General features: G+C 71.4%; 51 protein-coding genes and 1 pseudogene (1 of these 52 cut by a window edge). 27 read left to right on the forward strand and 25 right to left on the reverse strand.

Going from position 1 to position 55,411, the window contains the following annotated elements; genetic code table 11:
- A pseudogene (locus ACWF7A_RS42500) lies at positions 1-306 on the forward strand (cytochrome b); the annotation flags it as partial.
- Between the two features lie 690 nt (positions 307-996).
- The gene (locus tag ACWF7A_RS42505) at positions 997-1,707 is read left to right on the forward strand and encodes a type 1 glutamine amidotransferase domain-containing protein (protein WP_452256138.1); all 711 of its coding nucleotides are present in this window, start codon (positions 997-999) and stop codon (positions 1,705-1,707) included.
- A gap of 3 nt (positions 1,708-1,710) precedes the next feature.
- Here the strand turns inward: ACWF7A_RS42505 and ACWF7A_RS42510 are convergent, their stop codons facing one another.
- Positions 1,711-2,508 (reverse strand): endo alpha-1,4 polygalactosaminidase, encoded by a 798-nt coding sequence (locus ACWF7A_RS42510; RefSeq protein WP_452256139.1) that lies wholly within the window; start codon positions 2,506-2,508, stop codon positions 1,711-1,713.
- A 138-nt stretch (positions 2,509-2,646) separates the two neighbouring features.
- On the opposite strand from ACWF7A_RS42510, the gene ACWF7A_RS42515 reads away from it, so the two are divergent.
- Complete coding sequence (locus ACWF7A_RS42515) at positions 2,647-3,867, forward strand: putative glycoside hydrolase (RefSeq protein WP_452256140.1); 1,221 nt, start codon at positions 2,647-2,649, stop codon at positions 3,865-3,867.
- Between the two features lie 4 nt (positions 3,868-3,871).
- Here ACWF7A_RS42515 and ACWF7A_RS42520 read toward each other — a convergent pair whose 3' ends face one another.
- On the reverse strand, positions 3,872-4,459 hold the full coding sequence (locus tag ACWF7A_RS42520) for a TetR/AcrR family transcriptional regulator (RefSeq protein ID WP_452256141.1): 588 nt from the start codon (positions 4,457-4,459) through the stop codon (positions 3,872-3,874).
- A 122-nt stretch (positions 4,460-4,581) separates the two neighbouring features.
- Between ACWF7A_RS42520 and ACWF7A_RS42525 the strand changes: the two genes are divergently transcribed.
- From ACWF7A_RS42525 to ACWF7A_RS42535, 3 genes are all read left to right on the forward strand, one after another.
- Positions 4,582-5,172 (forward strand): TetR/AcrR family transcriptional regulator, encoded by a 591-nt coding sequence (locus ACWF7A_RS42525; RefSeq protein WP_452256194.1) that lies wholly within the window; start codon positions 4,582-4,584, stop codon positions 5,170-5,172.
- 20 nt (positions 5,173-5,192) lie between these two features.
- Entirely contained in the window at positions 5,193-7,139 is a 1,947-nt protein-coding gene (locus ACWF7A_RS42530) for an ABC transporter ATP-binding protein (protein WP_452256195.1), read from the forward strand.
- Positions 7,140-7,215: 76 nt separating this feature from the next.
- Entirely contained in the window at positions 7,216-7,875 is a 660-nt protein-coding gene (locus tag ACWF7A_RS42535) for a Type 1 glutamine amidotransferase-like domain-containing protein (protein ID WP_452256142.1), read from the forward strand.
- On the opposite strand, the gene ACWF7A_RS42540 is transcribed toward ACWF7A_RS42535, so the two are convergent.
- Entirely contained in the window at positions 7,846-8,691 is an 846-nt protein-coding gene (locus tag ACWF7A_RS42540) for an aldo/keto reductase (RefSeq protein WP_452256143.1), read from the reverse strand. The two genes, ACWF7A_RS42535 and ACWF7A_RS42540, sit on opposite strands and share 30 nt — an antisense overlap.
- Before the next feature lie 102 nt (positions 8,692-8,793).
- Between ACWF7A_RS42540 and ACWF7A_RS42545 the strand changes: the two genes are divergently transcribed.
- Positions 8,794-9,708 carry a LysR substrate-binding domain-containing protein gene (locus ACWF7A_RS42545; protein ID WP_452256144.1) on the forward strand — a complete coding sequence of 305 codons (915 nt, stop codon included), beginning with the start codon at positions 8,794-8,796 and terminating at the stop codon, positions 9,706-9,708.
- Between the two features lie 39 nt (positions 9,709-9,747).
- Here ACWF7A_RS42545 and ACWF7A_RS42550 read toward each other — a convergent pair whose 3' ends face one another.
- The 5 genes from ACWF7A_RS42550 to ACWF7A_RS42570 form a co-directional block, all read right to left on the reverse strand.
- Positions 9,748-10,038, reverse strand: coding sequence for a DUF3040 domain-containing protein (locus tag ACWF7A_RS42550; protein WP_452256145.1), 291 nt, complete (start codon positions 10,036-10,038; stop codon positions 9,748-9,750).
- Positions 10,028-10,498, reverse strand: coding sequence for a GreA/GreB family elongation factor (locus ACWF7A_RS42555; RefSeq protein WP_452256146.1), 471 nt, complete (start codon positions 10,496-10,498; stop codon positions 10,028-10,030). Before ACWF7A_RS42555 ends, ACWF7A_RS42550 begins: the two co-directional genes overlap by 11 nt.
- A gap of 117 nt (positions 10,499-10,615) precedes the next feature.
- On the reverse strand, positions 10,616-10,768 hold the full coding sequence (locus tag ACWF7A_RS42560) for a hypothetical protein (protein ID WP_452256147.1): 153 nt from the start codon (positions 10,766-10,768) through the stop codon (positions 10,616-10,618).
- A gap of 8 nt (positions 10,769-10,776) precedes the next feature.
- On the reverse strand, positions 10,777-12,036 hold the full coding sequence (locus ACWF7A_RS42565) for an NAD(P)/FAD-dependent oxidoreductase (protein ID WP_452256148.1): 1,260 nt from the start codon (positions 12,034-12,036) through the stop codon (positions 10,777-10,779).
- Between the two features lie 85 nt (positions 12,037-12,121).
- Entirely contained in the window at positions 12,122-13,663 is a 1,542-nt protein-coding gene (locus tag ACWF7A_RS42570; RefSeq protein ID WP_452256149.1) for a PucR family transcriptional regulator, read from the reverse strand.
- Positions 13,664-13,746: 83 nt separating this feature from the next.
- On the opposite strand from ACWF7A_RS42570, the gene ACWF7A_RS42575 reads away from it, so the two are divergent.
- The gene (locus ACWF7A_RS42575; protein WP_452256150.1) at positions 13,747-14,277 is read left to right on the forward strand and encodes a hypothetical protein; all 531 of its coding nucleotides are present in this window, start codon (positions 13,747-13,749) and stop codon (positions 14,275-14,277) included.
- A gap of 11 nt (positions 14,278-14,288) precedes the next feature.
- On the opposite strand, the gene ACWF7A_RS42580 is transcribed toward ACWF7A_RS42575, so the two are convergent.
- Complete coding sequence (locus tag ACWF7A_RS42580) at positions 14,289-14,552, reverse strand: UBP-type zinc finger domain-containing protein (protein WP_452256151.1); 264 nt, start codon at positions 14,550-14,552, stop codon at positions 14,289-14,291.
- Positions 14,553-14,608: 56 nt separating this feature from the next.
- Between ACWF7A_RS42580 and ACWF7A_RS42585 the strand changes: the two genes are divergently transcribed.
- From ACWF7A_RS42585 to ACWF7A_RS42595, 3 genes are all read left to right on the forward strand, one after another.
- Positions 14,609-16,276: an FAD-dependent oxidoreductase gene (locus ACWF7A_RS42585; RefSeq protein ID WP_452256152.1), complete on the forward strand. Its 1,668-nt coding sequence runs from the start codon at positions 14,609-14,611 to the stop codon at positions 16,274-16,276.
- Positions 16,276-17,688 (forward strand): ATP-binding protein, encoded by a 1,413-nt coding sequence (locus ACWF7A_RS42590; protein WP_452256153.1) that lies wholly within the window; start codon positions 16,276-16,278, stop codon positions 17,686-17,688. Before ACWF7A_RS42585 ends, ACWF7A_RS42590 begins: the two co-directional genes overlap by 1 nt.
- A 90-nt stretch (positions 17,689-17,778) precedes the next feature.
- On the forward strand, positions 17,779-18,093 hold the full coding sequence (locus tag ACWF7A_RS42595) for a hypothetical protein (protein WP_452256154.1): 315 nt from the start codon (positions 17,779-17,781) through the stop codon (positions 18,091-18,093).
- Here ACWF7A_RS42595 and ACWF7A_RS42600 read toward each other — a convergent pair.
- Complete coding sequence (locus ACWF7A_RS42600; RefSeq protein WP_452256155.1) at positions 18,080-19,546, reverse strand: amidase; 1,467 nt, start codon at positions 19,544-19,546, stop codon at positions 18,080-18,082. The two genes, ACWF7A_RS42595 and ACWF7A_RS42600, sit on opposite strands and share 14 nt — an antisense overlap.
- A gap of 311 nt (positions 19,547-19,857) precedes the next feature.
- Between ACWF7A_RS42600 and ACWF7A_RS42605 the strand changes: the two genes are divergently transcribed.
- The 3 genes from ACWF7A_RS42605 to ACWF7A_RS42615 are packed head-to-tail and all read left to right on the forward strand — an operon-like array spanning position 19,858 to position 25,439.
- Complete coding sequence (locus ACWF7A_RS42605) at positions 19,858-21,288, forward strand: PepSY-associated TM helix domain-containing protein (RefSeq protein ID WP_452256156.1); 1,431 nt, start codon at positions 19,858-19,860, stop codon at positions 21,286-21,288.
- Between the two features lie 47 nt (positions 21,289-21,335).
- The gene (locus tag ACWF7A_RS42610) at positions 21,336-23,225 is read left to right on the forward strand and encodes a cytochrome c oxidase assembly protein (RefSeq protein ID WP_452256157.1); all 1,890 of its coding nucleotides are present in this window, start codon (positions 21,336-21,338) and stop codon (positions 23,223-23,225) included.
- Between the two features lie 6 nt (positions 23,226-23,231).
- On the forward strand, positions 23,232-25,439 hold the full coding sequence (locus ACWF7A_RS42615) for a heavy metal translocating P-type ATPase (protein ID WP_452256158.1): 2,208 nt from the start codon (positions 23,232-23,234) through the stop codon (positions 25,437-25,439).
- Between the two features lie 12 nt (positions 25,440-25,451).
- Here ACWF7A_RS42615 and ACWF7A_RS42620 read toward each other — a convergent pair whose 3' ends face one another.
- The 3 genes from ACWF7A_RS42620 to ACWF7A_RS42630 form a co-directional block, all read right to left on the reverse strand.
- Positions 25,452-26,123 (reverse strand): DUF4166 domain-containing protein, encoded by a 672-nt coding sequence (locus ACWF7A_RS42620; protein ID WP_452256159.1) that lies wholly within the window; start codon positions 26,121-26,123, stop codon positions 25,452-25,454.
- Positions 26,120-26,830 (reverse strand): hypothetical protein, encoded by a 711-nt coding sequence (locus ACWF7A_RS42625; RefSeq protein WP_452256160.1) that lies wholly within the window; start codon positions 26,828-26,830, stop codon positions 26,120-26,122. The genes ACWF7A_RS42620 and ACWF7A_RS42625 overlap by 4 nt, the downstream gene beginning before the upstream one ends.
- Positions 26,831-26,891: 61 nt before the next feature.
- Entirely contained in the window at positions 26,892-27,527 is a 636-nt protein-coding gene (locus ACWF7A_RS42630; RefSeq protein ID WP_452256161.1) for a TetR/AcrR family transcriptional regulator, read from the reverse strand.
- Positions 27,528-27,593: 66 nt separating this feature from the next.
- Between ACWF7A_RS42630 and ACWF7A_RS42635 the strand changes: the two genes are divergently transcribed.
- Positions 27,594-28,256, forward strand: coding sequence for an RraA family protein (locus tag ACWF7A_RS42635; protein ID WP_452256162.1), 663 nt, complete (start codon positions 27,594-27,596; stop codon positions 28,254-28,256).
- A gap of 6 nt (positions 28,257-28,262) precedes the next feature.
- Here ACWF7A_RS42635 and ACWF7A_RS42640 read toward each other — a convergent pair whose 3' ends face one another.
- The 3 genes from ACWF7A_RS42640 to ACWF7A_RS42650 all read right to left on the reverse strand — a co-directional run bounded on the left by ACWF7A_RS42640 (position 28,263) and on the right by ACWF7A_RS42650 (position 33,198).
- The gene (locus tag ACWF7A_RS42640) at positions 28,263-29,426 is read right to left on the reverse strand and encodes an LLM class flavin-dependent oxidoreductase (protein ID WP_452256163.1); all 1,164 of its coding nucleotides are present in this window, start codon (positions 29,424-29,426) and stop codon (positions 28,263-28,265) included.
- A gap of 135 nt (positions 29,427-29,561) precedes the next feature.
- The gene (locus ACWF7A_RS42645) at positions 29,562-32,738 is read right to left on the reverse strand and encodes a S8 family serine peptidase (RefSeq protein ID WP_452256164.1); all 3,177 of its coding nucleotides are present in this window, start codon (positions 32,736-32,738) and stop codon (positions 29,562-29,564) included.
- 88 nt (positions 32,739-32,826) lie between these two features.
- Positions 32,827-33,198 (reverse strand): MerR family transcriptional regulator, encoded by a 372-nt coding sequence (locus ACWF7A_RS42650; RefSeq protein WP_452256165.1) that lies wholly within the window; start codon positions 33,196-33,198, stop codon positions 32,827-32,829.
- A 51-nt stretch (positions 33,199-33,249) separates the two neighbouring features.
- Here ACWF7A_RS42650 and ACWF7A_RS42655 point away from each other — a divergent pair, with 51 nt between their 5' ends.
- Complete coding sequence (locus ACWF7A_RS42655; protein WP_452256166.1) at positions 33,250-34,380, forward strand: serine hydrolase domain-containing protein; 1,131 nt, start codon at positions 33,250-33,252, stop codon at positions 34,378-34,380.
- Here the strand turns inward: ACWF7A_RS42655 and ACWF7A_RS42660 are convergent.
- Positions 34,347-35,099, reverse strand: coding sequence for a GntR family transcriptional regulator (locus ACWF7A_RS42660; RefSeq protein ID WP_452256167.1), 753 nt, complete (start codon positions 35,097-35,099; stop codon positions 34,347-34,349). The two genes, ACWF7A_RS42655 and ACWF7A_RS42660, sit on opposite strands and share 34 nt — an antisense overlap.
- Positions 35,100-35,207: 108 nt before the next feature.
- Between ACWF7A_RS42660 and ACWF7A_RS42665 the strand changes: the two genes are divergently transcribed.
- The 3 genes from ACWF7A_RS42665 to ACWF7A_RS42675 are packed head-to-tail and all read left to right on the forward strand — an operon-like array spanning position 35,208 to position 38,177.
- A complete protein-coding gene (locus ACWF7A_RS42665) occupies positions 35,208-36,464 on the forward strand; it encodes an MFS transporter (protein ID WP_452256168.1) in 1,257 nt (418 codons plus the stop codon).
- Between the two features lie 20 nt (positions 36,465-36,484).
- Positions 36,485-37,867, forward strand: coding sequence for an acyclic terpene utilization AtuA family protein (locus ACWF7A_RS42670; RefSeq protein WP_452256169.1), 1,383 nt, complete (start codon positions 36,485-36,487; stop codon positions 37,865-37,867).
- The gene (locus ACWF7A_RS42675; RefSeq protein ID WP_452256170.1) at positions 37,860-38,177 is read left to right on the forward strand and encodes a DUF4387 domain-containing protein; all 318 of its coding nucleotides are present in this window, start codon (positions 37,860-37,862) and stop codon (positions 38,175-38,177) included. Before ACWF7A_RS42670 ends, ACWF7A_RS42675 begins: the two co-directional genes overlap by 8 nt.
- Here ACWF7A_RS42675 and ACWF7A_RS42680 read toward each other — a convergent pair.
- Both ACWF7A_RS42680 and ACWF7A_RS42685 read right to left on the reverse strand, forming a co-directional pair.
- Positions 38,164-40,398 (reverse strand): molybdopterin-dependent oxidoreductase, encoded by a 2,235-nt coding sequence (locus ACWF7A_RS42680; protein WP_452256171.1) that lies wholly within the window; start codon positions 40,396-40,398, stop codon positions 38,164-38,166. The two genes, ACWF7A_RS42675 and ACWF7A_RS42680, sit on opposite strands and share 14 nt — an antisense overlap.
- Before the next feature lie 11 nt (positions 40,399-40,409).
- The gene (locus ACWF7A_RS42685; RefSeq protein WP_452256172.1) at positions 40,410-40,985 is read right to left on the reverse strand and encodes a TetR/AcrR family transcriptional regulator; all 576 of its coding nucleotides are present in this window, start codon (positions 40,983-40,985) and stop codon (positions 40,410-40,412) included.
- 133 nt (positions 40,986-41,118) lie between these two features.
- On the opposite strand from ACWF7A_RS42685, the gene ACWF7A_RS42690 reads away from it, so the two are divergent.
- From ACWF7A_RS42690 to ACWF7A_RS42700, 3 genes are all read left to right on the forward strand, one after another.
- The gene (locus ACWF7A_RS42690) at positions 41,119-41,595 is read left to right on the forward strand and encodes a YbaB/EbfC family nucleoid-associated protein (protein ID WP_452256173.1); all 477 of its coding nucleotides are present in this window, start codon (positions 41,119-41,121) and stop codon (positions 41,593-41,595) included.
- A gap of 118 nt (positions 41,596-41,713) precedes the next feature.
- Positions 41,714-42,046 (forward strand): hypothetical protein, encoded by a 333-nt coding sequence (locus tag ACWF7A_RS42695; protein WP_452256174.1) that lies wholly within the window; start codon positions 41,714-41,716, stop codon positions 42,044-42,046.
- On the forward strand, positions 42,043-43,695 hold the full coding sequence (locus ACWF7A_RS42700; protein ID WP_452256175.1) for a WXG100 family type VII secretion target: 1,653 nt from the start codon (positions 42,043-42,045) through the stop codon (positions 43,693-43,695). The genes ACWF7A_RS42695 and ACWF7A_RS42700 overlap by 4 nt, the downstream gene beginning before the upstream one ends.
- A gap of 9 nt (positions 43,696-43,704) precedes the next feature.
- Here the strand turns inward: ACWF7A_RS42700 and ACWF7A_RS42705 are convergent, their stop codons facing one another.
- Complete coding sequence (locus tag ACWF7A_RS42705) at positions 43,705-43,890, reverse strand: hypothetical protein (protein ID WP_452256176.1); 186 nt, start codon at positions 43,888-43,890, stop codon at positions 43,705-43,707.
- Between the two features lie 350 nt (positions 43,891-44,240).
- Positions 44,241-45,317 (reverse strand): BtrH N-terminal domain-containing protein, encoded by a 1,077-nt coding sequence (locus ACWF7A_RS42710; RefSeq protein ID WP_452256177.1) that lies wholly within the window; start codon positions 45,315-45,317, stop codon positions 44,241-44,243.
- Positions 45,318-45,594: 277 nt separating this feature from the next.
- On the opposite strand from ACWF7A_RS42710, the gene ACWF7A_RS42715 reads away from it, so the two are divergent.
- The 3 genes from ACWF7A_RS42715 to ACWF7A_RS42725 are packed head-to-tail and all read left to right on the forward strand — an operon-like array spanning position 45,595 to position 47,275.
- Positions 45,595-45,951: a hypothetical protein gene (locus tag ACWF7A_RS42715; protein ID WP_452256178.1), complete on the forward strand. Its 357-nt coding sequence runs from the start codon at positions 45,595-45,597 to the stop codon at positions 45,949-45,951.
- Entirely contained in the window at positions 45,948-46,835 is an 888-nt protein-coding gene (locus tag ACWF7A_RS42720) for a WXG100 family type VII secretion target (protein WP_452256179.1), read from the forward strand. Before ACWF7A_RS42715 ends, ACWF7A_RS42720 begins: the two co-directional genes overlap by 4 nt.
- Positions 46,832-47,275, forward strand: a complete 444-nt coding sequence (locus ACWF7A_RS42725; protein ID WP_452256180.1) for a hypothetical protein — start codon at positions 46,832-46,834, stop codon at positions 47,273-47,275. Before ACWF7A_RS42720 ends, ACWF7A_RS42725 begins: the two co-directional genes overlap by 4 nt.
- Before the next feature lie 104 nt (positions 47,276-47,379).
- Here ACWF7A_RS42725 and ACWF7A_RS42730 read toward each other — a convergent pair whose 3' ends face one another.
- Positions 47,380-48,198: a LysR family transcriptional regulator gene (locus tag ACWF7A_RS42730; protein ID WP_452256181.1), complete on the reverse strand. Its 819-nt coding sequence runs from the start codon at positions 48,196-48,198 to the stop codon at positions 47,380-47,382.
- A 114-nt stretch (positions 48,199-48,312) separates the two neighbouring features.
- On the opposite strand from ACWF7A_RS42730, the gene ACWF7A_RS42735 reads away from it, so the two are divergent.
- Positions 48,313-48,807, forward strand: a complete 495-nt coding sequence (locus ACWF7A_RS42735) for a nuclear transport factor 2 family protein (RefSeq protein WP_452256182.1) — start codon at positions 48,313-48,315, stop codon at positions 48,805-48,807.
- Here ACWF7A_RS42735 and ACWF7A_RS42740 read toward each other — a convergent pair.
- Positions 48,795-51,047: an extracellular catalytic domain type 1 short-chain-length polyhydroxyalkanoate depolymerase gene (locus tag ACWF7A_RS42740; RefSeq protein WP_452256183.1), complete on the reverse strand. Its 2,253-nt coding sequence runs from the start codon at positions 51,045-51,047 to the stop codon at positions 48,795-48,797. The two genes, ACWF7A_RS42735 and ACWF7A_RS42740, sit on opposite strands and share 13 nt — an antisense overlap.
- 156 nt (positions 51,048-51,203) lie before the next feature.
- Entirely contained in the window at positions 51,204-52,241 is a 1,038-nt protein-coding gene (locus ACWF7A_RS42745) for a LacI family DNA-binding transcriptional regulator (RefSeq protein ID WP_452256184.1), read from the reverse strand.
- A gap of 151 nt (positions 52,242-52,392) precedes the next feature.
- Between ACWF7A_RS42745 and ACWF7A_RS42750 the strand changes: the two genes are divergently transcribed.
- A complete protein-coding gene (locus tag ACWF7A_RS42750; protein ID WP_452256185.1) occupies positions 52,393-53,418 on the forward strand; it encodes a LacI family DNA-binding transcriptional regulator in 1,026 nt (341 codons plus the stop codon).
- Here ACWF7A_RS42750 and ACWF7A_RS42755 read toward each other — a convergent pair.
- Positions 53,415-55,411, reverse strand: the 3' portion of a protein-coding gene (locus tag ACWF7A_RS42755) for a glycoside hydrolase family 2 protein (protein ID WP_452256186.1). 376 nt of this gene lie beyond the right edge of the window; 1,997 of the gene's 2,373 nt are visible here — the last part of the coding sequence; its start codon lies off the right edge, out of view; its stop codon occupies positions 53,415-53,417. The genes ACWF7A_RS42750 and ACWF7A_RS42755 overlap by 4 nt on opposite strands.

Below are 55,411 nucleotides of genomic sequence, written 5' to 3' on the forward strand. Positions count from 1 at the left end.
GTCGAGACGGGCATCATCAAGCGGCTGCCGCACGGTGAGTTCATCGAGATCCACCAGCCGCTCGGCCCGGTGGACGACCACGGTCACCCGCTGCCGCTGGCCTACCAGGGCGCGTCGGTGCCGAAGAAGATGAACAAGCTCGGTTCGGCCGGTCACCCGGTCACCGGCAGCACGTGGTCGCCGGACCCGGTCGAGGAGACCGTGGCCCTGCAGAACGCGCGCAAGCACATCCACGCCTCCGAGGGCATCAGCTCTCAGGACGAGGCGAGCGAGCTCGCGGGCAGGCCTTCCGACCCGAAGGCCTGAACTCGACAGGAGAGTGCGGGCTCGACCGGCGACGTCGTGATCAGCTGGCGGAGACGTGGAAGTCCAGTGGTGGCGCGGCGAGCAGGAGGTCGCGCAGACTCCCGAAGTCGCCAGGACGCCGACGGAGAACAGCATCGGCGACTCGAAGGTCGGCAGCGCGAAGAACGGCCCCGGCAGGCCAGCGACAACCGGACCGCCGTCGACACCGAGCCGATCCGGCGAGATTCCACGTCGGCTCGTCCCTTGACGTGATCGCCTCCCGGTTCTCCCCGTGCTCATCACGTTCCGGCGATGGACTGTCCAGTGGTCGTGGCGTGGAGTACGAAGAGCCGGGGAGGTGGGCATCGTGGCGACGGAGCTGCGTGTGCTCGGCGACGTCGAGCTTCGGGTTGACGGCCGGTTGGTGGACGTTGGTCATGCGCGACAACGGTGAGTTCTGGCGGTCCTGACGGTGGACGCCAATCGAGTCGTGACGATGGAACAGCTGCTGGACCGGGTGTGGGCTGACGAGCTGCCGCACAAGGCACGGCCAGACATGGGCGGTGCGGACACCCCAGGCCGCTGTTCGCCCTGTTCCAGGTGAGGACCGGCGAGGCCTGGTCGGAGGTCGCACGCCGAGCACGACCTGGAGGAGATGGACGTCGAGGTGCTGCGCGGCAAGGCCTCGGTCCGAGCTGGCAGGATCGGCTCATGCGCGTGCTGCTCCCCTTGCCCGACCAGGACTTCGACGTCACGGAGGTCGCGGTGCTGTGGAAGGTGCTCACCGACGCCGGGCACGAGGTCGTGTTCGCGACCGAACGCGGCGAGGGCGCGCCCGCGGCCGATCCGTTGCTGCTGACCGGTGTCCTGTTCGGCAAGCTGGGCGCCGAGGCCGAGCCGAAGGCCTTCTACCGCGAGATGCTCGACTCCCCCGCCTACCGCGCGCCGGTGGCGTGGGGGGCGGTGGTGCCGGAGGAGTTCGACGGGCTGGTGCTGCCCGGCGGGCACGCCCCCGGCATGCGGCAGTACCTGGGTTCGGCCGAGCTGCGGCAGGTCGTCGCACGGTTCTGGGCGCTGCGACGGCCGGTCGGCGCGATCTGCCACGGCGTGCTGGTGCTCGCGCGGGCCGGGGTGCTGGACGGGCGACGCACCACGTGCCTGCCCAAGTACATGGAGCGGGCGGCGTTCTTCTCGACGGCGTGGCTGCGCGGGCGGTACTACCGGACCTATCCGGCGTACGTGCAGGACGAGGTCGTAGCGTCGGGCGCGGTGTTCGAGCGCGGGCCGGTCGAGCTGAGCAGGCGCGGCACCGCCACCGACGACGGGCCCGCGTTCGTCGTGCGGGACGGCAGCTACGTGTCGGCGCGGTGGCCGGGTGACGCCTACCTGTTCGCTCGGACGTTCGCGGAGCTGCTCGGCTGACGGTCAGCAGTGCTGGAACACGTGGTCCGGGTGATCCGGCCCGACCAGCCTGCGGTCGCGCAACGTCGTCGTCTTCGGGGTCGCGGCGTCCGCGCACACCTCGGCGAACGTGCCGTGCAGGTTGTCGGTGTACTCGACGTCCATCACCTGTGCGCCGTAGACGTCGGTGTACGCCGCGCACTCGGAGAAGGCGTGGCACTCCTCCGTGACGGCGAAGTCGAACCCGACCTCGTCGTGGGCCCGCCTGCTGACCTCCGCGGAGTTCTTCTGACCGATGGGCAGGCCTCGCGCGTGGGCACGTGCGCTGAGCAACGCTGCGTATGCGAGGTTGTGCTCGACGGTGAGCCTGTCGCCTGAGCGCGAGTACGAGTCGAGGTTGTCGATCTCGACGGACCCGAAGCCCCGGTCGGCGCACCGGGTGATCGACTCACCGGTGATCCGCGCCAGTTCGTCCCGGTTGGACGGTGTCGAGGTGTCCACCAGGAACTCGTCCGGCCATTCGGGATCGATCACCGGCTCGCCACCGGAGTCCTCGAGGATCAGGTGCTTGCGCTGCGTGAGCCAGAGCTCTCGGTCCTGCGGCTGGGTCTGGAAGCCGTTGACGTAGCAGACCGTGTGCACGCCCGGCGCGGGTGAGGCCGTGCTGTCCCTGGCCACCAGCGTGACGCCCGCGGGCGGCGGATAGGCCGCGCCCAGCTGGTAGTCGAACACGGCGGGCGAGGGTGGAAGCGTCACCGCGGCCCGGTCCACTGTCTGTCCGCTCGCACATCCGGCGACCAGCACCACGAGCAGCGCAATCACCCGGCCAGGAAGAGCGGTGGTACTCACCGTGTCATTTCATCACACCTCCACACCGCAACAGGTGGTTTACGAATTGGGTTCTCTCTGCCGCGCTCGAACCGGGTACCTCATCTGAGGATCTTCGAGCGAGGAGGGGCAATGCTTGAGAAACCAGGCAAAGTGCGGAGAATCCTGCTAGCGGTCCTGCTCACCGGTCTCGCGGCACCGATGGCCGAGGCGAAGGAGTTCGCTCCGGTAGGGCGCGTCCAGTCGTTCTGGCTGCACCTCAACAGCACGCCGGTGTCCGACGCGACGATCGCCACCGAGGCCAAACGCCGCGCCCACGTCGTGCTCAACGCGTGGGAGGGCGACCTGTTCAAGAAGCTCAAGGCAGCGAACCCGCAGGTCAAGGTCTACGTCTACAAGGACCTCTCCTCGACCCGTTCCTACGCGTGCAAGCAGGGCAAGGATGACGAGCACCTGCCCACCGGACTGGGTTACTGCGCCGTCCGCGACAACCACCCGGAGTGGTTCCTGAAGGGCAGCGACGGCAAGGAACTCGTCTACTCCGGTTACGAAGGCCACGCGCAGATGGACATCGGAAATCCCGAATACCGCAAAGCGTGGGTGAACAGCGTCGTCACGAGCTCCAAATCCACCGGATTCGACGGCGTATTCCTCGACAACGCCCTCTACACGTGCGATGCCCACCATTCCGGTGAGTGCCCGCAGAAGTATCCGGACAACACGACGTTCCAAGAGGCCTACAAAGGCATGCTCGCCGAGGTGCGGAACGGGTTCAGGGCGGCGGGCCTCCTCTCGGTCGGCAACCTGACGAACGCACGGCTGCACGCGGGCGGCTGGGACGCGTACGGCGCGTACCTCGACGGCGGCTTCGACGAGTGGTGGCTGACGTTCTCCAGCGCCCGGCTGCTCGAGGACTACCCGGAGGGCTGGAGCAGGCAGGTCGCCGAGGTCTCCGGCAACGAGGCGAGCGGCAGGATGATCTGGGTCCAGCCGCACTTCGACGTCGGCGACGAGAAGGCCTTCCGATACGCGCTGGCCAGCCTGTTCCTGACCACCGACGGCCGCGCCGCCATCGCCGAGATCGCCCAGATGGACGGGTACGCGGACCCGACGCCGTGGCACGCCGAGTACGACTGGTACCTCGGCCACCCCGCCGGCGCGTACCGGTCCGTCGCGGACAAGGTGTACCGCCGGGACTTCACCTGCGGCGTGGCGCTGGTCAACGCCAACCCGACCAGGACCCCCGCGGTCGAGGTGCCGCTCCAGCGCACCTACCAGGACCACGACGGCAAGCCGGTCAACTCGGTCAGCCTGCCGGGCACCACCGGGATGGTGCTGCGGGCGAAGTGCTGACCTCTCAGGCGAGGGTGACCGCGGCGAGCAGCAGCCGCAGCTCGGCCTCGGCCGCGCCGGGGGTCTCGGTGTCCACGAACACCGACCGGGCCAGCGCGGTGCCGATCAGCACGAGCGTCAGCACGTCGACCTGCGCACTGCCGACGGCCGGGTTCCCGCGGCGGGTGGCGCGGTCGAGGAGGGTGCCGAGCTCGCCGCGGACCGCGAGGTAGACGTCGTCGCGCAGGATCTGCCGCAGTTCCGGGTCGTGCGCGGCCTGGCCCATGAGCGAGAGCAGCGCGGGACCGGTGGCGGTCTCGAGGATCTTCCGCTTGCGCGCCAGGAGCTCCCGGAGGTCACCCTCGATGCTGCCGGTGTCGATCCCGGACAGCTCGGCCCGCGTGATGTGCCGGGCGACGGCGCCGGCGAGTGCCTGCTTCGAGGGCCAGCGGCGGTAGAGGGACGCGGTGGAGGCTCCCGCGCGCTTCGCGACGGCGGTGGTGGTGAACGACGCCCACCCCGACTCGTTCAGGACCTCGATCGCCGCGTTGATCAGGGCCGCGTCCACCCGTGGGTCTTTGGGGCGCCCCTGTGCCGCGTCGGCCTTCGTCATCGGGCCCAGCATACGGACAGCGGGTCCGGCGTCCGCACGGAACTCATTTGACGGAGTGAGCACTCACTCCGCACTATGGGGGCATGACACCAGCATCGGAAACCCGGCGCAGAGCGCCCGGCATGAGCGCCGAGGACCGGCGCGCCATGATCGTGCACGCCGTGCTCCCGCTCCTGATCGAGCACGGCGCGAACGTCACGAGCAGCCAGATCGCCCGCGCCGCCGGCATCGGCGAGGGCACCATCTTCCGCGCGTTCAAGGACAAGGACGAGCTGTTCGACGCCTGCACGGCCGAGGCGCTGCGGCCCGACCACGTGCTCGACGCGATCGCCGAGATCCCCGTCGACCAGCCTCTGGAGGACCGGCTCGTCGAGGCCGCCGAGGCGCTCGGCGCCCACCTCGAACGGATGGGCGCGCTGATGGGCGCCCTGCACGCCTCCGGCCGGATCAAGCACCGCGGCCACGAGCAGCGCGGCGAGGGCAAGGGCGGCACCTGGAAGGGCGGGCGCCGTGAGTCGATGGCCGCCATCCGGGAGGCGATGGTCGACCTGTTCGCACCGGAGAAGGACCGGCTGCGACTGCCCCCGGAGCAGCTCGCCGCCCTCTTCCTGACGCTGCTGTTCGGCGGCCGCCGGCTCGCGTCGGACGTCGACGCGCCCAGCACGCGTCAGATGGTCGACCTCTTCCTGCACGGCGCCGTGGAGGCTGAGTGATCCCGGGTGGTGGGGGCGGCCTGGAGTTCGCACTCGGCCGGCGCGGCAGGCGGCGGCGCGCGACGACGGTGCCGGACAGCGGGCTCACCGGGCCCGTCGACATTCCCGAGGCGACGCAGGACGACGAGCCGAAGGACCTGCGCTCGCGGCTCAAGCGCGCGAAGACGTCCGTGGTGGGCACCGTGCGCGGGCTGCCCAAGGTCGCGCGGCTGACGTGGCAGGCCAGCCCCGTTCTGACGATCGTGCTCGCGCTGATCACGCTCCTGTCGGGGCTCCTCCCGACGGTGACCGCGTACATCGCGAAGCTGCTGCTGGACTCCGTCGTCGCGGCCATCCAGCACACCGGCACCACGGGTGACATCGCCAGGGTCGCGGTGTTCCAGTTCGCTGTGCTCGCCGCGACCGCGATCAGCAGCGCGCTGACGTCGATCGCGCAGTCGCTGCTGCAGGAGCGCATGACGCTGACCATCCGCCACCGCGTGATGGCGCACGCCAGCGACCTGCACCTCGCCTACTTCGAGGGCTCGACCTCCTACGACATGCTGCGGCAGGCCGCCCAGGAAGCGCCGACCCGCCCGTTGTCGATGATGAACTCCGCGCTGGGACTGCTGCGGACGCTGATCACGTTCGGCAGCATGACCGCGTTGCTCGTCTCGATCAGCCCGCTGCTCGCGCTGGTCGCTCTGGTGGCGCCGATTCCCGCGTTCATCTCGCAGTCGAAGTACGGCTCGCGCGCGTTCTGGCTGACCTTCGTGATGTCGCCGATCAAGCGCCGGATGGACTACCTGTCCTCTTTGGTCACGACGGACACCTACGCCAAGGAGACGAAGCTGTTCGGGCTCGGCCCGTACTTCGTCGACCGGTTCCGCCGGCTCGGTGCCGTCTCGTACGAGCGGCAGCGGAAGCTGACGGTCAACCGCAACGTCAGCTCGACGTCCTGGGGGCTGCTGAGCACGTTCGCGGGCTCGGCGATCACGTTGTACATCGCCCTGGAAGCGGTCGGCGGCCGTCTGACGCTGGGAGACCTGGCGCTGTACACGGCCGCGGCGGCGTCCGTGCAGTCGTCGGTGTCCGGTCTGTTCACCGCGCTCGCGGGGATGTACGAGAACAACCTCTACCTCGACACGCTGTACCGGTTCCTGGACACGAAGCCGGAGATCACGGCACCGGCGTCGCCACGACCGATGCCGTCCACCGTGGAGGGTCACATCCGGTTCGACGGCGTGACCTTCAGCTATCCGGGCGCCCAGGAGCCCGCGCTGGACGACGTCAGCTTCGAGATCCGGCCCGGCGAGACGGTGGCGGTGGTGGGCCGCAACGGCGCGGGCAAGTCGACGTTGTTCAAGCTGCTCTGCCGCCTCTACGACCCGACCGGCGGCCGCATCCTGCTCGACGGCGTCGACATCCGCGAGTACGACCCCGTCGAGCTGCGCACGCGGATCAGCGCGATGTTCCAGGACTACGTGACGTACCAGGGCACCGCCGCCGAGAACATCGGCCTCGGCGACCTGACGCGGCTCGAGGACCGGGCGCACGTCGAGGACTCGGCACGCCGCGCCGGAGCGGACGAGCGCATCGAACGGCTCCCCCAGGGCTACGACAGCCCGCTCGGCCGCTGGTTCGACCAGGGCGTCAGCCTGTCCGGCGGCGAGTGGCAGAAGATCGCACTGGCCAGGGCGTTCCAGCGGGAGGCACCGATCCTGGTGCTCGACGAACCGACGTCCGCGCTCGACGCGAGGGCCGAGCACGACCTGTTCTCGCGGCTGCGCGAGCTGTCGGAGGGCCGCACGACGCTGTACATCTCGCACCGGTTCTCCACGGTGCGGCAGGCGGAGCGGATCCTGTTGCTGGAGCACGGGAAGGTCGCCGAGTACGGCACGCACGAGGAGCTGATGAGCGCGAAGGCCGGGTACGCCGAGCTGTTCACGTTGCAGGCGCAGGCGTACCTGGACGAGGTGCCCGGATGAGCGACCGCGATGGGTTCCGGCCCGGTCCGCGGTCTGCCCTCCCGCACCCCTTCCACGCGCGAACCAGGAGGCACCCGTGAAGCTGTTGCTCACGTCAGGTGGCGTCACGAACCCGAGCATCCACTCGGCCCTCGAAGGGCTTCTCGGCAAGCCGGTCTCCGAGTCCCACGCCCTCTGCGTGCCGACGGCCCTGTGGGGTCACTCGATGACCGGTCCGGCGTCGGTGCGGGGACTCGTCGCGGGAGAGTCCCGGTGGCGGCACTTCACCGGCCTGGGCTGGGCGTCGCTCGGCGTCCTCGAGCTCACCGCACTGCCCACCATCGGCGCGGAGCGGTGGACGACCTGGGTCCAGGACGCCGACGTGATCCTGGCCGACGGCGGCGACGCCACGTACCTGAGCCACTGGATGCGGGAGTCCGGGCTCGCCGACCTGCTCCCCTCCCTGCCCGACAAGGTCTGGGTGGGGGTGAGCGCCGGGAGCATGGTGATGACGCCCAGGATCGGGACGGACTTCGTCGAGTGGACGTCCGCGCCGGACGACCGCACCCTGGGGGTCGTCGACTTCTCGATCTTCCCGCACCTCGACCTGTTCCCCACGAACACCCAGGCCGACGCGGAGCGGTGGGCCGCCGAGATCGACGGCCCCGCCTACGCCATCGACGAGCAGACGGCCGTCAAGGTCGTCGACGGGGTCGTCGAGGTGATCTCAGAGGGACGCTGGACGAAGTTCGGGTGACGGCCGGCCGAGCCCGTCGAGGAGCGCGAAGTCCTCGCCGGACAGCTCGACGTCCACCGCGCCCACGTTCTCCTCGAGGTGGTGCGGCGAGGACGTGCCCGGGATGGGGAGCATCACCTCCGACCGGCGCAGCAGCCACGCCAGCGCGACCTGCGCCGGAGTGATGCCGAGCCGCCGGGCCACCTCGGCGACCGGCCCGGCGCCGCCCCGCACGCTGGGCGCGATCGGCAGCCAGGGCAGGAACGCGATGCCGTGCCGCTCGCAGTGCTCCAGCACGTCCTCCGAGCGCCGGTCGTCGAGGTTGTAGCGGTTCTGCACGCTCACGATCGGCGTGATCCGGCCCGCCTCGACGATCTGCTCGACGGAGACCTCGGACAGCCCGACGTGCCGGACCTTGCCCTCGTCCTGCAGCCGTCGCAGCGCGCCGATCTGGTCCGCCAGCGGGACCGCGGGGTCGACCCGGTGCAGCTGGAACAGGTCGAGCCGCTCGACCCGCAGCCGCCGCAGGCTCAGCTCGGCCTGCTGACGCAGGTACTCCGGGCGGCCGAGCGGGATCCAGTCGTCGCCGGGGTGGCACTGGCCCGCCTTGGTGGCCACGACGACGCCGTCGGGGTACGGGTGGAGGGCCTCGGCCAGCAGCTCCTCGTTGCGGCCGAGGTCGTAGGAGTCGGCGGTGTCGAGGAAGGTCACGCCGAGCTCGACCGCGCGACGGGCCAGGGCGTGCGCCGCAGCCGGGTCGTGCGCGGGCATCCGCATGGCGCCGAAACCCAGGCGGTGCACGGGCAGGTCGCCGCCGAGGACGAGGTGGGATCGCACGAAGTCTCCTTGCGAGGGTTGTTGGTTCGGCGCCCACCTTGCCGACCTCGCGTTGCTAAGACAATCGAAACATTCTTGGCCTGATTGCGTAGCATCGCTGATGTGTTGAACCTGGAACGCCTGCGGACGCTGCACGCGGTGTCCACGACGGGCTCGGTCCGCGGCGCCGCGGAGGCACTGCACGTGACGACGTCGGCGGTGTCGCAGCAGCTGTCCAGGCTGGAACGCGAGGTAGGTCAGCGCCTGCTGGAACGGCAGGGGCGCGGCATCCGGCTCACCGATGTGGGCGACCTGCTCGCCGAGCACGCGGGCAGGCTGCTGCGGCAGGTCGAGCTGGTCGAGACCGACCTCGCCGACCATCGCGGCGCCGTCGCCGGAACGCTCTCGGTGGCCGCGTTCGCCACGGCCGCCCGCGGCCTCCTGCCGCCGATGCTGCACGCGCTGCGGCACCAGCACCCGAACCTGTCGGCGCGGCTCGTGGAACTGGAACCCACCGAGTCGATCGCCCAGCTACGTCACGCCGACGTCGACCTCGCGGTGGTCCAGGACTGGCCGGAGGAGCCGCTCGCGATACCCGAGGGCATCTCGTGCGCCCCGCTGCTGGAGGACGTTCTCGACGTGGCTCTCCCCGCTCGGCACTCGTTCGCCGACCGGGCCGCGGTCACGCTGGAGGAGCTGCGGGATGAGGACTGGGTGGGCTGGCCCAGCGACGAGATCTGCCACGGCTGGCTGCGGAACACGCTGCGCCGCAGCGGGATCGAGCGTCAGGTCGTGCACACCGCGTCGGAGCACTCCACCCAGCTCGCACTGGTGGCGGCGGGGCTCGGCGCCGCGATCATCCCCCGGCTGGGCCGCGGTCCGGCACAGGAGGGTGTCCGGTTCGTGCCGTTGCTACCGGCACCCCGGCGGCGGGTGTTCGCGTTGTGGCGGGACAGCAGTGCGAACCGTCCTGCCTGCCGGGCGGCGTTGCGCGCGCTGCAGGACGCGGCCCGGGAGTGCGACCTCAGCCAGGTGTAGCCACCGTCGCCGGGCGAGGCGGCGCCACTCCGGCCCACGTCAGTCGGGCACCCGGCTCCGGTGGGTCCCCGGTGTTCTCCGGCGTTGCCACGCGCCCCAGGTCCACCCGGCCACCAGGGCGCACGCGAGGGCGCCGGTCATGTGCCCCAGCACCAACGCGAGAAGGGTCGCGAGGGCGGCGACGACCACGAGGGCCAGGTGGACACGAGGCCTGCCTTCGGGCGGGCGCGGCCAGCGGGCGCCCTTCAGGGCCTCGGCGAACCTCGGGTCCTCGCCGGACAGGGTGCGCTCGATCTCGCACAGCGTCTCGCGTTCGCGGTCACTGAGCACGGCGCACCTCCTGCGCCATGTCGCGCGTCCTTCCGAACGGCACAGCCTTCACCAGGGTCACGACGACCGTGGTGCCGCGGGGAGTCCGGTACGCGCGCTGATCACCGGGGCGCGCGCCCAGGACCGCCGCCCCCAGCGGAGAGTCCGGCGAGTAGACCTCGATCGTGCCGGGTTCCGCGCCGCGGGCGCCGAGCAGGAACGTCTCGTGCTCGCCGGTGTCGTCGAACCGGACGGTGAGCACCATCCCGGGTTCGGCGACGCCGTCGTCCGGCGGGTCCTCGCCGACGATCGCGTTGGTGAGGAGCTCGTTGATCTGACGGATGCGTGTCTCGCGGTCGCGCCGTGCGGCGAAGTCCGGGTCGTCGGTGCCACGTGGTGGTGTGAGCAGGGTCGTGAGTTCGTTGCGCAGTCTGTGGTTCGCCTGCGGCGAGAGCCACACGCGCGGGGTCGTGCTCGTCATCGTGCCTCCAGGAACTAGGTGCCGTCAGGGCGGCTGGGGGAGGTGCCGCCCTGACGGCGGGGGCGTCCGTGCCGGCCGGGTTCGGTCGGCCCACGACTCGCACGGACAGGAAGGGAGTCAGCGGTCGCGGCGCGACAGAGCCTCGAAGTCGTGCGCGTAGCCGGTGGCCACGCGCAGCAGGATGTCGCGCTGGACCCGGAGGAAGTCGTTCTCCTGGCGCAGCCGCGCGAGTTCGGCACGTTCGCCGTCGGTCAGAGGTCCGGTGTCCATCTCGGCCGTCACCTCAGCGGGTCGAACTCGCGCAGGGCGGCGGGCTGTTTGCCGGTGGTGATCTGTTCCGCCAGCAGGCGGCCGGTGACGGGGCCCTGGGCCAGGCCCCACATGCCGTGCCCGCCCGCGACGTACACACCCGGGAGGCGGGTGGCGCCGATGAGCGCGCGGCCGTCCGGGGTGACCGGGCGCGGACCCACCCAGACGTCGGTCCGGTCCTCCCACCGCACCCCGTCCAGCAACGGCCGGACGGAGGCGATGATCGCGTCGACGCGCTTCTCGTCCAGCGGGGCGTCGGGGTCGCGGAACTCCATGGTGCCCGCGACGCGGAGCCCGCCCTGGTAAGGCGTGCAGGCGACCCGCACCCCAGGCAGGTAGAGCGGGCCGTGGACCGGCTCTGGGACAGGCACGGTGAACGAGTACCCGCGTCCGGCGCGCACCGGGGTGCGGACTCCGGCCCGGGCAGCGAGTCGCGGCAGCCACGCGCCGGTGGCCAGCACGGCCACGTCCGCGGAGATGTCGTTGCCGTCCTTGGCTTTCACGACGACTCCGGCGTTGTCCGCGCGGACGTCGGCCACCTCGAAGGTGTGGATCGTGGCACCACGGGCGACCACGGCACGGCCCAGCGCCCGCACGAACTCACCCGGTGCGGCGAACCGCTGTCCGTCCACGCGCACACCGGCCACCAGCGCGGGCGACGCCAGCGGGACCTGCTCGCGCAAGTCCGTTGTGGACAGTCTCACGTGGTCGACCGGTTGCCCCGCCGCCGCGAGCCTTTCCAGCTCTCGCACCAGGCTCTGCGCCTCTGCGGGAGAGGTGAAGGCCGCGGTGATCGGGGCGTCGACGGTGCGTGCTTCGACGCCGTTCGCGGTGAGCACGTCGTAGGCCTCGATGCTCTCCTCGTTGAGCGGGAGGTTCGCCCTGGCCACCCTCGTCCACGACGACCAACGGCAGTGGGTGGCGAACCGCGCGAGGAACGACCAGAGCCCAGGGTCCGCGGTCAGCGGGATGTGCAGCGGCGCGGCCGGGTCGAACAAGGACCGCAGGCCGTAGCGCAGGACCGCCGGTTCGTTCAGCGGGATCGCGAGCCCCGGCGCGATCCACCCGGCGTTGCCCCAGGACGCGCCGGCGGCGACCCCGGTCCGGTCGACCACGGTCACCTCGACCCCGCGCTCCTGCAGGAACCACGCCGTGGACAGTCCGACCACACCCGCCCCGACCACCACCGCGGAGCGCGGACCTCCGTCAAGGCGCTCGACGCCGTCCATCCCGACCTCCTGTCATCGCTCGTACCGATGTCCAGGATGCGGCGGACGCCCAGCCAACCGGTTGTCCGATTCGTACAATCGGCGGTCAGCGGTTGTAGGTTTCCGACACCGTCGCGGCGAGGTCGATCGTCATCGCGACCCTCTTCGCGGCGTCGTCGAGGCCGAGGGTCGTCACCTCGCTCATCTTCCGCAGCCGGTTGCGCACTGTGTTGCCGTGGACGCCCAGCCGCTCCCCCGCCACGGCCAGGTCGCCCTGCGCCTCCAGCCAGGCGCGCAACGTCGCGACGTAGTCGGTGCCGTGGTCCCCGTCGTGCCGGCGCAGGTCGGCGACCGGGCCGCGGCTCGACGCCCGGCCGACCCGTGCCGCGGTGCGCAGGCGCTGCAACAGGATCTCGTCCCACGACTCGTCGTAGGCGGGCGCGTCACCGGCGCGCACCTCGTGCAACGCCAGGCACTCGTCCGCCTCCTGGCGGGCGGCGGGCAGGTCCGCGGGCTCGGCGACGGCGCTGATCCCCGCGGACAGCACCACGTTCCCGGGCAGCGCCGCCCTCAACGCCATCAGCCAGTCGCGTGCCGCGGCGATCCGCTCCCCCGGCAGGACCGTGTAGATGCTGTTGCCCGCCAACGCACTTCGCCCGGGCCGCGACCAGCCGAACCCCGTGGTCGCCTGTTCGAACGCCAGCAGCACGGCCGCATGCCGCTCCTCGCCGACGTGGGCGCGCACGGCCACCACCCTGCCGGGCTCCGGCGGCAACCCGAGCTGGCTGATCACCGTCGCGGCGTCCGCGGTGCCCTCCAGCAGCCGGATCACCCACTCCGACTCCACCTGGCGCTCGAGATCGGCACTGGCCCGCAGCCGCAGCAGGTGCAACGCCACGATCCGGGCGCCGTCGGTCAGCGCCGTGAGCCGGGTGCCCTCCAACGGCGCCGGGCACGCCACCCAGATCGCGCCCAGCAACTCCCGGCCCACCCGGACCGCGACCACCATCCGCCCGGTCAGGCCACGCTCCGGTGCGCCCGGCACGAACAGCGGTTCGTCGGACGCCACCACGTGCGCCCGCACCCCCGCCGCGTCGAACAGCTCCCGCACCCAGACCGGCACCTGCCGGCCCATGATCGTCTCCAGCCGTGCCGCGTCGACCTCCTGCTGCGGGCCCGAGTAGGCCAGCACGCGCGACAGCGGGTCCTCGATGGTCACCGCGCCCCCGGTGGCCGCGGCGAGGCTGTCGGCCAGTGCGAACAGGTCCGTGGGGCCACGTCCCGACTCGGTCTCGCGGCCCTCCAGCACGAGGCCGTAGACGACACCGGCCAGCTGGCTCCACGACAGGGCCGGATCCGCCAGCATCACCGCGACGCCCTGCGCCTCCCCCACCGCGACGGCGTCGGCGAGGAGCGCCTCGCCCCCTCGGACGAGCACGACGACGGCCCGTGCCGCGACCGCCGCCCCGACCGCCTCGGCCACCGACCCGGTGCCGACGGCGAGGTACACGTCGCCCACCTCGGCACGGTCGTCCGCGGCGTCCCGCAGCACGACACCACGCAGCTCCGCCGACCGCGGCACCGGGCAGCAGCACAGGCGGACCCCGTACCCACCCAGCACGTTGACCAGACGGTCCAGCCTCACCATCAGCAAGCTCCCTGCCCCGCGGTTCCCGCCACCGTAACCGTGCGAGACTGCGGCGCCGCGACACACCGAGGAGAGGCTCGCCGATGGTTCCCGATGATCTCGCCGTCTGGCGCCGCCGCCAGGACGCGGGCGAGCCCAACCCGTGGTCGGAAGGCCTGCGCCTGCTCGCCGACGACGAACGGCCGGAGGCGCTCGACACGAGCTACCTGACCGCCGAGGACCTCGCGAACCCCGACGTCGTCGCCAACGTCCGGGCGATCGAGGAGACCGCCGCGCTGATCACGTGGGTCGCCGAGGACGGGGACGAGGGCAGGGCGTTCGGCTACTGGCGCGGCCCCGCCGGACTCCCGCTCACCGAGGCGCCCGTCGTCAGCCTCGACAACGAGGGCCAGTACCAGCTCCTGCGGGGCACCAGCCTCAGCGAGGCGCTGAGCGACGAGTACGGCCAGTGGGACGACGACGGCTATCCGCGCATGGTCGAGCTGTGCCGGGCCCAGGGCGTGCCGATCAGCTCCGACGACCCCGACGAGCTCCCGGAGCCGGCGGTGTCACCGACCCCGGACGAGCACCACGAGGCCCGGTACCGCGCACTGCTCGCGGACGGACCGGCCTGACGACCCGGACGTCACACGAGGGTGTTGTCCACGAAGCACCAGCGCCAGGTCTCCCCCGGCTCGAACGAGCGGATGATCGGGTGCCCCTCGTCGGCGAAGTGCTTCGAGGCGTGCTTGGCGGGCGAGGAGTCGCAGCAGGCGACCTTGCCGCAGCCGAGGCACAGGCGCAGGTGCACCCACCGGCCGCCCGCGGCCAGGCAGTCCTCGCACCCCTCCACCGTGGACGGTGCGGGCTCGGCGCCCAGTTCGGCGACGTGTTCACAAGTAGTTGCCACGGCACGAAGGTACCTCGATTGCTGTCGTCGGCGAGTTCTGGTGTTTGACTGGTCGCATGACGACTGCCGGTCGCGTCTCGCGGCCTTCGATTCTCACGGTGGACGACGACCCCGCCGTGTCGCGGGCGGTGGCGCGGGACCTGCGCCGGAAGTACGGCGAGCAGTACCGGATCGTGCGGGCGGAGTCCGGGCCCCAGGCGCTGGAGGCCCTGCACGAGATCAAGCTGCGCGGCGAGGAGGTCGCGGCGCTGCTCGCCGACCACCGCATGCCGCAGATGAGCGGCATCGAGTTCCTCGAACAGGCCATGGACGTGTTCCCGCAGGCCCGCCGGGTGCTGCTCACGGCGTACGCCGACACCGACGCGGCGATCCAGGCGATCAACGTCGTGGACCTCGACCACTACCTGCTCAAGCCGTGGGACCCGCCGGAGCAGAACCTCTACCCGGTCCTCGACGAGCAACTGCGCGCCTGGGCCGTGAGCGACCGGCAGCCTCCGCAACGGGTGCGCGTCGTCGGGCACCGCTGGTCGCCGCGGTCCTACGAGGTCCGTGACTTCCTGGCGCGCAACAACGTCCCGTTCCGCTGGCACGCGCTCGACGAGCCGGAGGCGCGTTGCCTGCTCACCGCGGCGCACCAGGACGGGACGACCCTGCCCGTCGTGGTCACGGCCCAGGGCAAGGCCCTCGTCGACCCGTCCGACGCGGAGCTCGCCGCCGAGGTCGGCCTGAGCACCACGCCGTCGGCCGAGTTCTACGACCTGATCGTCGTCGGTGGCGGGCCGGCGGGGCTCGGCGCCGCGGTGTACGGCGGGTCGGAGGGCCTGCGGACCGTCCTGGTCGAGCGGATCGCGACGGGCGGGCAGGCCGGGACCAGCAGCCGCATCGAGAACTACCTGGGCTTCCCCGACGGCGTGTCCGGCGGGCAGCTGACCGAACGGGCCCGCAGGCAGGCGGTCAAGTTCGGGGTCGAGCTGCTCACCACCCGTGACGTCGTCGCCCTGGAACGCCGGGGTGCCGCGCGGATCGTGCGGTTCGGCGACGGCACCGAGCTCTCCGCCCACACCGTCATCCTCGCGACCGGCGTGTCGTACCGGCTGCTCGACGCGCCCGGCCTCGGTGAGCTGACCGGGCGGGGCGTGTACTACGGCGCCTCGACCACCGAGGGCCCGAACTGCGCCGGGCAGGACGTCTACCTCGTCGGTGGCGCGAACTCCGCGGGCCAGGCGGCCGTCTACTTCTCCGGGCACGCGCGCAAGGTCGTGATCCTGGTCAGGGGCGACTCGCTGGAGCAGTCGATGTCGCGGTACCTGATCGACCAGCTCGCGGCGATCCCGAACGTCGAGGTGCGCACGCACACCGAGATCAGCGGCGGTTCGGGCGAGGACCACCTGGAGACGCTGACGTTGCTGCACAACAAGACCGGCGAGACGACGACCGTCCCGGCGAGCTGGCTGTTCGCGTTCATCGGGGCCGCTCCGCGCACGGACTGGCTCGACGGCACGCTGGAACGCGACGACCGCGGGTTCCTGCTCGCCGGCCCCGACCTCGGCGGCTCCCCTCCCGGCTGGGACCTGGAGCGGGCGCCGTACCACCTGGAGACGAACCTGCCGGGCGTGTTCGTCGCGGGCGACGTGCGGGCGGAGTCGGTGAAGCGGGTCGCGTCCGCGGTCGGTGAGGGTGCCATGGCGGTCACCCTGGTCCACCGCTACCTGGAGAGGTCCTGATGGAGAGGCTCACCGCGGACGCCCTGCGCGAGCTGTTCCTGTTCGAGAAGCTCGACGACGCCCAGCTGGACTGGCTGGCCGGGCACGGTCACGTCGAGACCCGCGAGGCGGGCACCCCCGTGCTCACCGAGGGCGAGCCCGCGACGTGCTTCTTCGTGCTGCTGGAGGGAACGGTCGCGCTGTGCCGCAACATCGGCGGTCAGCGCGTCGAGGTGAGCCGCAGCGACCTGCGCGGCTCGTACTTCGGCGCCACCCAGGCCTACCTGGAGCTCGACCAGCCGACCTACCAGATGACCGTCGAGTCGATCACCGCCACGGCGATGCTGCAGTTCGACGCCGACGAGTTCGGGCCGATGGTCCGCACGTGGTTCCCGATGGCGATGCACCTGCTGGAGGGCCTGTTCTGGGGCATGCGCAACACCCAGGCGACGGTCGGCCAGCACGAACGGCTCACCGCGCTCGGAGCGTTGTCCGCGGGTCTCACCCACGAGCTCAACAACCCGGCGGCGGCCGCGGTGCGCGCGACGGCGGCGTTGCGCGAGCGGGTCGCGGGGATGCGGCACAAGCTCGCCCTTCTCGCGCAGGGGGCGATCGACCCGGAAGTGCTGCCGTCGCTGGTGAAGCTGCAGGAGAAGGCGGTCGAACGGGTCGCCAAGGCGCCGAAGCTCAGCCCGCTGGAGGCGAGCGACGCCGAGGACGAGGTCGCCGACTGGCTCGACGACCACGGCATCACCGGCGGCTGGGACGTCGCGCCCGTGCTGGTCGCGGCCGGGCTGGACGTGGAGTGGCTCGAGACCTCGCTCGTGCCGTGCCCGGCGGCCGTCACGGGATCCGCCGTGCACTGGCTCAGGTACACGGTCGAGACCGAGATGCTGATGAACGAGATCGAGGACGCGACGACCCGGGTGTCCACTCTGGTCGGTGCCGCCAAGCAGTACTCGCAGATGGACCGCGCGCCGTACCAGGTGGTCGACGTGCACGAGCTGCTCGACTCGACCCTCGTCATGTTCGGCGGCAAGCTCTCGGACGTGCGGGTGGTCAAGGACTACGACCGCGCGCTGCCCACCATCCCCGCGTACGCCGGTGAGCTCAACCAGGTGTGGACGAACATGATCGACAACGCCCTCAGCGCGATGGGCGGCTCGGGCACGCTGACCATGCGGACCTTCGCGCAGGACAGGCAGGTCGTCGTCGAGATCGGCGACACCGGCCCCGGCATCCCGGCGGAGGTGCAGGGCCGGATCTTCGAACCGTTCTTCACCACCAAGCCGGTCGGCGAGGGCACCGGGCTCGGGCTGGAGATCTCGTGGCGGATCGTGGTCAACAAGCACCACGGCGCCATCCGGGTGGAGTCGCGGCCGGGCGACACGCGGTTCCAGGTCGTGCTTCCGCTGGAGGCGCCGACTCCGTGACGAGCGGGCGGTGTCGGTCGTTCGACCCACTGTGCGTGGCTCCGGCCGCCGCTATCTTGCGGCCGAAGCCCACAACACAGTAGGAGCACCATGACGACCACCCGGCGCGTTCTCACCGGTCTGGCCACCGCGGGTCTGTTCATCTCGGTCCTCGGCGCGGGTCCCGCCACCGCCGCGACCAAGGGCAAGATCTACATCTCCAACAACTGCGGCAAGGCCGTCAAGACCGAGATCTACCGCGGCGGCTACATGATCGCGGGCACCTCGGCCGCCCCGGCGGGCAGCTACTTCGGCTACCCGGTCAACCCCGGCGCGTACCAGGTCCGCGTTCCCGCGGGGAACAAGAACGTGACGATCCTCGACCTCGGTGGCAAGGCGCACACGGTCGTCGTCAGGGCCTGCTGACGTCCATCGGTGGTTGGAAGCCCCCGATCTCCTGTTCCAGGAGCTCGGCCAGCCGCAAGGGCGTGCGGTCCTCGAACATCGGGCCGACGATCTGCACGCCCACCGGCAACCCCTCGGGAGACCGGCCTGCCGGCACCGCCGTCGCCGGCAGACCGGGCATCGTCGCCACCCCGGCCCAGACCAGCTGGTCGAAGTACGGGTGCGCCACGCCGTCGATGTCGATCCGGCGCGCCAGCGGGTCGGGGTCGTGGTCGTGCGGGAACGCCGGAGTGGGCGTGATCGGGCAGACCACGGCGTCGAACTCCTCGAAGAACCGCCGCCACCCGTGCCGGTGCGCCTCTCGCCGGTCGCACACCTCGATCCACTCGCGGTGACTGAACACCATGGCGCGCAACCGTGTCGCGTTGAGGCTCTGGTCGTCCGGGCTCAGTCCGGACGCGTAGACCTTCAGCAGTTCATACGTGTCTACGGGAAAACGCGCGACGGTGCCCGAGAACAGCAGCTGCGTGTAGAGCGTCGCGGCCTCGGCCAGATCGGGCAGCAGCGGACTGTGCCGTTCGACGCGGGCGCCGGTCGCGGCGAGCGCGTCGGCCACCCGGTTCACTCCCGCGCGCACGGCGGACCCGGTCGGCAGGAACGGGTGCTCGTCGAGGACCAGGACCCGGAAGTCGCCCGGCCGCTGGTGCCGGGCGGGTGGCAGGGCCAGGTGGTACGCCTTGCCGTGCGTCAGCGGGTCCGGCCCGGCCATGACGTCGAGCAGGAGCGTGAGGTCACGGGCGGTGCGCGCCATCGGACCGGCGACGGCGAGGTCGAGGTCGATCGGCAACGGCGGTCCCGGCGGCGGGGCCATGCCGCGGGTGGGCACCAGTCCTACCGTCGGCTTGTGCGCGTAGACGCCGCAGAAGTGCGCGGGGGTGCGCAGCGACCCGGCGAGGTCGGAGCCGATCGACAACGCGCCGAAGCCGGACGCCAGTGCCGCCGCCGAGCCACCGGAGGACCCTCCTGACGTGCGCTCGTGGTCCCACGGGTTGTTGGTGGTGCCGTGGATCTCGTTGAAGGTCTGGATGTCCTGCAGCCCCAGCGGCACGTTCGTCTTGCCCAGCACCACCGCGCCCGCCGCCTTGAGCCGCGACACCTGCACCGCGTCCTCGGCCGGCAGGTGGTCCCGGTGTTGTGGCATGCCCCAGGTCGTGGGAAGCCCGGCCACGTCGTAGGACTCCTTGACCGTCACCGGGAGGCCGAGCAGCGGCCGGTCCTCGCCACGGGCACGTGCCTCGTCCGCGGCGCGTGCGGCGGCCCGCGCCCGGTCGAAGTCCCGCACGCAGATCGCGTTGATCTCCACGTCCTCCCGTTCGACCAGGGCGATCGCCTCGTCGGTCAGCTCCACCGACGTCACTTCGCCGGCACGCAAGGTGGCCAGGAGTTCTTCTGCCGCCGGGAAGTTCCGCTCCATGTTCCCGACCGTATCGGCGCCTCGGCGGAGCCACGAAATGTTGTTTCGCGCAATGGAATTCGACATCTCGGGAACCGGGGCGCCACTTCGTCCGACCAGTTGGACGTCGGCACCGCTCCTGATGCCGGCGGGCGGGAAGGGGGAAGGGGGCGGACGTGATGAACAGGCCGCCCCCTTCGTACCGAGGGCCGACGGTGTCCGTGACCGTCCGAACGCGCTGAGTCATGCGCGGAGAACGCGGGAACCAGGCCGGGTTCGCGGACGACTACTGCTCCAACCCCGCAACCCGTCCCCCCGCAGAGGTGTCCCCGATGTCCGCTCCCCCTCTCGAGCTCGAACGACCAGGCGAGACCACCCGGACCAGCCAGATCTCCGTCGTGCCTTTGTTGCGCAGACTGCACTTCTACGCCGGTGTGCTCATCGGGCCGTTCCTGGTCGTGGCCGCCGTGACCGGCATGCTCTACGCGTTCGCGCCCCAGATCGACAACGTGCTGTACGGCGACAAGCTGTGGGTCGAGCCCGCGGGCACGGCCCGGCCCGTCTCCGACCAGGTCGCGGCCGCGCAGATGTCCCTGCCCGATGGCACCGTGACGACGGTCCAGCTCTTCGACGACCCGGAGGCCTCGACGCGGGTCGTGTTCGCCGTGGCCGGCCTGCCCGAGGAGTACAGCAAGACCGTCTACGTCAACCCGTACTCCGCGCAGGTGCTCGGGGAGCTGACCACGTGGGCGGGCGCGACGCCGGCCGTCACGTGGCTCGACCAGCTGCACCGCGACCTCAACCTCGGCCCGGTCGGCAACCTCTACTCGGAGCTCGCGGCCAGCTGGCTGTGGGTGCTCTCGGTGGTGGGGCTCGTGCTCTGGATCGCCCGCCGGCGCACCGCCCAACGGCGCGTGCGCGCGTTGCTCGTGCCGGAGAAGGGCGCGAAGGGCGTGCGCAAGACCCGGTCGTGGCACGCGAGCCTCGGCGTGTGGGCGCTCGTCGGCGCGTTGTTCCTGTCCGCCACCGGTTTGACGTGGTCCAACTACGCCGGCGAGAACTTCAGCGCCGTGCTCGTCGCCCTGAACGCCAAGGCGCCCGCGCTCGACACAGCGCTGCCCGGCTCGACGCCCGCCGCGACCGCACCCGGTGGGCACTCGGAGCACAACGGCGGCACGGCCGGCACCGAACCGGTGGACCCCAAGACGTTCGACCGGGTGCTCGCCGCCGGACGCGGGGCGGGTCTCGACGGACCGGTGGACCTCTCCCCCGCCGCCGCCGGCACCGCCTGGTCCGTGGCGCAGAGCGACCAGGTCTGGCCGATCCGCCAGGACAAGGCCGCCGTCGACCCGGCCACCGGCACCGTCACGGCGCGTGCGGACTTCGCCGACCGGCCACTCCTCGCGAAACTGTCCACTTTGGGCATTCTGGCGCACATGGGGCTGCTCTTCGGTCTTGCCAACCAGGTCGCGCTTCTCCTGCTGGCCGCGACGATCCTGACGCTCATCTTCCTCGGCTACCGCATGTGGTGGCAGCGCCGTCCCACCCGTGCCGGCCGCTCGGCGCCGTTCGGCACGGCTCCCCGGCGCGGAGGATGGCAGCAGCTCCCGCTGTGGTTCGTCGTCCCCGCACCGCTCGTGCTGATCGCGATCGGCATCGCGATGCCGTTGCTGGGCATCAGCCTCGTGGCGTTCCTGGTGCTCGACGGGATCATCGGCAGCGTGCGTTCGCGCAAGTCTGCTGTGTCACAAAGTCAGCGATAGTCCGCTTTTCCGGGAACCAGAGGGGAGTTTCGTCCGACCGCCTCCACATGAGGGTGGACAGGACCGTCGTGGTCGCGGCGGTCATCTCGGTGTTGTGCGTCGTGGTCGTCGTGGTCTGGGCGTCAGGAGACGTGTACGCCGCTCTGGGTGACAGCGATCCGGGCAGAGTCACGCCGCTGGCGTTCGGCGTCGTGCGCACACTGGCGAACGCCGCCGCCACGATCACGCTGGGAGCACTCGCTTTCGGCGTGTTCGTGGTGCCCGCACCACCGAAGCGCACCCGGTTGACCGCCCACGCCTACGCCGCCGTGCGGACGGCTTCGACGGCGGCCGTGGTGTGGTTCTGCGCGTCCACGGCGGCGGTGGTCCTGTCGGCGGCGGACGCGTCCGGGCAGCCGGTCTCGGTCGCGCTGGAACACCTGGGCGGACTCGTCGCCGCCACCGAGGAACCGAAGGCGTGGATCTGCTCCGCCGTGGCCGCCGCGGTCGTCGCCGCGGGCACGCGGTCGACCCTGACGTGGACGACCGCCGTGCTGTGGCTGCTTCCCGCCCTGATCGGTGTGCTGGCACCGGTGATCGCCGGTCACGTGGCGAACGGCGCGTGGCACGACGTCGCCACCAACGCGATGGTCTGGCACGTTCCCGCCGCCGCGGTCTGGATCGGGTCGCTCGTCGCCCTGCGCGCCTGTCTCCGCCGGCCTGGGGCCGACGACGTCGTGGTCAGGCGCTACCACCGGCTCACGACGTGGTGCCTGGTCGTGCTCGTCCTCAGCGGATCGGTGGCGGGAGCGGTGCTGACCGGGCCTGCCGGACTGCACGGCGGGTTCGCGGTTCTGTTGCTGCTCAAGCTCTTCGTGTGCGGGGTCGCCGTCCTGCTGCGCGCTCGCTGGGGCACGCGACGGCCGCTCGGTGTGGAGCTGGTGGCCGTGGGGCTGGCGCTCGGCGCGTCGGCGGGGCTCACCCACCTCGTGCCGCCGGCGTGGTCCGCGAGCAGGCCGTCGCCGCAGGAGACCGTGCTCGGCTACGAACTGCCGGACCCGCCGTCGGTGACGGAGCTCCTGCTGGGCTGGCGGCTCGATCTCCTGCTGGGACTGGGAGCAGTCCTGCTGGCGGTGGCCTACGTCGTGGCGGTCCGCGCGCTGCACCGGCGAGGTGACGGGTGGCCGGCCGGCCGGACCGCCGCGTGGCTGCTGGGCTGTGCCGTGGTGCTCGTGGCGACGTCGTCCGGGGTCGGCAGGTACGCGGCGGGCATGTTCAGCACGCACATGGTGGCCCACATGGCACTCACCATGCTGGCACCGGTGCTTCTGGTCCTCGGCGGGCCAGCCACGCTGGCGTTGCGGGTGCTGCCCCCAGGGCCGAGGCAGTGGATCACGGCGCTGCTGCACTGCCGCGCCACGCGGCTGCTGACGCATCCCGCGGTGGCCGCGACGACGTTCGTCGGGTCGTTCTACGTGCTGTACTTCTCGGACCTCTTCGGCGCCGCGATGCGCTTCCACTGGGCGCACCAGCTGATGAACATCCACTTCCTGGTCAGCGGCTACGTGTTCTTCTGGCTCGTCATCGGGGTCGACCGCGCGTCCCGCCCGTTGCCGCACCTCGCCCGGCTCGGCCTGCTGTTCTCGGTCATGCCGTTCCACGCGTTCTTCGGCGTGATCCTGATGAACGAGCAGACCGTGATCGCCGAGTACTTCTACCGCACCCTCGGCCTCACCTGGATGCCCGACCTCCTCGCCGACCAGCGTCTCGGCGGCGGCATCGCCTGGGCCACCGGGGAGATCCCGATGCTCGTCGTCGTGCTCGCGCTGCTGCGGCAGTGGGCGGTGGCCGACCGCCGCGAGGCCGTGCGGTTCGACCGCGCCACCGACAGCGGGCACGACGACCGGCTGGCCGCCTACAACGCGATGCTCGTGGAACTCTCCGGAAGGAAGAACTGACCTGCCATGACCACCACCACGGACGGCGCCGTCGAACTGTCGGTGTCCGGGATGACCTGTGCGGCCTGCGCCACGCGGATCGAACGCAAGCTGAACAAGGTCGACGGCGTGCGCGCCACCGTCAACTACGCCACCGAACGCGCGATCGTCCATCTGCCGCAAGGCATGCGCACCGACGACGCCGTGCAGGTCGTCCGGGACGCGGGCTACGACGCGTCGATCGCCGGGCACGACCGCGAGCAGGCCCGGGACACCGTCGCCGGGCTGCGGCGCAGGCTGGTGGTCGCCGCCGTGCTGGCGATCCCCCTCGGCAACCTGTCCATCAGCCTCGCGCTCGTGCCCGCACTGCGCTTTCCCGGCTGGGAGGCGGTGTGCGTGCTGCTCGCGCTTCCGGTGGTCACGTACTCGGCGTGGCCGTTCCACCGCGCGGTGCTGCGCAACCTGCGGCACGGAGCGTCCAGCATGGACACGTTGGTGTCGCTGGGAGTCCTGGCGTCTTTCGGGTGGGCGCTGTGGTCGGTCGTGGCGGGGTCGTCGGGTCCCGGCTACTGGCTCGGCTTCGGCGTGACGGCGGAGGGCGCGGACGCCGTCTACCTCGACGTGGCCGCGGGCGTCACGACGTTCCTGCTCGCCGGGCGGTACTTCGAGCTGCGGTCACGACGGTCGGCCGTGGGCCTGCTCACCGCGCTCGCGGGCATCGCGGCGAAGGACGCCAGGGTGGTGCGCGACGGCGTCGAGACCACGGTGCCCGCCGCCCGCGTGCTCGTCGGCGACCTGCTCGTGGTGCGGCCCGGTGAGGCGCTGCCCGCGGACGGCGTCGTGACCGAGGGGTACTCCGCGGTCGACACGGCGTCCATGACCGGTGAGCCCGTGCCGGTCGAGGTCGGACCGGGAGACCACGTCGTCGGCGGCACCGTCAACAGCGCCGGGCGGTTGATCGTGCGCGCGACCGCGGTCGGCGCCAACACCCAGCTCGCGCAGATGCGGGCGCTGGCCGAGCAGGCCGCCGAACGCAAGGCCGCCGTGCAACGCCTGGTGGACAAGGTGTGTGCGGTCTTCGTGCCCGTGGTGCTCGTGCTCTCCGCACTGACCCTCGCCGGGTGGCTGCTCACGGACCACCCCGCGCGTGAGGCGTTCACGGCCGCGGTCGCCGTGCTGATCATCGCGTGCCCGTGCGCTCTCGGCCTCGCCACCCCGACCGCGCTCATGGTCGGCGTGGCCCGCGCGGCCCAGCTCGGCATCCTGGTCAAGGGACCAGAGGTGCTGGAGGCGACGCGCGCCGTCGACACCGTCGTGCTGGACAAGACCGGCACCGTCACCACCGGCCGCATGGAGGTCACGGCCACGATGTCGTTCGCGGGCGGTCAGGACGTCCTGCGGTGGGCGGGCGCGGTGGAGGCCGCCTCCGAACACCCGATCGGCGTGGCGATCGCCGCGGCGTGCGAGAACCCTCAGGCCGTGACCGGGTTCGAGGCGCTGGTCGGTGCGGGCGCGCGTGGCCGGGTCGAGGGTTCACTGGTCGTCGTCGGGTCGGCGGAACTCATGGCACGGCTGGACATCGTGGTGCCCGTCCAGGCCGTGGAGTGGCTCGCCGGACTCGGTGCGGCGACCGGGGTGCTGGTCGCCCGGGACGGCGAGGTGGCCGGCGGCATCGCGCTGCGCGACACGGTGCGCCCGTCCGCACCGGGCGCGATCGCCCGCCTGCACTCGCTGGGCCTGCGCACGGTGCTGCTCACCGGCGACCACGAAGCCGCCGCCCAGGCTGTCGCCGCGGAGATCGGCGTGGGCGAGGTGATCGCGAACGTCCGTCCGGCCGACAAGGTCGCCGCCGTGGAACGGTTGCGCGCACAGGGAAGGCACGTCGCGATGGTCGGCGACGGCATCAACGACGGCCCTGCGCTCGCCGCCGCCGACCTGGGCATGGCCATCGCGCACGGCAGCGACATCGCCGCGCAGGCCGCCGACGTCATCCTGGTCCGCGACGACCTCGACGCCATCGCGGACACGGTCGTGCTCGCCGGCCGCACGCTCGCCACGATCAGGGGAAACCTCGTCTGGGCGTTCGGGTACAACGCCGCGGCGCTCCCCCTCGCGGCCCTCGGCCTGCTCAACCCGCTCATCGCGGGCGCCGCGATGTCGCTGTCGTCCGTACTGGTCGTGGCGAACAGCCTGCGGTTGCGCACGGCGCTCGGGAACCGCGCGGACGAGTCGTAGGCCGGAAGTCCGTCAGACCTTCGCCTGCTCCCGGACCGGCCTGATCGTGTGCGGCACGGGGTCACCTTCGGGAAAGGAGCAGGCGAAGGTGCCGTGGTAGCCGAAGAGCGGTCCGAACCGGTGGTTGGTCACCTCGACGTTGATCCGGAACCGGCCCAGGTCGTCGTCGAAGGACTCGCGGACCTCCGCCGTGCCGGTCACGAGCCTCGGGATGCGGAAGTGCAGCGGTCCCTCGTGGAAGCGCTGCTCACCGCTGCGGATCAGCAGCCCGCCGCGGTCGTCCACGGACAGGTGCAGGTCGACGGAGACGTGCTGGTGCGTGCCCAGGTAGTCGACGACGCAGCCCCGCTCGGGGCTGTAGATCATCGTGGCGTCCCAGCGCTGCGGCCGGTCGAAGGAGAAGGTGCGGACGAACGTCACCGTCTCCCGGCCGAGCGAGTCGCGGTACGGGTAGTTCTCGATGGTGAACGGGATGTCGCCGCCGTGGCCCGGCAAGAGGATGTGGCGCTTGGCGCCGAGCCACAGGAACGGCCGGGTGAAGCCGCGGCCGTGCCACACGCGGTCCATCGTGCCCCGGCCTACGCAGGCGACGCCGTCCGCGCTGCCGAAGCCGAAGCGGCGCCGCAACTGCGGGTGCAGGCGGTCGAAGTCGTCACCGAGGGCGCGCTGGAAGATCGACGTCATGGGTGCTCCAAAGTGGTCAGGGTCGAGGGCGCCGTCGACGAACGACGGTCCGGCGGAGTCCGGCGGCACCTTCGGGCGGCCGGGGTGGACGGCAGCGGCGGGGCCAGCAACGCGGCGAGGGTGAGGGCCGCGGCGACCAGGACCGGGGCGGCCCACCAGGCGACGGCGCAGACGGCGAGCCGCGCGCCCGCGTCCAGCAGTGCCCGCCGCAGCGACACCTCGGGCGGGACGCCGCGCTCGAGCCACAGGCGGAGCCGGTCGAACGACCAGGCCGTCCCCCAGCCCATCAGCAGGCGGAACGGGCGGTCGGCCAGTGCCCCCAGCCGGCCCCAGCCCGGCTGGTAGTCGTACCCGGTGAGGAACCGGACGCCCGCGTCGGTCGGCACGTACCGCCAGTAGCCCGCGCCGCTGCGGATCAGCGACAACGGGTGCGCCGAGCTGAAGCGCAGCGCCGACGTCCGCGAGCCGTCCGGTTTCGTCCGCTCGCCGACGCTGACGCCGGTCCCGCCGACCTCCAGGCCGGGCAGGACGCGGACCGCGTACCGGAAGTGCTGGGGATCGTCCGGGTCCGCCTTCGGCAGGTAGTCGATCCGGGTGAACCGGGCGTCCCACCGCTGGTGCGGGTGTGGTTCCTGGGTGCGCCGCCACAGCTCGTCCAGGTCGGCCCGGATCAGCGTCTCCACGTAGAGCGCTCGTCGTCGCGCCATGCGGCCACCTCCTGTTTGAGCAGTTGCTCAAACAGGAGGGTAGCCGGATTTGAGCAGTTGCTCAAACGCGGTTCTTGGTGGTCCTCCGGAGCTTGGCGCGCAGGGCGCGGACCGCGACCGGTCCGAGGTCGTCCACCACCTCGATGAGCACGGCCAGCCGGTCGAGCGCGTCCAGTGCCGCCTGGGCCCCGTCCGGGTCGACGCCCTCGTACAGCTCCAGCCCGATGAACCCGGCGCTCACCGCGCGGGCGAGACCAGGCGTGTCGATCAGCTCGGACACCGGGGAGCCGGCCAGCAACCTCGTCAGGGCGCGCTCGATCGGGGTGATCCACAGCTGCAGCGACGCCGCGGTGGCCTCGGCGAGCTCGGGGTCGGTCTGGGCACCGGCCAGCAGCTGGGCGAGCACCATCACGTTGCCCTCCGCGCGTTCCGCGGTGTGCAGGGTGCGGCCGAGCGCGAGGAGCTGGCGCAGGTCGGTGATCTCGTCGAGCCGGGCGGCGAACGGCTCGACCCTGGCCTGCGTGGCGGCGAGGCACGCGGCCTGCAGCAGGTCGTGGACGGTGCCGAAGTGGTAGAAGACCAGCGCCTGGTTGACCCCGGCGGTGGCCGCGATGCTGCGCGCCGTGGTGCCGGTCAGTCCGTGCGCGCGGATCGTGTCGATCGCGCCGTCGATCAGGCGTTGCCGGGTGTCTGCCACGGCATCACCGTAGACGGGGTGGGATGGTGCGGAGACCTCCACCGCCGAGACAAGGGATCGCACCTCATGCCCGTGAACGACGCACTGCTGGAACGGTTCCTCGCCGTCGACACGACCGCTCTCTGCGACGCCGACCGGACCACGCGGGTCGTGCACAGCGCGATCCGGCCCCGGTCCGCGGCGACCCGGATCTGCGGACCGGCGTTCACGGTCCGCTGCCGCGAGGACTTCCTGGCCGTGCTGCGCGCGGTCGAGACGGCCGGGCCGGGCTCGGTGATCGTCGTCGACGGCGGCGCACGCGAGACCGCTCTGGGCGGCGAGATGTTCGCGCGGGCGGCGTTGGTGCGGTCGCTCGGCGGCATCGTCGTGGACGGCGGCTACCGCGACATGGCCTACGTCTCGACCTGCGCGCTCCCCGTGTACAGCCGCTTCGTCACGCCGCGCGCCGGGACCGCGGTGCAGCTCGGCGAGCTTCAGGTCCCGGTGACCTGCGGCGGGGTCGCGGTCAACCCCGGCGACCTGGTCCTCGCCGACGACGAAGGCCTCGTCGTCGTGGACCCGCTGCGGGTCGAGTCGCTCCTCGACGCCGCGCTGGCCGTCAAGGAGACCGAAGGCCGGGTGATCGGCCTCCTCGACGGTGGCGGCACGCTGAGCGACGCGTTCAACGTCGCCGAGCACGTCGCCGCTCTCGGACGCGGCGAGCAGTCGGCGTTGCGCGCTCTGGGCTGACGCGGGTCAGGCCTGGTCGAACTCCGGGATCAGCTCCCCGATCAGCCTGATGCTCGTCATCACCTCGTCGTGCCCGATCGGCCCGATCTGCTGCAGGCACATCAGCCGGTCGATTCCGAGGTCCGCGTACGCCTGCAGCTTCTTGCGGCACGTGTCCGGGCTGCCGACGATCAGCGACTGCTGCGCGGACAGCACCTCGAACAGCTCGTCCTCCGGCACGTCCTCGCCCTGGATGATCCGGCCGATCACGAACTGCGCGTCGGTGGGGGCGGCGTCGGCCTCGGCACGCAGGAACTCGGCCGTGAGGCCACCGTCGCCGGCCGCGAGGAGGTCCTGGTGGCGTTGCATGGTCGCGGCGAACTCGGCGGCGGCGTTGAAGAAGCGCAGCGCCGTCACCGTGTACCAGGCCGCGGCGGCCGCCGCCCCGTTGCGCATGGCCTGCTCGTCGGTCTCGGCGCAGTGCACGAAGGTGAAGTAGGCGACCTGGTCGTTGACGAACGACCCGACGGGCGAGGTGCACTCCGCGGCGGCCGCGCGGTAGAGGTCGATCATGCGGGCGACCCGGTCGATGGACTCCCAGATCGTCGTGCCGAGCACGCCGACACCGCGGCGGCCCGCCTCCTCGAAGGACGTCGGGGACGCGGCCGCCTGCCACAGCGGCGGGTGCGGGCTCTGCAGCGGCTTGGGCACGATCGAGACGTCGGAGACGTCGTAGTGCTCGCCGCGGTGCGAGAAGCGGTCGTTCGTCCACATCTTCGGCACCATCTCGAACGCCTCGGCGGTCTGGGCGCGCGCGTCGGCGGGCTCGACGCCGAAGAGGTTCCACTCGGGGATGGTCGAGCGGGTGAGGCCGAGCTCGACGCGTCCGCCGCTGAGGTGGTCGAGGGTGGCGGCGCGTTCGGCGACGCGGATCGGGTGGTTGAAACGGCCGGGCGCGAGCACGGCGGCGTGGCCGAGACGCATGCGGGAGGTCTGCTGGGACAGGGCGGCGAGCATCAGCTCGGGGGCGGAGGACAGGCTGAACTCGCCCGCGCCGTGGTGCTCGACCTGCCACCAGCAGCCGTAGCCGAGCTCGTCGGCGAGGCGGGCCTGGTCGAGAGCCTGGCGGAACCGGAACTGCTCGGGGGCGGGGCCGGGGTTCTGGATCTCGTTGAACAGGTCGATCTTCATTGGCACACACCCTCACCTCGCGCGGACACCAAGGCTGATGTCTCTGTGCGCGACAGGGTCGTTACGCCGGGCGACAAGGATCTCCTGAACGGAGTAGCGCCTCCGCGGGGAGGAGCCACTCCGTTCGGACCGGCGCTACCTCAGCAGGAACGCGTCGATGATCGTCTGGGTGACGGAGTTGCCCGCGGTGTCCCGTGCTGATGCCCTGAGCGACACCGAGGTGGCGCCCTTCGGGTGGCTCAGCACGGTGAACCAGTGCCCGTTGCCGCCCAGCACCGGCGCGGTGCGCCACGTCGCTCCCTTGTCGTGCGACACCTGGACGGCGGTCGGCCGGGCGCTGATGCCGGTGTTGTGGTTGACCGACAACGGCACGATCGTCGACGCCGCCCGGCTCGCCCGGTTGTGGCCGTCCACGGCCGGCGCGAACTTCACGGCCATCAACGGCAGCGGCTGGGCCGGGCCCTCGGCGACCGTGTCGGACCGGAAGGTCCAGTCGGCGACGATCTTGCTGGTCAGCACGCGGTCCCTGGTCGCCTCGGTGTGCAACCGGTAGGTGGCCGGACCGGACCCCGCCTCGAAGAGGCCGCTCGCGCTGGTGTTCCTGCCGATCTCGACGCCGTCCCGGTACAGCGTGGAGCTGCCGGTGTGCGCGGAGAACCCCTCGCGGTCGTCGCGGGAGTCGGTGAACAGCGGGATCTGGAAGACCATCGTGTCGGCGGAACGGCCGGCGTAGCGGGACGGCCTGTCCGGGTTCGAGGGCAGGTCGGGCCCGAACACCGCCAGGTTGAACGAGTCGGTGGCGGTCCGCACCCGCGGGAAGCTCCTGGGCGCGCTGGAGAACAGGCGCGACTGGAACTCCCCGGCCGCGGTCACCTCCGTGAACTCGGTCGGCCACGGCGTTTCCGGCGAGTAGAGCTCCTCCAGGGTGAACGGCAGCGGTTTGGTGATCATGCCTTCCCGGTTGCCGCTGGTGCCGGGGACGGTGGCGCCGTGCGTGGTGCGGACCTTCACCAGGTCCTTGTCCCGCACGCGGAGCACGGGATCGGCCGGCATGCGCCCGTCGACGTCGCCCCGCACGTTGTAGAGGTACGGGCTGGCGTCGAAGCTCCCGGCACCGTCCTGCTCGGCGAACCTGCCGCCGGCCGAGTACCGGAACCGGCCGGGCGCCGAGGTCCTCGACGGGCTGACGAGGACCTCGCCGTACTGCGGCGGGCTGATCCTGGTGCGCAGGAAGTGCTTGCCGCCGTACGAGGTCGAGCGGGCGAACTCGACGAACCTCTCGCCCGCCTTCGCACCAGGCCGGTCGAGGACGAGACCCGCGGGCCTGCCCTGCCGGGCGTCGACCGTGATCGTCGTGGGCGCTTCGAGGTTCACGTCGGGCTCGATCGTCACCGCCAGCCGTCCGTCCGAAGTGGACACCTGTGACTCGAAGTAGTAGTGGCCCTTGGGCACCCGGACCGTCAGCGACCCCGACGCGTCGTAGGGCACGCGCTGTTCCGGCTTGCTCAGGTCGACCAGCCGGAACGCGTAGTCCGACGTGGGCTTGCCGTCGGCGCCGAGCACGGTGACCTTCAGGTCGTGGCTCTCGACCTCCCGCGTGACGGTGATGGGCGTGCGGACGTCACCGGCGGTGACGACACCGCTGTAGATGCCGTCGGCGCCGTCGACCTTCGTGTTCGTGGTGACCGTCGCCCGGGCGGCCGCACCGGGTGCGATCGTCAGGCTCGCCGGGGAGACCGTGACCATGCCCGCCGGAGCGGCCTTTCCGTTGGGGTCCTTGACGTCCGCGGCCAGGTTCAGGGTCACGGGTGACGTGCCGGAGTTGCGGTACGTCACCGCGGTGGCGACGGGCACGTCGTCGGTGTGCGGCCACTGCACGATGCCGTTGTTGATGCTTCCCACGGACGCGTGCACCGTCGTTGCGACGGCCTTGGCGACGTCGACGCGGCCCGCGCCCTGCTCGAACACGGTCAGCGCCGGGTTCGGCCTCGCACTGCCCATCAGTGCCGCTTTGAGCTGCGGCGCCTTCCAGTCCGGGTGCTGACCGGCCAGGATCGCGGCCGCACCGGCCACGTGCGGGGTGGCCATGGACGTCCCGTCGAGCGCGACGTGGTCCTCCCCCACCGGCGGGAAGCGCCGGCTGATCATGCTGTCCTTCGCCAGCGCGGCGACGATCGCGACGCCCGGCGCGGTGATGTCCGGCTTGACAGCGTTGTCACGCGACCGCGGACCACGGCTGGAGAACTCGGCCAGCGCGTCGGCGTGGTCGACCGCGCCGACGGTGAGCGCGGCGTCCGCGGCGGCGGGCGAGCCCGGCGTGCGTCCGCTGTTGCCCGACGCGATCACGAACAGCGCGCCCGTCTCGGCGGTGAGCCGGTTGACGGCCTGGGACAACGGATCGGTGCCGTCGCTGGGGGCGTCGCTGCCCAGGCTCATGTTGACCACCTGGGCTCCGCTCGCGGCGGCCCACTCCATGCCGGCGATGATCCCGGACTCCGTGCCGCTGCCGGAGTCGTCGAGGACCTTGCCGACGAGCAGCCCGGTGTCCGGCGCTACGCCCTGGTACGTGGCGTGCCTGCCCGTCACGATGGACGCGACGTGCGTGCCGTGGCCGTGCTTGTCGACGGTTCCGCCGGCGCTGCCGGTGAAGTCCTTCGCCTCGATCACCGCGTCGGCAAGGTCGGGGTGGGTGGGCTCGATCCCGGTGTCGAGCACCGCGACCCTGGTGTTCTTCCCGGTGTGGCCCGCCTGCCAGGCGGACGGCGCGCCGATCTGCGGAACGCTCTTGTCCAGCAACGCGTGCACGGGTCCGTCGAGCCAGATCCTGGTGGCACCGCGGGTGTCCCAGAACGCTGTGTCCTTGGCCGCGAGCACGGCCGCACCGCCGATGCTCGGCAGCTCGCGCACAGTGCGCGCGTTCAGGCCGCCGGTCCGGGCGACGATCAACGGGATGTCACCGCGTTCGGCGTCGCCGTAGCCGCCGTCGAGGAGCTGGGTGACGTTGAACAGCCGGGGATCGAGCTGTCCGGACCGGAGCATGCCGAGCGCGTCGAACGGGGTGACGCTGACGTCACCGTCGGCGTCGGTCCGGGTGAGGAAACCGACCTTCTCCCTGCCCTTGGCGGCACGCACGTCGGCGTGGCCGGGTCCGGTGAGCGTGACCTGGTCACCGGTGACGAGCGTGATCGTGCGTCCTTGGCCCGCCGGCGTCTGCGGCGTGACCGGTGCGGCGTCCGCGTGTGCCGCCGGCCCAACGAGACCGGTCGCCGCGATCACGGCCACCGTGACGGACCGTCTCCACCTGTCGCTCACATGCCCCTCCAGAAGATCTCGGGCGCCCAGCTGGAGATCTACTGGCTCAGCGACTGGTTTCCCTCCCTTGCCAGTTGCCAGTATTGGTCTAAACCTTCACGGCTCCGCGCTGGGCACGCAGCCGGGTCTTCGACTCGGCGATCACGGCGTCCATCCGTTCACGCGTGTGCAGCAGTGCGGAGATCCGGCCGGTGAGCCGGTCGCGTTCGGTGGCGAGGCGGGCCAGGATCTCCTCGGTGACGGTGCCGGAGATCGCGCACGGCAGGATCCCGACGATGGTCCTGCTCGACATTCCCGCGTCGAACAGCAACTGGATCAGCTGCACGCGCGCCACGGCGTCGGCCGCGTAGGACCGCTGGCCGCCCGGAGTGCGTTGGGAGACCAGCAACCCCTGCTGCTCGTAGTACCGCAGGGACCGCGGGCTCACGCCCGTCGCCGCGGTGAGGTCGCCGATGCGCATCGCGAATCACCCCTTGCACCTGACATTGATGTCACGTTTTAGCGTAACCGCATGACGCACTCAGACGGCAGTCACGACGACCGCTTCGACGCTGTTCGCGCCGCGTTCGAGAAGAACCTCGCCAGCGGTGAGGAGCTCGGCGCCTCCCTGGTGGTGGACCTCGACGGTGAGTCCGTCGTGGACGTCTGGGGCGGCCACCGCGACGCCGCCCGGACGGCGCCCTGGCAGCGGGACACGATCGTCAACGTCTGGTCGACGACGAAGACCGTCACGAGTCTCGCGGCGCTGGTGCTCGTCGACCGCGGCCTGCTGGACGTCCACGCCCCGGTCGCCCGGTACTGGCCCGAGTTCGCGGGCGGCGGCAAGGAGGGCGTGGAGGTCCGCCACCTCCTCGGGCACACGTCCGGGCTCTCCGGACTCGAACCCCCGGTGCTGCTGACCGACCTCTACGACCTGCCGGCCTCGACGGCCCGGTTCGCGAGCCAGCGACCGTGGTGGACCCCCGGCACCGCGGCGGGATACCACGCGGCCACCTACGGGCACCTGCTGGGAGAACTGGTCCGGCGGGTCACCGACAGCACGCTGCGCGAGTTCGTCGCGAGTGAGCTGAGCGGGCCGCTGGGCGCTGACTTTCAGCTGGGCGCGGCCGAACAGGACCGGCCGAGGGTCGCCGAGATCGTCCCGCCGCCTCCGCCGCGGCAGCTGCCCGAGCCCGGCAGCGTCGCGGCCCGCACGTTCGCCGGCCCCGCGGTGAACGCCGCCGCGGCCAACACCGACGACTGGCGCAGGGCCGAGATCGGCGCCCTGAACGGCCACGGCAACGCCCGTTCGGTGGCCCGCCTGCTGTCGGTGGTCTCCCGCGGCGGCACCGTCGACGGGAGGCGCTTCCTCGGCGACGCGACGCTGGACCTGATCTTCGAGGAACAGGCCGACGGCGTCGACCTCGTGCTCGGCATCCCGATCCGCTGGGGAACGGGTTTCGCCCTGCCCAGCGAGAAGACGCTGCCCTGGATCCCCGGTGGCAGGGTCTGCTTCTGGGGAGGGTGGGGCGGGTCGATGATCGTCATGGACCTCGACCGCCGGCTCACCATCTCCTACGCGATGAACCGCATGGCGCCGGGCATCATCGGCTCGGACCGCAGCGAGGCCTACGTCTCCGCGGTGTACGACGCGCTCGCCTGACTCCCGGCCGGGACCCTGACGGGGTCGCTGCGCAGGTCGTCCAGCCCGCCGCGGACGTCGTCCATCACGATCCGCTCCGCGGCGGCCGAGTCGCCCGCGCGCAGGGCTCGGACCAGGGCGCGGTGGCTCGCGTAGCGGTCGAGGCCGAACTGGTGGTTCGTGGCGGCCCGCTCCAGCATGCGGGCCCGCCGCTCCGCCTGGGAGAACACCCTGGTCTGCTCGAGCAGCCGGACGAGGATGGCGTTGCCCGCGCAGGCCGCCACCGCGTCGTTGAAGCGCTGCATGGTGTCCAGCAGGGCGTTCAGGTGCTTGTCGGCCGGACGTCCGTCCGCGGCGCGCTGCTTGATGACGATCAGGAGGTCGTCCGCCTCGTCCAGGACGGCGTCGAGCTCGTCGAGCTGCGCGGGGTCGGCGTGGCGGGCGGCGAAACGAGCGATCAGGCCCCGCAGCGCGATCTCGACCTCGGCCAGGTCCTCGACGGCGGAGGCGCCGATGTCCGCGACGACGACCGTGCGCGGGCCGACCCTCTTGATCAACCCGTCCTGCTCCAGCCGCCGGATGGCCTCCCGGACCGGGGTGGGGCTCATCGACAACCGCTCGGCGAGGCCGCGTTCGGTGACCTTCTCACCGGGAGCCAGATCGCCCGCCGCGATGGCGTCGTGGACCGAGCGGTAGGCCCGGCCGGCCAGCGTGCCGGACTGAGGATCTTTCTCCGCCATCACGATCACCGATACTACGGCAAGCGCCTAAGCTATTGCTTGCTTATTTTGCTATAGCATCCTAGCTTGGTGACACCGCGACGTTCCCGAGCCAACGGAGGCTTCCCGATGTCGTCACTCGCCGCGCCGGTCGACCGGCGGCTCACCAGGCGCATCACGTTCTTCGTCGCGCTGGCCGTGTTCGCCCAGGAGGCCACCTGGGACTTCTACGACGCCCAGGTGCCGCCGCTGCTGCGGGAGCACATCGCCAGCACCGCGCTCGTCGGACTGCTCATGGGCATGGACAACCTGCTCGGCATCTTCGTGCAGCCCTGGATCGCCAACCGGTCGGACAACACCCGCACGCGGTGGGGACGCCGGATTCCCTACCTGGCCGTGGGCATGCCCCTCGCCGCGCTGCTGTTCGTCCTCATCCCGCTGGCGACGGCGCTGCCGGCGCTGATCGCGATCATCTTCGTGTACTCGTTGGTGGGCAACAGCTTCAAGCCGATCGCCCAGGCGTTGCTGCCGGACTTCATCGAGCCGGAACGCCGGGGCAGGGCGAACGCGGCGGTGAAGATCGCCTCCGGGCTGACCGTCATCGTGTCCGCCCTCATCAGCGCGTTGCTGGTGGACGACCACCCGAAGCTCGCGTTCACCGTCCCCGCCCTGCTCATGCTGGTGTGCACGGCCGTGCTCGTCTCACGGGTGCGTGACAACACCTCGCGGGCCTACCAACTCGCGCTCACCGAGGACGCGCGCGACGAGTCGTCCGTGCGGCTGCGGGACCTCGTCGAGGACATCGTGCGCGACCCGAACCGCAGCCGGCTCCTGGTCGTCACCGCGGTCCTGCTGTTCGCGTCCGCCTGGTTCTCGTCGCGCTCGTTGTTCACCCCGTACGGCATGGAGACCCTGGGCCTGTCCCGAGGCGCGGCAGGCTCGCTCACGTTCCCGAGCGGTGTGGCGTTCCTCGTCGCCGCCTATCCCGCGGCCCTGCTCGCCGAACGCATCGGGCGCGTCCGGACCATGACGATCGGGATGGCCGTCTTCGGCACGTCCCTCGCTCTCGGGACGCTCATCCCGACGCCCACCGCCACCGTCGTCGCGTTCTGCGTCGCGGCCGCCGGCGCGTCCGGGTTCCTGATCAACGCCGCCGTCGTGCTGTGGAACCTGGCGCCGTCCGCCCGCGTGATCGGCGTGTACACGGGCCTCTACACGGTGAGCTGGGCCGCGGGCGGGTTCATCGGTCCCGGCGTGGTGGGCGCGATGGTCGACATCACCGGGTGGCGCTACATGCTCCTCGACATCGCCCTGCTCAGCACGCTCGCCACCGCCGTGATCGTGCGCGTCGCCGTCCTGAGCCGACGCCACTCGGTCTCCCTGTAGCAACCGGAAGGAATTCGCACATGAACGCTCCCGACGGAGCCGTCCGCGTCCTGACGCCCACGGGCATGCTCGGCGCCGGGTTCACCCAGTCCTCGGTGGACCGAGGGCTGGAGCTCGGGGCCGACGTCATCGCCGTGGACGGCGGATCGACCGACTCGGGCCCGCACTACCTCGGTTCGGGCACCGCCAAGACGACCGCCGCGGCCGTCGCCCGCGACCTGCGGATCCTCCTGCGTGCCAGCGCGAAGGCGGGGATCCCCCTCATCGTCGGGTCCTGCGGCACCAGCGGCACCGACTCGGGTGTCGCCTGGGTCGCCGGCATCGTCGACGACATCCTGTGCGAGGAGGAGCTCGACCTGTCCGTCGCGACGATCTTCAGCGAGCAACGCGCCGACCTCGTCAAGACCCGGCTGCGCGAACGGGCGGTGCATCCGTTGCCACCGAACGACTCTCTCGACGAGACCACCGTGGACAGCTGCACGCACATCGTCGGGATGATGGGCCACGAGCCGATCGAGGAGGCACTGCGCGCCGGAGCCGACGTGGTGCTCGCGGGCCGCGCGACCGACACCGCCCTCGCCGCCGCGTTCCCCTTGATGAAGGGCATGCCGGCCGGGCCCGTGTGGCACGCGGCGAAGATCGTCGAATGCGGTGGCCAGTGCACGACGAACCCCCGCGCGGGCGGCGTCCTCGCCACCATCGACCACACCGGGTTCACCATCGAACCGCTCGACCCCGACGCCGCGTGCACGCCGATCTCCGTTGCCGCGCACATGCTCTACGAGACGGTGAACCCGTTCCGCATGCGCGAGCCCGCCGGCGAGCTCGACGTCACGGAGGCCACCTACACGGCTCTCGACGCCCGGCGCGTGCGCGTCGAGGGCTCCCGGTTCCACACCGCCGCCCAGCACACCATCAAACTCGAGGGCGCCCGGATCACCGGCTACGAGACGATGTCGTTCACGGCCATCCGCGACGAGCACATCCTCGCGAACATCGAGGAGTGGACCGACCTGTTCGTCAAGGTCTTCACCGGCCGCGTCGCGCAGACCCTGGGACTCGACAGCGCGGACTACTCGTTCGACCTGCGCCGGTACGGCTACGACGCCGTGCTGGGCTCACTGGACCCGGCGACGCGTCCGCCGCGCGAGATCGGCGTGATGCTCCTGGTGCGCGCCGAGACCCAGGAGCTCGCGACCGCCGTGGCGAAGGTGGCCAACCCGTTGATGCTGCACCTGCCCACCCCGGACATGGACTACCTGCCCAGCCTCGCGTTCGCGACCTCCCCCGCCGAGACCGAGCGCGGACCGGTCTACGAGTTCGCGCTGAACCACGTCGTCGACACCCTCTCCCCCACCGAGATGTTCCGCACCGAGCACCGGAAGGCCCACCCGCATGTCTGAGCAGCCCACGTTCGGCGACCTCTCGCTGGAAGTCCGCTCCAAGAACGCCGGCCCGTTCTGGGTGACGATGGAACTGTTCCTGCGCGACGAGGCGGGTTACGCGCTCGCGGCCTCGCCGGAGATCCTCGACGAGGACGTCATCGCGTCCCTGTACGACGTGCGGGCGCAGGACGTCCAGATCTTCCGGATCCCGTCGCTGAACGTCGTCAAGATCTCGTTCCCGCGCCCGGTCCCGCAGGGAAGTCTGCGGGACCGCGACGTCCACGCCGGGCAGCACCACGTGCCACTGGCGTCGCTCAGGGTGCGGTGACCGGTTCGAGCCGGGCCGGGACGTGCTTGTGCCAGGGCGTGCCGGCCCACTCGTCGCGGTCCTCGGCCGCGGTGAGCTCGTTGGGGGCGACGCCCGTGCGCTCCCGCACCGTGAGGCCGAAGCCGTTCGGCAGCGAGATGTGACCGGAGCGCATGGTGTCCGTGGCGTCCACGGGCACCTCGACGCTGCCGCGCCGGGTGGTGAGCCGGACGCGGTCGCCCGTCGTGACGCCCAGCCGCGTCGCGTCGGTGACGCTCATGCGCAGGCTGCCCTCCGCGTCGCGCCGCCGCCAGGTGGGGTCGCGCATGATCGTGTTGGCGGTGAAGGCACGCCGTTCTCCCGCCGACAGCACGAACGGCCAGTCCGGGTCCTGGCTCGGGACCGGCCTGTCCCCCAGCGCGGCCACGGCGGCGAGCAGCTCCGGCACGTCGAGGTGGATGCGGTCGCCGGGCAGCCGCCGCCAGGACTCCTCGTAGTCGTCGTCGGTGATGTGCACGCCGTGCGCGCCGTCGACGATCGCGGCGAAGAGCCTCTCGCCCGCCTCGAGCCCTGATCCGTAGCCCGCTTTCTCGACACCGGCGGGGTTCTTGCGGGCGCACTCGTGCGCGGCCATCCATAGCACGGCGGCCGCTGAGGCGTCGTGCGGCAGCGTCGGGCCGAGCGTGCGGTACAACAGGACGGACGCGAGCCGCCGCTTGACCGGATCCGCGAGGACACCGAGGAACACCTGGGCGAACTGCACGCGTCCGGCGGCCGCGGCCTCGCGCAGCGGTGCGTAGTCCTCTTCGGACAGTGCGCCGGACGCCTCGACGAGCCGGGCGTGGATCTCCGGTTCGGGCAGCACGCCCTCCGGCGCGGGCACGACGGGGTGCCGCAGGTGGAAGATGTTGCGCGGGAAGTCGAAGTTGAAGAAGGTGGCCTCGAACTTCTCGAACTGCGTCGGCGCGGGCAGCACGTAGTCGGCCAGGCGCGCCGTCTCGGTCATCGCGACGTCGATGACGACCACGAGCTCCAGAGCGGCGAGCGCCTCCCGCGTCTTCGCCGAGTCGGCCAGCGAGTGCGCGGGGTTCGCACTCTCGACCAGCATCGCGCGGTAGCGGGCAGGGTGGTCGGTGAGGATCTCCTCGGCGATCACGTTGGACGGCACGAGACCGCTGATGATCCGCGCACCCGCGACCGGGCTGCGCGGCCCCTCGTCACCGGCGTGCCCGCGGTCGCGGCCGATCGGAACCAGACTCGAAGGCACGTACTGGGTGCCCGGCTTGCCGAAGTTGCCGGTGAGCAGCCAGACGAGCTTCTCGACGTAGCTCACGAGCGTGGAGTCGCGGTTCATCTGGACCCCCAGGTCCTCGAACACGGCCACGGACTCGGCCGCGGCGATCCGGGCGGCCACCGCCCGGACGAGCGTCTCCTCCACGTCGGCGACCGCGCAGTACTCGCCCACCGGCACCTGGGCCAGCACGGCGGTCACGGCGTCGAGGCCGTCCGCGTGCTCGGCGAGCCAGTCCGCGGCGACCAGGTCCTCCTGCACGAGCACCGCAGCGAGCGCGGTCAGCAGGTAGAGGTCCGTGCCGGGCCGGACCTGGAGGTGGAAGTCCGACAGCTCCGCGGTCTCGGTCCGCACGGGGTCGATCACGATCATCGACCGCGCCGGGTCCTTGGCGATGTCCTTGAGCACCGACCGCGCTCGCGGGAAACCGTGCGACTGGTAGGGGTTCTTGCCGACGAACAGCGCGACCTCGCAGTGCTCGAAGTCCGCACGGGTCATGTTGCCGAGCATGCGCGCGCTGACCCAGAACTCGCCGGTCTTCTCCTGCGCGAGCGCGGACGACCGGTACCGGGCGCCGAAGGCCGCGAGCGTGGCGGGCGAGTACGCGCCGCCGAGGTGGTTGCCCTGGCCGCCGCCACCGTAGTAGAAGATCGTCTCGCCGCCGAAGGTGTCGCGCACCTCTCCCAGCCGGGCCGCGATCTCCTCGATCGCGGTGTCCCAGCCGATCTCCTCGAACGTGCCGTCGGCCTTGCGGCGCAGGGGATGCGTGATGCGTCCGGTGTCACCGTTCTGGTGCAGGCCGAGCCGCAGCGCCTTGTTGCAGGTGTAGCCGGCGGACGCGGGGTGGAGCTTGTCGCCGCGGATCTTGTCGAACGACCGCCCGTCCTCACCGACGAGGACCTCGATCCCGCAGTTGCACTCGCAGAGGATGCAGGCGCTGGGTTTCCACATGGGCCAGGCTCCTAGTCTCGTCGCTCCAGCAGGGGCGCGATCTCGGCGAACACGTCGTCGAGCGGCCCCAGGTCGCGGTGGGCGCGGCAGAGGATGATCGCGCCCTCGACGGCGGACACGACCAACGTCGCCAGCCGATGCGCGCGGTGTGCTTCAAAACCGTTGGCGCTCAACGCCTCCGCGATGCTGCCCTGCCACCGCGCGAAGATCTCGCGCACCACGTCGACGGCGTCGGGGACGGTGTCGCGGCTGTCCATGGCCATCGCGGCGGCGGGACACCCGGCCCGGTACCCGGTCTTGGTCAGCGACCGCTTCCAGAAGCCGACGAGGCGTTCCAGCAACTGCTGGACGTCACCCTCGGCCGCCGCCTCGCTGACCATGGCGTCGATGTAGTCGCCGGCCTGCCGGACCGCGCCCAGGACCATCTCGTTCCGGCCGCCCGGGAAGTGGTGGTAGACGGATCCGCGCGGCGCACCGCTGTGGGCCAGCACGGCGTCGACCGTGACACCGGCGGCACCGCGTTCACGCAGCAGCAGAACCGCGCTGTCGAGCATCCGCTGCTTGGTGCCTCGCCTGCCGTCGCTCATCACACCTCCCGGTTCGGGAGTATGGCAGAGACCATAGTCGGCTACCAGCCCCTGCGACGTTCGGCTCGGCGGAGCCTGGTGCGGCCGCCCGCCCGGCGGAATCATCGACCCCACCGGAGGAGGGAGACCACCGATGAGTGGATCCGAGGGGACGCGGGACTGGCAGCGGGAGGTCGCGGACAACGCACGCCGGTTCGGGGCGCTGCGGGACCGGTTGTCCGGCCAGACGGTGCGCGAGGTGTCCCAGGACGGGACGGTCGAGGTCGTGGTGTCCACCAGTGGCGCGCTCACCGGGCTGGTGCTGCGGGAGGGGCGGAACCGGGACCCGCTGCCCGTGATCGCCGCCCAGGTCATGGACTGCGTGCGCCGCGCCCAGGCCCGCATCCCGGACCTCGTGGGCCAGGCGATGGCCGAGACGGTCGGCACGCGGGACGCCGCGGCCCACCTCGTCCTCGCCGAGACGAGACAGCGCTTTCCCGAACCGGAGCCTCCGGCGCATCCCGTTGCCGGGCAAGCGGTTCCTCCCCGAGCGCCAGCGCCTCCGCCGCCTCGTTCGCCGTCGCCGGACGGGGACGACTGGGACGGGCCGGAGATCTTCGAGCAGGGCTGATGGTGTGATGCAGCCGGTGCTGCGCTGTACGGCCGAACTTCGCCGGTTCGGGGTCGTCACGGCTCGTGGTTGCGCCATTGTTGAGCGTGACGGGTCTGGGTGACTCCAGGAGCGGATCATGCTTGAGGGCTACACCGTCTCGGCCACGGTTCTCGCGGAGCAGGCACGCGGCGTCGGTGAGCTGGTCGCCGAGCTCCAGGCGGCCGCCGACGCGGCGGGGTCGGTCGCGTTGACGCCCACCGCGTTCGGAGATGCGGCGGCCGAGGCGGTCACCGTGCTCGACCAGCTGGGCGCCGAGGGGTTGCAGGCCGTGGTGACAGCGCTGAACACGTTGGTGGAGACCGGTTCCCGGCTGCGCGACACGGCGAACGAGTACGCGCGGCAGGAGGAGGACACGCGCTCTTCCTTCGGTGCGATCGCCGATCCCGGTTCCTCGGGGCGGGCCGTATGAGCACCGCCACGGCGTCGGTCGGCAGCCGCGTCGAGGCAGCCGAGCGGCTGGCGAACGCCGTGGTCTCAGGCGGGTGGGTCGCGCCGGCGTTGCGGAACGGTGGGACAGCCGCTCCCGGCGGGGTGCGGCCGGTGCAGCGGTTGGTCGAGGCCGGGCTCGGAGACTTCGTGTCGTTGGTGGAGCCGTTGCAGCACGCCGTTGATCGGATGGTCGTCGACGGGTCGGTGCAGGCGTTCACGGACGCCCTGACTCGGGCCGCGTCCGTTGTCGAGCAGGTGGGCCGGGAGTTCGTCCGGTCCGCGGTCGCGGGTGAGGCGGACTGGACCGGAGCGGCCGGTGACCGATACCGCGCGCGGGCCGGGGTCATCGGACAGGCACTGGCCGGGGTCGCGCGGGTGCTGGCGGCAGGTGGTGCGGCGGCGCGGATGACGAGTGCGGCCGTCGGCTCCGCTCGGGCGCAGGCCGACGCGTTGCTCGACCACTGCGTCGGCCAGCTGATCTCCTACGTCCAACTGGCGCGGTCGGTGCAGGGCGGCGACACCGTCGAGATCCGCGCGGAGGCCGCGTCCCTCGTCGCCTCGTACGCCCGGCCCGTGGCCGACCTGGAGGAGATGCTGCGGCAGACCGCGCGGCAGCTGGCCGGGACGGGGCAGGCGGGCGAGGTGCTCGCCCCTCTCCGCGAGTCCCTGACCCTCCCGCCGAGCCCACGGCCGACCGGCGGGTCCGGCGCGGGCGGAGACCCGAACCTGATCCTGGCCGGCTACTCCGCGGGCGGGGACTCGGGGACCACCACGGCGTCGTCCGTCCAGTCGGCCACCGGCGAGACGACGACGCGAGGCCTGGCCACGGGCGGCGAGCAGGGCACCACGAAAAACGTCCAGCTGGCCGCGGGCTGGACGAACCGCTGGCGCCCCACCGCCAAGCCCGGCTGGAAACCCGGCGGGAGACCCACGACGCCCAAGCCGGGGTCGATCGGACGCCCCGTCGGCTCGCCGCAGAGCCGGCAGCCGGTGATCGGCCGCAAGACCCACCCGTTCGACACCAAGCAGCTCCTCCCCACGCCCAGGAACGACCCGAAGTGGAACCGCGCGAACCCGAAGGACCGCGAGAAGATCCAGGAAGCCGCCGAGGAGATCCACAACCAGCTGCTGGAGACGTTCCTCGACGTCACGAACGGCATGCGCGACGAGGTGGCCCACGACCTGCCGAACATCCGCAAGGACTACCCGCAGGACTGGACCAACGAGCGCGTCATCGGCACCGAGACGGACAAGCGGATCGGGAAGTGGGTCGCGGACAACCACGACAAGCTGATCGACCCGGGCAGCGGCTGGCAGCTGCGCGGTCAGGTGGCGCAGATGAGCCCCGAGGCGGAGGTGCCGTGGGGCACCGACGGGTCCAGGCGCGTGGACATCGTGCTGCAGCGGGAGATCCCCAACCCGAAGTGGGACCCCGCCTCGAACGCGCTGCCCCAGTTCGGGCACGAGAACGTCACCGTCTACGACGTCAAGACCGGCGAGAAGGGCATCGAGGCCGACTGGGCGAAGGACGTCAAGCGCAAGTTCGACCCGTTGTTCGAGCCGGTCGAGATCCATCCGGACCGGGGCACGGTCGAAAGCTCCACCCTGCGGGGGATGCGGCTCAGGTGACGCCGGCCGTCACCTCCGCTTCGGCCACGGGATGAGCAGCATGACGCCGGCCGCGACGCACAGCAGCCCGATCGTCGTCCACAGCTGCTGCCCGGTCATGAAGCTGCCTTCCAGGTACCCCAGGCCCTGCGCGGTCCAGATCCCGCCGAGCAGGATCAGCACGACCGCGAGACCGACCATCCACTTCTTGCGCATGACGAGCACCCTACCGGCCGGACCCGCCGAGATCAGTCCACTGTGGACCGAACTGCGGCGGTACCGTCCCCCGGCAGCCGCCCCACCTGGGCCGACGCTCCCCCGGGCCGCACCGCGCCCAGTGCCCGGGCCGCCCGCTCCAGGAGGTCCCCGGGCATCTCGGCCAGCCGCGCACCCCGATCGCCGAGGTGCTCCGCGTGTCCCCCGCCGGGATCGGTGGCGACGACCCCCTGCTCGACCACGGCCTCGACTCGGTCCGGGTGATGGACCTCGTCGAGGCCTGGCGGGCGGAAGACGACACCGAGGCCGGACGCGGGACGAGGGCACTGCCTCGTCCCGCGTCACCCAGATCAGCCCACGACCGCCTTCAACCGGGCGATCGCGTCGGTCTCCGCCTCGTACAGCTCGGCCAGCCGCGCACCCATGGCCGGGAAGTCGGTCAACTCCCCCAGCGCGTGCCACATCTCGCCGATCTCCCGCCACCGCGGCGCGAGCCCGGAATGTCCCGCCTCGTCGAGGAAGTCCGCGAACAGCGGCCGCAGGTTCCCGCCCGTGACGCCGAACCGGCCGTCGACGCCCTCCCGGATGCTCTGGAACGCGTGGTCGAGCCCCTGCCCGTCGGCGAACACCTTGGGCCACGCCTTGGCGGCCTTGGTGTCGGTCATCATCCGCGACCACTTGCGCCACGCCGGCAACGAGAACGAGTCCGACTTCTGCGACAGGTGTTCGACGACGTCCCGCAGGCCCTCGCGCACCGCGACCTCGACGTCGGCACCCAGCTCGGACCCGGTGACCACGACCGCCTGGTTCTTCCACGTGCCGACCCGCGCCACGGCCCGGTCCAGGTCCTCGCGGGCGACGGTCAGCGGCACCTGGTTCCGGTCGTCCACGTACACGCGGTCGCCCGCGGTGCCGTACACCACGACCGGGTGGCCGCCGTGACCGTCGTGCGACTCCGGCAGGTCCCAGTAGCCGATCTGGTACCGGTCGGGCCACACCATCACGGCGTCCCCGGCGTCGAGCCTGCCGGTCAGCCACGCCTGCGCCGCCTTGGGCGCCGACCGGTGCCACTCGTGCCCGACGCCCAGTCGCGTGAGGACCTTCTCCGTGCGGCGGGTGACGTACTGCCAGGTGTTGGAGAAGCCGATCGTCACGTGACGGCCGTTGTCGTGCTTGAACTCCCACAGGATGTAGCCCGCGCCGATCCCGCCGCCGATGCCGAACACCAGCGCCTCGCTCAGGCCCGGGACGCCGCGGGCGGCGAGCATCGCGTTCAGGCCCGCCGCGTCGGGGTCCGTGCCTCCGCGCAACACCCACGCGCCGTCCGGCGCCGCACCGCTCAGGTGGGCCAGCGCGGTCGTGTAGCGCTCACCGGTCTTCGCCATGCGGGCGCGGACCTGAGTCTTGAACTGCTTGCGTGACGTCATCACCGAACTCCTCGGCCATCGCACCAGACACCCGAACCCCACGCGCCCAGATGCCACGACAGCCTTGGTCAGGGCGTGACGAAGACGACGTCCCCAGGCACACAGGTCCCGTTTGCCTCCGCGTCAGCCGGGTTGCGTGGGCACCCGGTCAGGAGGTTGGGCGTGGAACTCGCCGGTGGTCATCCTAACCGGGACGATCCACTGGTTCGAGGACCAATGCGATACGAGTTCTTTATAGCCCTGAATACGAAGGATCCGCGCATTAAGGTCGTGCGGCATGGGAGAGAGTTTCCACGTCGAGCCGGATGAGCTGCGTGGCTACAGCGGGTTGCTCGAACGTCAGGCGGAGCACTTCCTGACGATCCGGGAGCACGCGATCCTCAGGGGTGGGGACACGTCCGGTTTCACCGGGCTGCTGTCGCTGCTCGACCCGGTCGTGACCGGGGTCGCGCAGCTGTACGGCGAGACGCTCGACGCCGCGAACAAGAAGATGGCCCAGGACGCCGAGTCCTTGGTCAAGGCGGCCAAGACCTACGAACAGGCGGACGCGATCGGCGTCTGCCTGATCGACACCGCGGGCGGGAAGGCGGAGCCCTCGTCCCTGCTGAAGCGGTTCCTGGGGGTGGGCGAATGACCGGCGGGGTCTGCAACGGTTATCAGGACGTCGAGGATCCGAACGTCGCGTTGCGCGCGGCGCCCGACAACCGGCCCGGCCGGCAGACCGTCAAGGAGCTGATCGAGGCCGCGGGCTGGAAGATCCAGGGCGTCAACTGGATCTACCAGCAGGTCACCGGCGACGACCTGGTGCGCGACCTCGTGATGCCGCTGGCGGGCGACTTCGAGAAGATCGACGCGAACGCCGCCGCGTGGGACCGGATCGCCAAGTCGCTCGACAACGTGCGGCACAACGTGAACAACGGCGTCGAGGAGCTGTCGCCGCACTGGGACGGTGGTGCCGCGCAGAGCTTCGAGAACCGCATGCGGCGCACCTGGACCACGGCGATCGAGTGGGACTCGCAGGTCGCGAAGTTCATCGGCGACCGGTTCAAGAACATGGCGGCCTCCTGCCGGTCGGCCGCGAAGCTCGCGCTGACGCTGCTCGACAAGATCTGCGACAAGCTGATGAAGGCCGCGATGACGGCCTGGATCCCGCTCGTCGGCTGGGGCCGTGCCGTGTGGATGGTCTACGACGTGGTCAACATCGTCGACCAGGTCCGCAAGCTCATCCAGTCCATGCAGACCCTCATCGAGGGCGTCCAGGGCATGATCAACGGCATCAAGCTCATGGGCACCGCGCTGGCGAGGATCCCGGACGTGCGCGACGTCAACGACTTCTTCGACGTGGTCGACACGTGGCAGGACGGCAAGGAGAAGCTCGGCGACGGCGTGTCCGCCGTGGGCAGCGGCGCGTGGGGCGCGGTCAAGAGCGGCTACAAAGGACACAGCAAGTACAAGGACGCGCAGAAGGAGGAACGCTGGGCGGAGCCCAGCACCTCCGGTGCGGGCGGTGCGGAATGACGTTCCCGTACGACAGCGCCCGCCAGCAGCTGCGGGCGTGGCAGGAGGACCTCGACGCCAGGGGCTCGCGGCTGGAGAAGGTCGCGATCGAGGCGTCGAGGGCGCAGACCCGCGGCGCCGACCTGTCCCCCGCGGACGTCGCCGAGATCGAGAAGTTCGCCCGGTCGAAGGACGCGCCGAACGCGCTGAAGGACCTGCAGCGCAAGGTCGACTCCGGCGCGTTGTCCTGGCGAGACATCACGTCCGGCCAGGCCGTCAACGATCCCGAGGTGCAACGCGCGATGCAGGCGAGCATGCCGTCGCTCAAGCGCGCGTACACGGCGATCAAGGAGGGCCAGAACCTCGACGAGATCGTCGCGGCGGGTCAGCAGCGCACCAGGCGCTCGCACGGCGACTACGACGACGACATGCCGAGCGACTTCACCGAGGACGCCTTCTGACCTAGTGGTGCGTCACGCGACGTTGGCGGCGTGATCCGCGCTCGACCGGACGCCTCGCGGCAGTCCGACCGCGGATTCCACCGGCAACGGTGCGAGCCACACCACTAGCGGTGCGCGGCGACGAGGTCGTGGGCGGCGGCCGCGAACGCCCGGACGCGCGTGCTGGCGTTGCCGGAAAGCCAGACCAGGCCCCACTGCACGGGTGGCGCGTCGGGCAGGTGCACGTACGCGACGTCCGGGCGGGCGTAGTAGCGGCGGGTGTGGGCGCCGACCGGAAACGCGCCGCGGCCCGCCCCGACGAGGGTCAGGATCTCCTGGAACGTCGCGGTGGGGCGCGGTTCGGGCAGGGTCACCGAGGCGAGGTCCTCGGCGGACAGCTCGGCCCGGCCCGCCAGGCGGTGTCCCACCGGTAGCGCGAGGAAGCGGGCCTCGCTCACCAGCACGGGTCCGGCCTCGACGCCCGGCTCGTGCACGGGGAACGTGGTCAGCGCGAGGTCGACCTCGCCCTCGCGCAGCCACGGCAGCGGGTCCGCCCGCTGGGCCTCGCGGATCTGGACGTCGCCGCCGGGGTGGCGTTCGCGGTACAGCTCGGCGGCGCCGACCAGCAGCTGCCCGGCCGCCGCGCCGGTGAAGCAGACCCGCACCGGGTCGGCGACACCCCGGCCTGCCTCGACGGCCGAGGTCACCGCGTCCGTGATCGCGGTCCACGCCGGCCGCAGCTCGGCGTGGAGCTCGCGGCCCAGCGGTGTCAGCTCGACGCGACGGCTGGTGCGCTCGAACAGCGGGGCGCCCACCCGCCGTTCGAGCTTGCGGATCGACTGGCTGATCCGGGCGGTCGAGACCCGCAGCCGCTCGGCCGTGCGGCCGAAGTGCAGCTCCTCGGCGAGGGTCAGGAACGCCTCCAGCTCGTACCGCTCCAGCACGCCCGCCCCCGATCATCAAGCCCTGCTTCACGAGTGTGGCACGGATCGACGTTGTTCCCGGACACCGCCGGGCAGAGGGTGGAGGCACAGCCGAGATCCACAAAGGAGCGACGAATGTCCGTCACCGAAGACCAGGCCGCGGTCGCGCGGGACCTGCGCGACCGCGCCGAGATCGTCGACGCCCTGTACCGCTTCGCCCTCGGCCAGGACCGCAGGGACCGGGAGCTGTTCGCGTCGGCGTTCACCGCGGGGGCCGAACTGGACTTCCGGCCCGCCGCGGCGAGGTGGGGCGCGCAACCGCCGTTGATGACCGGCAGGGACACCGTGGTCTCCACCATCTTCGGCCTGTTCGACGGCCGGGTGGACACCACGCACCAGGTCACCAACCCGCGGGTCGTGGTCGACGGCGACACCGCGCGGGCGACAGCGCTGGTCGAGGCCCAGCACCTGCTGAGCGCCGACCACACCGTCTTCGCCCTGCTGAAGAACCACTACGAGGTCGAGCTGACGCGGCACGGCGAGCACTGGCTGATCCACCGCCTGCGGATCGAGAACGCCTGGTTCACCGGCGATCCCGTCGCGATCTTCTCCGGCCCTCAGCGCGAGTAGCGGGAGAAGAACTGCCACATCAGGGAGTTCGCGTCGATCTCCTGTGTGGTGGTGCCGTTCCCCGTCGACGGACGAGGCGTGCCCGGCCAGGTGTGGCCGCCGTCGGAGACGCTGTAGAGCACGACGTCACTGGCGCACCGGTACGTGGAGGCGGTGACGTGCGCGCTGACGGCGGTGGTGGTCGGCGCGCCAGCGCAGCCGTTGATCGCCGCCCACCGCTGCTGCGCGGCCGGTACCGAGTAACTCCAGAGCTGGGTGTTGCCGCCACCGTCGTAGGGGTTCGTGTAGTCCTGCTGCCCGTGGAACGCGACCACGGGCACGGTCCTGCCGGGACGGCACGCGGACGGGTCGGGCCGCGCGGTGTCGGACGGGTCGGGGCGCCCGGCTCGCAGGCCCGCCACCGGGGCGATGGCCGCCAGGCGTTCCGGGCGGGCACACGCGTAGGCGGAGGTCATGCGGCCTCCGCCCGAGTAGCCGGTGGCGTAGACGCGGCGCGGGTCGGCGCACTGGCTCGTGGTCAGGGTCGTGATGACCTGGTCCAGGAACGCCACCTCGTCGCGTGCCCCGGCGGGCTGGCCGGCGAACCCCGGGACGTTCCAGGCGAAGCCGGTGCCGTGGGGGATCGCCCCGCTCGGTGCCGCCACGAGGAACCCGTGCGCGTCGGCCGCGGCCTTCATGTCGCTGTAGTACAGCTGCTCAGAGCCCGTCTTGCCGGTGCCGTGCAGGTTGAGCACGAGCGGGGCCGCGGCACCGGCGTTGCTCGGCACGTACACCGTCACGTCGTAGCGCGAGTCGCCGAGCTGGACGCGGACAGTGCTCTCCCCCACCGGCGCCGTGCGATCGCACGTGCCGGGGAGCGACCACTTCTGGTTGGCCTGGCCGTTGCAGGACCAGAGCTGCACGGGCGTCAGATCGGCACTGGACTGGCCTCGCGCGTCCAGGCACCGGTTCGTCGCGGGGTTCACGAACGTCTGCGCGGCCGCGTTGTAGGTCCACTGCTGCTGCGGGGTGCCGTTGCAGTCCCACAGCTGGACGCGGGTGCCGTCAGCGTTGGCTCCTCCTTGCACGTCAAGGCATTTGCCGAGCGCGCGGAGATCGGAACCGACGGTCCAGCGCTGGGCCGTCGTGCCGTTGCAGGTGTAGAGCTGGACCTGGGTGCCGTTGACCGTCGAGGCTCCGGCGACGTCGAGGCACTTGCCACCCGTGCCGACGACTCCTCCGTCCGGAGTGGACGGTGCAGAGGCGGCCGGGACGGTGAACTCGCCCTGGTTCAGCGTGCGCGGGTGGAAGTAGCCCGCCTGGACCTCGGCCGGGGTGTTGTTGCCGCGCAGGTGTTCTGACCACACCATGAAGTAGCTCCAGCGGGTCTGGCTGTCGAGGAACGCGGCGTTCGGCACCTTGCCGGTCTCGGCGAGCGCGATCGGCTTGCCGTTCGCGATGGCCTGGATCTGCTGGTAGTCACCGGAAGTCGGCAGACCCTTGTACCAGACGTCCAGCGACACGACGTCCACGTACTGCGCGCCGGGGTAGTAGGACGCCCAGTTGCCCGCGGGGTTGTCCTGGACGTTCCACACCCAGACCAGGTTGTCGAGTCCCTTGGAGGCCAGGTGGTCGCGGGTGATGCGGTAGAGCTTCGCGCTGCCTTCCGGGCCGGGCCGGTTGCCCCACCAGTTCCAGGCCTCGTTCATCTCGTGCAACGGGCGGAACAGCACGGGCACACCCGCGTCCTTGAGCTGCTGCAGGTACGGCACCACCTCGTCCAGGCGACGCTTCCACGCGTTGTTGAGCCCCGTGCCGTTGGTGACCATCTCGGTGAACTGGCCCTGGCTGATCTGCGTCTTCACGCCGCCGTCGAACTGGCAGGTGCTGCCGCCGGTCGGTGTGCACACGTGCCAGGTCAGCGCGACCAGGGAGCCGTTGGCCCACTCGGTCTTGGCCTGGTCGACCACGCGCTGCCGGTTCGCCACGTCCTCGGGCCGGAACATCAGGTCGCCGCCCCACAGTCCGGGGTACTGGCCGGTGATGTCCTTGACCTGCTGGGTGTACTGGCCGGGGTTGTTCGCCGGTTCCTTGTTGTGCTGGCCGGAGACGACGTTGCGGCCGGTGATGGAGCTCAGGTAGTTGATCACTTGCTGCCGTGTCGACCTCGGGAACGCCTGCGCCTGCGGTGCCACCGCGACCAGGACTCCGAGGAAGGTCAGGACCGCGGTCAGTGCCGCGCCGAACCGATGGTGTCGCACTCGCTCCTCCTCGTGGAACCCGCTCCTCGCTGAGCGGGACTACGTGAACGGCTGCGGCGGCGAGCCGAATAACTAAAACGTTTAATCTGCGGTGCCGCATCAAGATAAGCGGAACCGTCGCGAGGTGTCTATAGAGCGTTTTAGTTCCGGAACGGTTCAGCTGCGAGGAGGCGCGGTCGACGCCCGCGGGACGAGCCTCGGGGCGTGCGCCAGGCGTTGTGCCGGAGGCTGGTTGTTCATGACGTCGAACAACGTCTCGGCGGCCTGCGCGCCGAACGAGAAGACGTCGTGCCGCATGGCCGAGAGGGTCGGCCTCGTGAGCTGACAGAGCTGCGAGTCGTCCCAGGCCAGCAGGGACAGGTCGTCGGGCACCGACAGGCCGAACTCCGCGGCCACCCCGAGCGCCGCGACCGCCATGACGTCGTTGTCGAACACGATGGCGGTCGGGCGCTCCGGCGAGAGCAGCAGCGTGCGGCAGGCCCTGCTGCCCTGGTCCGCCGAGAAGTCCGCCACGACCGTGCGGGCGTCCAGTCCGAGGTTTCGCGCCACGTCGGCGAACGCGGCCGTCCGGATCACGCTGTGCCCCAGCTCGGGTGGCCCGCTCACCCGTGCGATGCGGCGGTGCCCCAGCGCGGCGAGGTAGCGCACGGCCTCGGTGATCGCCTCGGCGTCCTCCGTCCAGACCGAGGTGAACGGGCCGGCCAGGCTCGGGTGGCCCACCACGACCGCGGGCAGACCCAGCTCCGCCAGTGCCGGGACGCGCGGGTCGTCGACGTGCAGGTCGACGAGGATGCAGCCGTTGACCCGCCCGCCCTGCCACCACTCGCGGTGGACCTCGATCTCCTCGCCGCCGTCCACCAGCCGCAGCAGCAGCGAGCACGACCGCCGCACCAGCACGCTCTCGATGCCCGAGATGAACTCCATGTAGAACGGTTCGAGCCCGAGCAGGCGGGCCGGCCGCGCGATCGCGAGCCCGACCGTGTGCAGCCGCCGCCCGGACAGCGACGAGGCCGCGAGGTTGGGCCGCCAGCCGAGATCGCGGGCGGCGGCGAGGATGCGTTCCTTCGTCGCGGCCGAGACGCCGGGCCGGTCGTGCAGCGCGATCGACACGGCCGCCGGGGACACTCCGGCACGCGCGGCGACGTCCCTGATGGTGGCCCTGCGCTCGCCGGAGATCGCGTCGTTCTGGCTCACTCGGGGGAACCGCCTCACCTGCGCACGCACTGCTGGACCGTGCGAGTCTAACCGGGAGCGCTCCCAGGAACGGCCCTCGTGGCGTGCTGATGAAACGCTTCAGTTGTTGCGCTGCTATGTTTTGATCTCCCCAGCCGACGAGGAGGTCCGGATGAAGCGGCCGACGATCTCCGACGTCGCGCAACGCGCGGGGGTGTCGATCAGCGCAGCGTCCTTCGCGCTCAACGGGCGGCCCGGTGTCTCCGACCGGACCCGGCAGCGCGTCCTCGAGGCCGCCGACGAGATCGGGTGGCACCGCAACAGCGCCGCCCGCGTGCTGTCCGGCGGCACCACCAACGTGATCGGCATGGCGATCCCCCGGCCCGCCGCCACCCTGGGCGTGGAACCGTTCTTCATGGAGCTGGTCAGCGGCATCGAGTCGGTGCTGGCGACGCCGGGCTACGCGCTGATGATGCAGGTCGTGGCGAGCGTCGACGCCGAGCTCAAGGTCTACCGGTCCTGGTGGGGCGAGCACCGGGTCGACGGGATCATCGTGGTCGACCTGCGCGGCGACGACCCGCGCGTCGGCCTGCTGGAGCAACTCGGCCTGCCCGCCGTCGTGGTCGGTGGCCCCGCCGACGTCGGGTCGCTGCCGCACGTGTGGGCGGACGACGCCGCGGCCGCCGCCGAGACCGTCGGCTACCTGGCCGCGCTCGGCCACCGCCGGATCGGCCGGATCGCGGGCCTGCCCGACCTGCTGCACACGCGGCGCCGCGACGAGGCGTTCCGGGAGGCGAGCACCCGGTACGGACTCGAGTCGATCGAGGTCGTGCACACCGACTACACGGGACTCGAGGGCGCCCAGGCCACGCGCAGGCTGCTGAGCTCGCCCGAGCGCCCGACGGCGATCCTCTACGACAACAGCATCATGGCCGTCGCGGGGATGTCGGTGGCCGACGAGATGCGGCTCTCCGTCCCCGGCGACCTGTCGATCGTCGCGTGGGACGACTCCCAGCTGTGCCAGGTGATCCGGCCGGCGATCACCGCGCTCGCCCGTGACGTCGCCGCCTACGGTGCCCGTGTCGCGCAGTTGCTGCTCGACGTGGTCGCGAAGAACGGCGCCGTCGAGCAGCGCGGTGTGGAGGTGCCGGCTCCGCGGCTCGTCCCGCGGTCGAGCACGGCACCCCCGCAGCGCTAGCTCTGCAGCTGGTTCGCCGAGCGCAGGACGTGGCCCGCCAGCAACAACTCCGGCGCGAACAACGCGGCCGTGCGCACGTCGAACACGGCCGACTCGCCTGGCAGCAACGAGACCAGGCCGCGGTCGACGACGCTGTCCGCCGCCACCTTGTCGGCCAGCACCGTCAGATCCTTCAGCACCGACCTGGCGGTGACGGTGACGCGGCAACCGCCGTCGACGGCTTCCGCGGTCGCGTCGAAGGCGGCCTCGGGCAACGGTTTCCCGTCCGGGAACGCGAACGCCCTGACCTCGCCCGCGGACGCCACGACCAGCCCGCCCGCGGTCAGTTCCACCGGGATCGCGACGGTCGTGGCCGAGCGAGGAGCGACCTCGAACGGCAGCACCACGTCCGCCTCTTCCGCGCCGTCGAGCCGCAACCGCCGCACCAGCAGCTCACCGGCCCACGGCTCGGACGTGTCGTTCACCGCCACGACGGCGTCCGGCCTGATGGTCAGCAAGCGGTCCGCGTAGCTCGCGCGCAACGCGTACCAGGCGGGCTTGAGGCGGCCGTTGCCGTCGACGACCGCCCAGGACGTCACCGGCCAGCAGTCGTTGAGCTGCCACAGGATCGTGCCGGAGCACTTCGGCGTGAGCGACCGGAAGTGGCCGATCCCGGTGCTGATCGCGTGCGCCTGGTTGAGCTGCGCGGCCCAGTGCCAGTCGTCGAAGCCCCGCACGTCCGAGAAGTGCTCGGCGAGCCTGCGCGCGATCTTGCGGTTGCCGTCCTCGGCCTTCATGTGGGCGGTCATGCGGCGCCCGTACGGCGCGGGCGGGTCGTCGTGGATCGACTCCTTCACGGTGGCCATGGCGGGCGGTCCGCAGAACCCGAACTCGGCTGCGAACCGCGGCTCGTACTCCAGGTACGCCGTGTAGTCGCGGTCGTTCCAGACGTCCCAGATGTGCGTGGCGCCGTGCGCCGGGTCGTTCGGGTGCAGGTCCTCGGAGACCGAGTACGGGCTGCTCGGCAGGTACGGACGGCCCGGGTCCAGCTCGGCGACGATCTTCGGGAGGACGTCGGTGTAGTAGCCGACGCCCCAGGTCCGCTCGCCGAGGTCCTCCTGCCAGCCCCAGTCGTGGTAGCCCCAGACGTTCTCGTTGCCGCCGTTCCACGCGATCAGGCTCGGATGCGCGGCCAGCCGGTTGACGGCGTCCCTGGCCTCCGCGACGACCTCGCCGCGCAGTGGTTCCTCCTCCGGGTAGGCCGCGCAGGCGAACAGGAAGTCCTGCCACACCAGCAGTCCCAGCTCGTCGGCGAGCGCGTAGAACTCGTCGGACTCGTAGATGCCGCCGCCCCACACGCGCAGGAGGTTGACGCCGGCGCCGAGGGCCTGCCCGAACCGTTCGCGCAGCCGGGCCTCGCCGACGCGGTGCGGGAAGCAGTCGTCCGGGATCCAGTTGACGCCCTTCACGAAGACGCGCTCGCCGTTGACCAGGAACGTGAACTCGGTGCCGTCGTCGTCCGGGTTCGTGAGCAGCTCGACGGTGCGGAACCCGACCTCGCCCCGCCAGGTGTCCCCAGTGGACAGTTCGACCTCGAGCGGGTGCAGCGCCTGCGCACCGTGTCCGCTCGGCCACCACAGGTCGACGTCACCGAGTTCCAGGCGCAGCACGGTCCCACCGGCACCGGGCGGGAGTTCGGACCGCACCTCGTGCTCGCCGATCCGTGCCACGACGGTCAGCGGTTCGTCGCCGGTGCGCTGGACGTCGACGTGCACCTCCGCGGTGCCGTCCATGCTCGTGAGCGGGCGGACGGCCGCGAGGCGCGCGGCCTGCCACTCCTCGATCGCGATCGGCCGCCAGATCCCGGCGGTGACGAGGTCGGGCCCCCAGTCCCAGCCGAAGTTGCAGGCCATCTTGCGGATCATGTTGTACGGGTGGGCGTTGACGTGCGGACGTGCGCCGAACAGCAGCTCCTGTTCTTCGGCGTGGGCGAGCGCGCTCGTGAACGTCACCG

This window comes from Lentzea sp. NPDC055074, from assembly GCF_053608005.1.

Coding starts and splice junctions, on each gene's coding strand:
- ACWF7A_RS42505 (WP_452256138.1), top strand. CDS start 997: ATGCGCGTGCTGCTCCCCTTGCCCGACCAGGACTTCGACGTCACGGAG.
- ACWF7A_RS42515 (WP_452256140.1), top strand. CDS start 2,647: ATGCTTGAGAAACCAGGCAAAGTGCGGAGAATCCTGCTAGCGGTCCTG.
- ACWF7A_RS42520 (WP_452256141.1), bottom strand. CDS start 4,459: ATGACGAAGGCCGACGCGGCACAGGGGCGCCCCAAAGACCCACGGGTG.
- ACWF7A_RS42525 (WP_452256194.1), top strand. CDS start 4,582: ATGAGCGCCGAGGACCGGCGCGCCATGATCGTGCACGCCGTGCTCCCG.
- ACWF7A_RS42555 (WP_452256146.1), bottom strand. CDS start 10,498: ATGACGAGCACGACCCCGCGCGTGTGGCTCTCGCCGCAGGCGAACCAC.
- ACWF7A_RS42560 (WP_452256147.1), bottom strand. CDS start 10,768: ATGGACACCGGACCTCTGACCGACGGCGAACGTGCCGAACTCGCGCGG.
- ACWF7A_RS42565 (WP_452256148.1), bottom strand. CDS start 12,036: ATGGACGGCGTCGAGCGCCTTGACGGAGGTCCGCGCTCCGCGGTGGTG.
- ACWF7A_RS42570 (WP_452256149.1), bottom strand. CDS start 13,663: ATGGTGAGGCTGGACCGTCTGGTCAACGTGCTGGGTGGGTACGGGGTC.
- ACWF7A_RS42575 (WP_452256150.1), top strand. CDS start 13,747: ATGGTTCCCGATGATCTCGCCGTCTGGCGCCGCCGCCAGGACGCGGGC.
- ACWF7A_RS42585 (WP_452256152.1), top strand. CDS start 14,609: ATGACGACTGCCGGTCGCGTCTCGCGGCCTTCGATTCTCACGGTGGAC.
- ACWF7A_RS42590 (WP_452256153.1), top strand. CDS start 16,276: ATGGAGAGGCTCACCGCGGACGCCCTGCGCGAGCTGTTCCTGTTCGAG.
- ACWF7A_RS42595 (WP_452256154.1), top strand. CDS start 17,779: ATGACGACCACCCGGCGCGTTCTCACCGGTCTGGCCACCGCGGGTCTG.
- ACWF7A_RS42600 (WP_452256155.1), bottom strand. CDS start 19,546: ATGGAGCGGAACTTCCCGGCGGCAGAAGAACTCCTGGCCACCTTGCGT.
- ACWF7A_RS42605 (WP_452256156.1), top strand. CDS start 19,858: ATGTCCGCTCCCCCTCTCGAGCTCGAACGACCAGGCGAGACCACCCGG.
- ACWF7A_RS42610 (WP_452256157.1), top strand. CDS start 21,336: ATGAGGGTGGACAGGACCGTCGTGGTCGCGGCGGTCATCTCGGTGTTG.
- ACWF7A_RS42615 (WP_452256158.1), top strand. CDS start 23,232: ATGACCACCACCACGGACGGCGCCGTCGAACTGTCGGTGTCCGGGATG.
- ACWF7A_RS42620 (WP_452256159.1), bottom strand. CDS start 26,123: ATGACGTCGATCTTCCAGCGCGCCCTCGGTGACGACTTCGACCGCCTG.
- ACWF7A_RS42625 (WP_452256160.1), bottom strand. CDS start 26,830: ATGGCGCGACGACGAGCGCTCTACGTGGAGACGCTGATCCGGGCCGAC.
- ACWF7A_RS42635 (WP_452256162.1), top strand. CDS start 27,594: ATGCCCGTGAACGACGCACTGCTGGAACGGTTCCTCGCCGTCGACACG.
- ACWF7A_RS42640 (WP_452256163.1), bottom strand. CDS start 29,426: ATGAAGATCGACCTGTTCAACGAGATCCAGAACCCCGGCCCCGCCCCC.
- ACWF7A_RS42650 (WP_452256165.1), bottom strand. CDS start 33,198: ATGCGCATCGGCGACCTCACCGCGGCGACGGGCGTGAGCCCGCGGTCC.
- ACWF7A_RS42655 (WP_452256166.1), top strand. CDS start 33,250: ATGACGCACTCAGACGGCAGTCACGACGACCGCTTCGACGCTGTTCGC.
- ACWF7A_RS42660 (WP_452256167.1), bottom strand. CDS start 35,099: ATGGCGGAGAAAGATCCTCAGTCCGGCACGCTGGCCGGCCGGGCCTAC.
- ACWF7A_RS42665 (WP_452256168.1), top strand. CDS start 35,208: ATGTCGTCACTCGCCGCGCCGGTCGACCGGCGGCTCACCAGGCGCATC.
- ACWF7A_RS42670 (WP_452256169.1), top strand. CDS start 36,485: ATGAACGCTCCCGACGGAGCCGTCCGCGTCCTGACGCCCACGGGCATG.
- ACWF7A_RS42675 (WP_452256170.1), top strand. CDS start 37,860: ATGTCTGAGCAGCCCACGTTCGGCGACCTCTCGCTGGAAGTCCGCTCC.
- ACWF7A_RS42680 (WP_452256171.1), bottom strand. CDS start 40,398: ATGTGGAAACCCAGCGCCTGCATCCTCTGCGAGTGCAACTGCGGGATC.
- ACWF7A_RS42685 (WP_452256172.1), bottom strand. CDS start 40,985: ATGAGCGACGGCAGGCGAGGCACCAAGCAGCGGATGCTCGACAGCGCG.
- ACWF7A_RS42690 (WP_452256173.1), top strand. CDS start 41,119: ATGAGTGGATCCGAGGGGACGCGGGACTGGCAGCGGGAGGTCGCGGAC.
- ACWF7A_RS42695 (WP_452256174.1), top strand. CDS start 41,714: ATGCTTGAGGGCTACACCGTCTCGGCCACGGTTCTCGCGGAGCAGGCA.
- ACWF7A_RS42700 (WP_452256175.1), top strand. CDS start 42,043: ATGAGCACCGCCACGGCGTCGGTCGGCAGCCGCGTCGAGGCAGCCGAG.
- ACWF7A_RS42705 (WP_452256176.1), bottom strand. CDS start 43,890: ATGCGCAAGAAGTGGATGGTCGGTCTCGCGGTCGTGCTGATCCTGCTC.
- ACWF7A_RS42710 (WP_452256177.1), bottom strand. CDS start 45,317: ATGACGTCACGCAAGCAGTTCAAGACTCAGGTCCGCGCCCGCATGGCG.
- ACWF7A_RS42715 (WP_452256178.1), top strand. CDS start 45,595: ATGGGAGAGAGTTTCCACGTCGAGCCGGATGAGCTGCGTGGCTACAGC.
- ACWF7A_RS42720 (WP_452256179.1), top strand. CDS start 45,948: ATGACCGGCGGGGTCTGCAACGGTTATCAGGACGTCGAGGATCCGAAC.
- ACWF7A_RS42725 (WP_452256180.1), top strand. CDS start 46,832: ATGACGTTCCCGTACGACAGCGCCCGCCAGCAGCTGCGGGCGTGGCAG.
- ACWF7A_RS42735 (WP_452256182.1), top strand. CDS start 48,313: ATGTCCGTCACCGAAGACCAGGCCGCGGTCGCGCGGGACCTGCGCGAC.
- ACWF7A_RS42750 (WP_452256185.1), top strand. CDS start 52,393: ATGAAGCGGCCGACGATCTCCGACGTCGCGCAACGCGCGGGGGTGTCG.